Annotated in this window: 49 protein-coding genes and 2 pseudogenes (1 of these 51 only partly in view); 25 read left to right on the top strand and 26 right to left on the bottom strand. The window is 73.9% G+C overall.

Annotated elements, in window-relative coordinates:
* Positions 1–504: the 5' portion of a TIGR03086 family metal-binding protein gene (locus AB0F18_RS16290; RefSeq protein WP_362060382.1), read on the bottom strand. The gene continues 69 nt to the left of window position 1, outside the view; the window shows 504 of its 573 coding nt (coding positions 1–504); the start codon lies at positions 502–504; the stop codon falls past the left edge of the window.
* A 264-nt stretch (positions 505–768) separates the two neighbouring features.
* Here AB0F18_RS16290 and AB0F18_RS16285 point away from each other — a divergent pair, with 264 nt between their 5' ends.
* Entirely contained in the window at positions 769–1596 is an 828-nt protein-coding gene (locus tag AB0F18_RS16285; RefSeq protein WP_362060388.1) for a methyltransferase domain-containing protein, read from the top strand.
* 72 nt (positions 1597–1668) lie between these two features.
* On the opposite strand, the gene AB0F18_RS16280 is transcribed toward AB0F18_RS16285, so the two are convergent.
* Positions 1669–2361: a response regulator transcription factor gene (locus AB0F18_RS16280; protein WP_362060379.1), complete on the bottom strand. Its 693-nt coding sequence runs from the start codon at positions 2359–2361 to the stop codon at positions 1669–1671.
* The gene (locus AB0F18_RS16275; RefSeq protein WP_362060376.1) at positions 2358–3512 is read right to left on the bottom strand and encodes a histidine kinase; all 1155 of its coding nucleotides are present in this window, start codon (positions 3510–3512) and stop codon (positions 2358–2360) included. Before AB0F18_RS16275 ends, AB0F18_RS16280 begins: the two co-directional genes overlap by 4 nt.
* A gap of 321 nt (positions 3513–3833) precedes the next feature.
* Here AB0F18_RS16275 and AB0F18_RS16270 point away from each other — a divergent pair, with 321 nt between their 5' ends.
* Positions 3834–5282 (top strand): hypothetical protein, encoded by a 1449-nt coding sequence (locus AB0F18_RS16270; RefSeq protein WP_362060385.1) that lies wholly within the window; start codon positions 3834–3836, stop codon positions 5280–5282.
* A gap of 131 nt (positions 5283–5413) precedes the next feature.
* Here the strand turns inward: AB0F18_RS16270 and AB0F18_RS16265 are convergent, their stop codons facing one another.
* The 3 genes from AB0F18_RS16265 to AB0F18_RS16255 all read right to left on the bottom strand — a co-directional run bounded on the left by AB0F18_RS16265 (position 5414) and on the right by AB0F18_RS16255 (position 9170).
* Entirely contained in the window at positions 5414–7402 is a 1989-nt protein-coding gene (locus tag AB0F18_RS16265; RefSeq protein ID WP_362060373.1) for a DUF5107 domain-containing protein, read from the bottom strand.
* Between the two features lie 65 nt (positions 7403–7467).
* A complete protein-coding gene (locus AB0F18_RS16260; RefSeq protein ID WP_362060370.1) occupies positions 7468–8367 on the bottom strand; it encodes an arginase family protein in 900 nt (299 codons plus the stop codon).
* A gap of 245 nt (positions 8368–8612) precedes the next feature.
* Positions 8613–9170, bottom strand: a complete 558-nt coding sequence (locus tag AB0F18_RS16255; RefSeq protein WP_362060367.1) for a GNAT family protein — start codon at positions 9168–9170, stop codon at positions 8613–8615.
* 132 nt (positions 9171–9302) lie between these two features.
* Between AB0F18_RS16255 and AB0F18_RS16250 the strand changes: the two genes are divergently transcribed.
* Both AB0F18_RS16250 and AB0F18_RS16245 read left to right on the top strand, forming a co-directional pair.
* Positions 9303–9734, top strand: a complete 432-nt coding sequence (locus tag AB0F18_RS16250) for a VOC family protein (RefSeq protein ID WP_362060364.1) — start codon at positions 9303–9305, stop codon at positions 9732–9734.
* A 114-nt stretch (positions 9735–9848) separates the two neighbouring features.
* Positions 9849–10589, top strand: a complete 741-nt coding sequence (locus AB0F18_RS16245; protein ID WP_362060361.1) for a hypothetical protein — start codon at positions 9849–9851, stop codon at positions 10587–10589.
* Here the strand turns inward: AB0F18_RS16245 and AB0F18_RS16240 are convergent.
* From AB0F18_RS16240 to AB0F18_RS16225, 4 genes are all read right to left on the bottom strand, one after another.
* Positions 10586–12598, bottom strand: coding sequence for a prolyl oligopeptidase family serine peptidase (locus AB0F18_RS16240; protein ID WP_362060358.1), 2013 nt, complete (start codon positions 12596–12598; stop codon positions 10586–10588). The two genes, AB0F18_RS16245 and AB0F18_RS16240, sit on opposite strands and share 4 nt — an antisense overlap.
* Before the next feature lie 13 nt (positions 12599–12611).
* Positions 12612–14000 carry a M20/M25/M40 family metallo-hydrolase gene (locus AB0F18_RS16235; protein ID WP_362060355.1) on the bottom strand — a complete coding sequence of 463 codons (1389 nt, stop codon included), beginning with the start codon at positions 13998–14000 and terminating at the stop codon, positions 12612–12614.
* On the bottom strand, positions 13993–14826 hold the full coding sequence (locus tag AB0F18_RS16230; protein WP_362060352.1) for a M55 family metallopeptidase: 834 nt from the start codon (positions 14824–14826) through the stop codon (positions 13993–13995). The genes AB0F18_RS16235 and AB0F18_RS16230 overlap by 8 nt, the downstream gene beginning before the upstream one ends.
* 213 nt (positions 14827–15039) lie before the next feature.
* On the bottom strand, positions 15040–15483 hold the full coding sequence (locus tag AB0F18_RS16225; protein WP_042813038.1) for an SRPBCC family protein: 444 nt from the start codon (positions 15481–15483) through the stop codon (positions 15040–15042).
* A 176-nt stretch (positions 15484–15659) separates the two neighbouring features.
* Here AB0F18_RS16225 and AB0F18_RS16220 point away from each other — a divergent pair.
* The 3 genes and pseudogenes from AB0F18_RS16220 (at position 15660) to AB0F18_RS16210 (ending at position 18498) form a co-directional block, all read left to right on the top strand.
* A pseudogene (locus tag AB0F18_RS16220) lies at positions 15660–16293 on the top strand (hypothetical protein).
* 133 nt (positions 16294–16426) lie between these two features.
* Positions 16427–18028, top strand: a complete 1602-nt coding sequence (locus AB0F18_RS16215; RefSeq protein ID WP_362060349.1) for an alpha/beta hydrolase — start codon at positions 16427–16429, stop codon at positions 18026–18028.
* Positions 18029–18051: 23 nt separating this feature from the next.
* Entirely contained in the window at positions 18052–18498 is a 447-nt protein-coding gene (locus tag AB0F18_RS16210) for a RidA family protein (RefSeq protein ID WP_362060346.1), read from the top strand.
* Positions 18499–18536: 38 nt separating this feature from the next.
* Here the strand turns inward: AB0F18_RS16210 and AB0F18_RS16205 are convergent, their stop codons facing one another.
* Positions 18537–19106 carry an adenylosuccinate lyase gene (locus tag AB0F18_RS16205; RefSeq protein ID WP_362060343.1) on the bottom strand — a complete coding sequence of 190 codons (570 nt, stop codon included), beginning with the start codon at positions 19104–19106 and terminating at the stop codon, positions 18537–18539.
* Positions 19107–19609: 503 nt separating this feature from the next.
* Here AB0F18_RS16205 and AB0F18_RS16200 point away from each other — a divergent pair.
* The 9 genes from AB0F18_RS16200 (at position 19610) to pssA (ending at position 30603) form a co-directional block, all read left to right on the top strand.
* Positions 19610–21412, top strand: coding sequence for a 3-hydroxybutyryl-CoA dehydrogenase (locus AB0F18_RS16200; protein WP_362060340.1), 1803 nt, complete (start codon positions 19610–19612; stop codon positions 21410–21412).
* Positions 21413–21578: 166 nt separating this feature from the next.
* A complete protein-coding gene (locus AB0F18_RS16195; protein ID WP_362060337.1) occupies positions 21579–22394 on the top strand; it encodes a TetR family transcriptional regulator in 816 nt (271 codons plus the stop codon).
* Between the two features lie 386 nt (positions 22395–22780).
* Positions 22781–24118 carry a crotonyl-CoA carboxylase/reductase gene (ccrA, locus tag AB0F18_RS16190; protein WP_362060334.1) on the top strand — a complete coding sequence of 446 codons (1338 nt, stop codon included), beginning with the start codon at positions 22781–22783 and terminating at the stop codon, positions 24116–24118.
* A 30-nt stretch (positions 24119–24148) separates the two neighbouring features.
* On the top strand, positions 24149–26218 hold the full coding sequence (locus AB0F18_RS16185; RefSeq protein WP_362060331.1) for a protein meaA: 2070 nt from the start codon (positions 24149–24151) through the stop codon (positions 26216–26218).
* Positions 26215–27189, top strand: a complete 975-nt coding sequence (locus tag AB0F18_RS16180; RefSeq protein WP_362060328.1) for a CoA ester lyase — start codon at positions 26215–26217, stop codon at positions 27187–27189. The genes AB0F18_RS16185 and AB0F18_RS16180 overlap by 4 nt, the downstream gene beginning before the upstream one ends.
* 3 nt (positions 27190–27192) lie before the next feature.
* Complete coding sequence (locus AB0F18_RS16175; RefSeq protein ID WP_344166408.1) at positions 27193–27705, top strand: MaoC family dehydratase; 513 nt, start codon at positions 27193–27195, stop codon at positions 27703–27705.
* A gap of 2 nt (positions 27706–27707) precedes the next feature.
* Positions 27708–28913, top strand: a complete 1206-nt coding sequence (locus tag AB0F18_RS16170; RefSeq protein WP_362060325.1) for an acyl-CoA dehydrogenase family protein — start codon at positions 27708–27710, stop codon at positions 28911–28913.
* A gap of 186 nt (positions 28914–29099) precedes the next feature.
* The gene (locus AB0F18_RS16165; protein ID WP_045951332.1) at positions 29100–29756 is read left to right on the top strand and encodes a phosphatidylserine decarboxylase; all 657 of its coding nucleotides are present in this window, start codon (positions 29100–29102) and stop codon (positions 29754–29756) included.
* Positions 29743–30603, top strand: a complete 861-nt coding sequence (gene pssA, locus AB0F18_RS16160; protein WP_237293154.1) for a CDP-diacylglycerol--serine O-phosphatidyltransferase — start codon at positions 29743–29745, stop codon at positions 30601–30603. Before AB0F18_RS16165 ends, pssA begins: the two co-directional genes overlap by 14 nt.
* A gap of 98 nt (positions 30604–30701) precedes the next feature.
* On the opposite strand, the gene AB0F18_RS16155 is transcribed toward pssA, so the two are convergent.
* The gene (locus AB0F18_RS16155; protein ID WP_362060317.1) at positions 30702–31652 is read right to left on the bottom strand and encodes a hypothetical protein; all 951 of its coding nucleotides are present in this window, start codon (positions 31650–31652) and stop codon (positions 30702–30704) included.
* Between the two features lie 203 nt (positions 31653–31855).
* Between AB0F18_RS16155 and AB0F18_RS16150 the strand changes: the two genes are divergently transcribed.
* Together AB0F18_RS16150 and AB0F18_RS16145 are read left to right on the top strand one after the other, a co-directional pair.
* Positions 31856–33355, top strand: coding sequence for a DNA-3-methyladenine glycosylase 2 family protein (locus AB0F18_RS16150; protein ID WP_362060314.1), 1500 nt, complete (start codon positions 31856–31858; stop codon positions 33353–33355).
* On the top strand, positions 33352–33849 hold the full coding sequence (locus AB0F18_RS16145) for a methylated-DNA--[protein]-cysteine S-methyltransferase (protein WP_362060311.1): 498 nt from the start codon (positions 33352–33354) through the stop codon (positions 33847–33849). Before AB0F18_RS16150 ends, AB0F18_RS16145 begins: the two co-directional genes overlap by 4 nt.
* A 9-nt stretch (positions 33850–33858) precedes the next feature.
* Here the strand turns inward: AB0F18_RS16145 and AB0F18_RS16140 are convergent, their stop codons facing one another.
* The 3 genes from AB0F18_RS16140 to AB0F18_RS16130 form a co-directional block, all read right to left on the bottom strand.
* Entirely contained in the window at positions 33859–34287 is a 429-nt protein-coding gene (locus AB0F18_RS16140; RefSeq protein ID WP_362060308.1) for a hypothetical protein, read from the bottom strand.
* Positions 34288–34361: 74 nt separating this feature from the next.
* Positions 34362–34871, bottom strand: a complete 510-nt coding sequence (locus tag AB0F18_RS16135; RefSeq protein ID WP_362060305.1) for an NUDIX hydrolase — start codon at positions 34869–34871, stop codon at positions 34362–34364.
* A 51-nt stretch (positions 34872–34922) separates the two neighbouring features.
* Positions 34923–36641: a BCCT family transporter gene (locus tag AB0F18_RS16130; protein ID WP_362060302.1), complete on the bottom strand. Its 1719-nt coding sequence runs from the start codon at positions 36639–36641 to the stop codon at positions 34923–34925.
* Between the two features lie 143 nt (positions 36642–36784).
* Here AB0F18_RS16130 and AB0F18_RS16125 point away from each other — a divergent pair, with 143 nt between their 5' ends.
* Entirely contained in the window at positions 36785–37933 is a 1149-nt protein-coding gene (locus tag AB0F18_RS16125) for a glycerate kinase (RefSeq protein ID WP_362060299.1), read from the top strand.
* Positions 37934–38011: 78 nt separating this feature from the next.
* Here AB0F18_RS16125 and AB0F18_RS16120 read toward each other — a convergent pair whose 3' ends face one another.
* Positions 38012–38608 (bottom strand): cysteine hydrolase family protein, encoded by a 597-nt coding sequence (locus AB0F18_RS16120; protein ID WP_362060296.1) that lies wholly within the window; start codon positions 38606–38608, stop codon positions 38012–38014.
* Between the two features lie 113 nt (positions 38609–38721).
* Here AB0F18_RS16120 and AB0F18_RS16115 point away from each other — a divergent pair, with 113 nt between their 5' ends.
* Both AB0F18_RS16115 and AB0F18_RS16110 read left to right on the top strand, forming a co-directional pair.
* Entirely contained in the window at positions 38722–39708 is a 987-nt protein-coding gene (locus AB0F18_RS16115) for a helix-turn-helix domain-containing protein (protein ID WP_362060294.1), read from the top strand.
* Positions 39705–42518 (top strand): SpoIIE family protein phosphatase, encoded by a 2814-nt coding sequence (locus tag AB0F18_RS16110; protein WP_362060291.1) that lies wholly within the window; start codon positions 39705–39707, stop codon positions 42516–42518. The genes AB0F18_RS16115 and AB0F18_RS16110 overlap by 4 nt, the downstream gene beginning before the upstream one ends.
* A gap of 18 nt (positions 42519–42536) precedes the next feature.
* On the opposite strand, the gene AB0F18_RS16105 is transcribed toward AB0F18_RS16110, so the two are convergent.
* The 7 genes from AB0F18_RS16105 to AB0F18_RS16075 all read right to left on the bottom strand — a co-directional run bounded on the left by AB0F18_RS16105 (position 42537) and on the right by AB0F18_RS16075 (position 50447).
* Positions 42537–44600: a SpoIIE family protein phosphatase gene (locus AB0F18_RS16105; RefSeq protein ID WP_362060288.1), complete on the bottom strand. Its 2064-nt coding sequence runs from the start codon at positions 44598–44600 to the stop codon at positions 42537–42539.
* Positions 44601–44734: 134 nt separating this feature from the next.
* Positions 44735–45205 carry a DUF3574 domain-containing protein gene (locus AB0F18_RS16100; RefSeq protein ID WP_362060285.1) on the bottom strand — a complete coding sequence of 157 codons (471 nt, stop codon included), beginning with the start codon at positions 45203–45205 and terminating at the stop codon, positions 44735–44737.
* Positions 45206–45296: 91 nt separating this feature from the next.
* Positions 45297–46211 carry a DNA-binding protein gene (locus AB0F18_RS16095; RefSeq protein WP_362060282.1) on the bottom strand — a complete coding sequence of 305 codons (915 nt, stop codon included), beginning with the start codon at positions 46209–46211 and terminating at the stop codon, positions 45297–45299.
* A complete protein-coding gene (locus AB0F18_RS16090) occupies positions 46208–47416 on the bottom strand; it encodes an MAB_1171c family putative transporter (protein ID WP_362060279.1) in 1209 nt (402 codons plus the stop codon). The genes AB0F18_RS16095 and AB0F18_RS16090 overlap by 4 nt, the downstream gene beginning before the upstream one ends.
* The gene (locus AB0F18_RS16085) at positions 47413–48045 is read right to left on the bottom strand and encodes a hypothetical protein (RefSeq protein ID WP_362060276.1); all 633 of its coding nucleotides are present in this window, start codon (positions 48043–48045) and stop codon (positions 47413–47415) included. Before AB0F18_RS16085 ends, AB0F18_RS16090 begins: the two co-directional genes overlap by 4 nt.
* A gap of 205 nt (positions 48046–48250) precedes the next feature.
* Entirely contained in the window at positions 48251–49447 is a 1197-nt protein-coding gene (locus AB0F18_RS16080) for an aromatic amino acid transaminase (protein ID WP_362060273.1), read from the bottom strand.
* Positions 49440–50447: a DMT family transporter gene (locus AB0F18_RS16075; protein ID WP_362060270.1), complete on the bottom strand. Its 1008-nt coding sequence runs from the start codon at positions 50445–50447 to the stop codon at positions 49440–49442. The genes AB0F18_RS16080 and AB0F18_RS16075 overlap by 8 nt, the downstream gene beginning before the upstream one ends.
* A gap of 165 nt (positions 50448–50612) precedes the next feature.
* Here AB0F18_RS16075 and AB0F18_RS16070 point away from each other — a divergent pair, with 165 nt between their 5' ends.
* The gene (locus AB0F18_RS16070; protein WP_362060267.1) at positions 50613–51095 is read left to right on the top strand and encodes an Lrp/AsnC family transcriptional regulator; all 483 of its coding nucleotides are present in this window, start codon (positions 50613–50615) and stop codon (positions 51093–51095) included.
* Here the strand turns inward: AB0F18_RS16070 and AB0F18_RS16065 are convergent.
* Positions 51092–51976 (bottom strand): LysR substrate-binding domain-containing protein, encoded by an 885-nt coding sequence (locus tag AB0F18_RS16065; RefSeq protein WP_362060264.1) that lies wholly within the window; start codon positions 51974–51976, stop codon positions 51092–51094. The genes AB0F18_RS16070 and AB0F18_RS16065 overlap by 4 nt on opposite strands.
* A gap of 89 nt (positions 51977–52065) precedes the next feature.
* On the opposite strand from AB0F18_RS16065, the gene AB0F18_RS16060 reads away from it, so the two are divergent.
* Positions 52066–53688, top strand: a complete 1623-nt coding sequence (locus AB0F18_RS16060) for an AMP-binding protein (RefSeq protein ID WP_362060261.1) — start codon at positions 52066–52068, stop codon at positions 53686–53688.
* Here AB0F18_RS16060 and AB0F18_RS16055 read toward each other — a convergent pair.
* Complete coding sequence (locus AB0F18_RS16055; protein ID WP_362060258.1) at positions 53679–54644, bottom strand: aminoglycoside phosphotransferase family protein; 966 nt, start codon at positions 54642–54644, stop codon at positions 53679–53681. The genes AB0F18_RS16060 and AB0F18_RS16055 overlap by 10 nt on opposite strands.
* A gap of 78 nt (positions 54645–54722) precedes the next feature.
* On the opposite strand from AB0F18_RS16055, the gene AB0F18_RS16050 reads away from it, so the two are divergent.
* On the top strand, positions 54723–55484 hold the full coding sequence (locus tag AB0F18_RS16050; protein WP_362060255.1) for a GNAT family N-acetyltransferase: 762 nt from the start codon (positions 54723–54725) through the stop codon (positions 55482–55484).
* 4 nt (positions 55485–55488) lie between these two features.
* Here the strand turns inward: AB0F18_RS16050 and AB0F18_RS16045 are convergent.
* A pseudogene (locus tag AB0F18_RS16045) lies at positions 55489–55629 on the bottom strand (O-acetyl-ADP-ribose deacetylase); the annotation flags it as partial.
* Positions 55630–55728: 99 nt separating this feature from the next.
* Between AB0F18_RS16045 and AB0F18_RS16040 the strand changes: the two are divergent.
* Positions 55729–55917: transposase (locus AB0F18_RS16040; RefSeq protein ID WP_362060253.1), on the top strand; the 189-nt coding region annotated here is incomplete at its 3' end.

The raw sequence follows: 55917 nt of genomic DNA, 5'->3' as shown, positions 1-55917 counted from the left end.
CTCGTCGTACATCCCGCCCGCGGCGAGCCCGTCGGCGTACGGCATGACCTCCTTGAGGGAGAACTCGACCAGCCCGGCCGGCAGCCGGTCGTCCGCGCCGATGGCCCGCGAGAGGTCCCAGGCGTGCACGACGCAGTCGGCGGTCAGCTCCGAGCAGTACGCCGCCCCGCGCGTGGGCCCGTACGAGACCTGCACCGTCCGCTCCAGCGCCCCGGGCGCGGCGAAGGCGGCCCGGGCGGCGGCCGCGGCCCGCTCGAAGGCCGCCGCCGGGTCCCGGCCGAGCAGGTCCCCGGCGAGCTCGTCCCCGACTTCGGCGACCGTGCGCCCCTCGGTGACCAGCGGCGGGATCCAGAGCTGCTCGACGGTGACGTGGTTGACCAGGTCCCGGACGGTCCACTCGGTGCACGGGGTCGGAGCGCCCCACTGGCCGTCCGCGACGGCCCGTACGCGCTCGCCGAAGAGCCGCAGCGCGGCGGCGTGCTGTTCCAGCAGCGTCTCCGGCATGGTCCTCACCGTCCTCGGTGATGAGCTGCCGATCATGTCGCTCCCCCTGGGGCCCACTGTCCTCGCCCCTGCACTGCCCTGCCACCGACCGGGTCAACCCCCTTGGGGCGCCGGGATGGTGTCCACATGTCAAAACACGTATCTCGAATGACGGTCGCATCGCCTACGGTGATCACACGGTGATCACAGACCGTCGACCAAGGGGAGGAGTCCGTCATGAGCAACACCCACGCCGGGCAGGAGAAGGCCGGACAGGACGCGGCGGTGCGGGACGCGGCCGCGCACGAGACGGCCGTCTACACGCACGGACACCACGAGTCGGTCCTGCGCTCGCACCGCTGGCGCACCGCCGCCAACTCGGCCGCCTACCTGATCGGGGAACTGCGGCCCGGCATGCGGGTGCTGGACGTGGGCTGCGGCCCCGGCACCATCACCGCGGACCTGGCGGAACTGGTGGCCCCGGACGGGCGGGTCACGGCGGTCGACGCGGCACCGGACGTACTGGCGGCCGCGGCCGCGTACGCGGCGGAGCGGGGGGTGGAGGGGGCCGTGGACTTCGCTGTGGCGGACGTCCACGCGCTGGACTTCCCGGACGACACGTTCGACGTGGTCCACGCCCACCAGGTGCTCCAGCACGTCGGCGACCCCGTACAGGCCCTGCGGGAGATGCGGCGGGTGTGCCGGCCGGGCGGGATCGTGGCGGTCCGCGACGCCGACTACGCGGCGATGACCTGGTACCCGGCCACGCCGGGGCTGGATGAGTGGCAGGACCTGTACCACCGGGTGGCCCGCGCGAACGGCGGCGAACCGGACGCGGGGCGGCGGCTGCTGTCGTGGGCCCGGGCGGCGGGCTTCACGGAGGTGACGGCGTCGGCGACGGCGTGGTGCTATGCGACGCCGGAGGAGGTGGCGTGGTGGTCCGCGCTGTGGGCGGACCGGACGACGGCGTCCTCGTACGCCGGGGCCGCGGAGGGGGGCGGTCATGCGACGGGGGTCGAGCTGGAGGGGATCGCCCGGGCGTGGCGGGCGTGGGGGGCGTCGCCGGACGCGTGGTTCTCGGTCCTGAACGGCGAACTCCTGTGCCGAGCCTGACCCCCGCGCCCCCGCTGCGCGGAGCCCGCCCCGCCCCACCCTCAGCCTCGCCGGCGCCTTAGGGCTGCGTTCTCAGGCCGGGGGGACCAGGCGGTTGTCGTGGGCGAAGACCACGGCCTGGATCCGGTCGCGGAGTTCGAGCTTGTGCAGGACCCGCCCCAGATGGGACTTCACCGTCGCCTCCGCGAGGTGCAGCGCGGCCGCGATCTCGGCGTTGGACAGACCGCGGCCGACCTCGACGAGCACCTCGCGCTCACGGGCGCTCAGCCGGTCCAGCCGCTCGTCGCGGACGACGGCGCCGCCGTCGGGCAGGTGCGGACGGAAGTCCTCCAGCAGGCGCCGGGTGATCCGCGGGGAGAGCACCGCGTCGCCCGCCGCGACGTTGCGGATCGCGGTGAGCAGCTCCTCCGGCCTGGTGTTCTTCAGCAGGAAGCCCGAGGCTCCGGCGGCGAGACCGGCGAAGGCGTACGCGTCCAGGTCGAAGGTGGTCAGGATCAGCACTCTGCTCTGCGGCGAGACCTCGACGACCTGTCGGGTCGCCTCGATCCCGTCCATCTCTGGGGGCACCTCCCGGCCGCCAGGCTGGGGGCGCATCCGGACGTCCATGAGGACGACATCGGGCCGCAGCTCCCGGGCGAGGCGGACGGCCTGGGTGCCGTCCGCGGCCTCGCCGACCGGTGTCATGTCGGGCTGGGACTCCAGGACCATGCCGAAGGCCATCCGGAGCAGCGCCTCGTCGTCGGCGATCAGGATGCGGATCGTCATGCGGAGGCCGCCCCGCCGCCGCCCAGGAGGAGTCGGGTACGGACGCCCCAGCCGCCGCCCGGAAGCGGTCCGGCCCGCAGCGTCCCCCCGTAGGCGGCCGCGCGCTCGCGCATGCCGGGGATGCCGTGGCCGGGCGGTGCGGCGGCGGGCCGCGCCGGGCGGGGGCCGCTGTCGGTGACGTCCACGCCGACGGCCTGGGCCGAGCACTCGACCAGGACCGTCGCGCGGGTGCCGGCGGGTGTGTGCTTGAGGGAGTTGGTCAAGGCTTCCTGCACCAGACGGTAGACGGTGAGTTGTGCGGTGGCGGGGACGTGGGTGTGGCCGCCGCGGACCTCCAGGCGGGTCGGCAGCCCGGCGGCGCCCATCTGGTCGGCGAGGGCCTCCAGCTGGGCGATGCCGGGCGGCGGGTGGCGCTCCGCGTCCCGCTCGCCGGTCCGCAGGACGCCCAGCGAGCGCCGCATGTCGGTCAGCGCCTGCCGGCCCGTCTCGGAGATCTGCAGCATCGCGGCGGCGGCCCGGTCCGGGGACCTGTGCTGGGCGTAGACGGCGGCGTCGGTGAGCGCGACCATGACGGACAGGTTGTGGGTGACGATGTCGTGCATCTCGCGGGTGATCCGGGCCCGCTCCTCGACGACGGCCAGCCGTGCCTGCTGCTCCTGGTGCAGCGCCAGCCGTTCGGCCCGTTCCTGGACGGCGGCGAGGTAGGCCCGGCTGGTCCGCACGTTCACCCCGAGGACGGCGGCGGCGACGACCGTCGCGGAGAGCGCGACGAAGGGGGTCAGGAACGCGCCGTCCGGTACCCAGCGCAGGCAGGCCAGCACGGCCCCGCCCTCCACGACGGCACCGGCGAGGAGCGTGCCGCGCCGGCCTGTGTGCGCGGCCGCCGTGTAGAGGGCCACCAGCAGGGCGATGTCCCCGAGGAGTTGGACGTCCATCAGCCACTGGACGAAGGCCGCGGCCGCCACGGCGCCGAACACCGCGAGCGGGGCCCGGCGCCGCCACAGCAGGGGGAGCGCCAGGGTGGCGGTGAGCGCCGCGGCCACCGGCAGCTCCCGCGCCGGGTAGGCGGTCACGACGTTGAGGAGGAGAAGGATCGGCAGCGCCGCGTCCCACACCAGGGGCGGTACCCGGTCCCGGTGGCGCACCGTCACACCTCCCCGTCGATCGGTCGTCGTGGCGGCCCGACCGGGACCGTCAGCGCGTACAGCCGGAGCCTAGGCCGCGGGTCCGCGCCGCACATGAGCCCGGCGTCGGAGCGCACCAGGCAGGAGTACGACCGCAGGAGGAGACCCGCCACCTCCCACGGTCGCAGGCCTGCCGCCGGTCCGGGGTGCCCGGTTGCCACTCCGGTCGCACCGCGGCCCGCCCCGGTTGCCATCCCGGTCGCAGTCGGCGGCGACCCGGGACCGACGCGGCGGCGCGGACCCGGCGTCGAGCATGGCCGGGTGACCGAAACCATCACGGGGCTGTCGATGTCCCTTCCGGAAGTCCTCGTCCTGCTGGGTGCCCTCGCGCTGGTGGCGGCGCGCTGGCTCCCCCCGGCCGCCCGACGGCCCCTCACGATCGGGGCGGGGGCGGTGCTCGTGGCGTCCGCGACCGTGCTGGGCGTGGTGGGGATCCGCTGGCAGCTGCTGCCGGTCCTGGCCGGCGCCGCCCTGGCGTCGGCGTTCGCCCTCCCGCCCCTGCTGCGACGCCGTACCGGCCGACCGGCGAGGCGGGCCCGCTGGTGGCTGGCCCTGCCGGGGTCTTTGGCCTGCGCCGGCCTGATCGCCATGGGCCCGGTGGCGGCCTGGGCCTTCCCCGTGCCCGAGTTCCCCGAGCCGTCGGGCGGCTTCGCGGTCGGCACCCGGGTGGTGCAGTGGACCGACCCGCTCCGCACCGAGAGCTTCACCGCCGATCCGGACGACCGGCGCACGGTCGTGGCCCAGCTCTGGTACCCCGCGCAGAAGAGCCCCGCCGGCACCCGGCGGGCCCAGTACCTGGGACGCACGGAGCAGGAGGCTCGCACCGTCGCCGAGGCCCTCGCCGGCGGGGTCGGCCTGCCCGGCTTCCTGGTCGACGGCGTCCCGCGGGCCCGCAGCCGTGCGGTCGTCGACGCCCCGGTGGCCGGTGGGGGAGAACGGTTCCCGGTCGTCGTGTTCTCCCCGGGGTCGGGCGGGGTGCGGACCCAGAACACCGCCTGGGCGGAGGAGCTGGCCAGCCACGGCTACCTGGTCGCCGCCCTCGACCACCCGTGCGACTCCGCCGTCGTCGTCCTCGCCGACGGCCGCACGATCCGCTCCACGACCGCCTCCAGCGGGAACCGGGACCGGGACGAGGAGCCGGCGGCGGGCTGGACCGCCGTCCGGGCCGCCGACCTCGGCTTCGTCCTCACCCAGCTGGAACGGCTGGACCGGGGCGAGACCGCCGACCCGCTGACCGGACGCCTGGACACCGGCCGCGCCGCGGTGGCCGGCCACTCCCTGGGCGGTGCCGCCGCCCTGCAGACGGCCCGGCAGGACCGCCGCTTCGGCGCCGTCGTCGACCTGGACGGCTACCCCCACGGCCCCACCGCGCCCGCCCTCGAACAGCCGGCGCTCGCGCTCACCCAGGAGATCACCGCCGGCACCGACCCGCGCTACCTGCCCCGCCTCACCGACGCCCTTGAGCACAGCACCGCGACGAGCCACCGGCTCGCCGTCCCCGGCGCCGGGCACCTCACCTTCATGGACGGCCCGCTCTACCTGCCGCCGGTGCCCTCGATCGTCGGAACCCTGGGCCGCACCGGGAGCCCGCGCGTCGTCGCCGGAGCCACCCTCGCCTTCCTGGACGCCGTCCTGCGAGGCCGCCCCGGCGACCCGGCCGAAACCCTCCGGGCTTACGGGAAGGTCTACACGGTCTCACCATCAGGGGCTCGGGGAACCGCGAGGCTGACCCCGTGATGGGCCGAAAGCGCGTAAGAAGGTGTGAGGTGATCGGATGATCACTCGTTCTTGAGGTCGTCGTCGAGGCGGCGGGCCGGCTGCGGATCCCGGCCGCCCGCTCCCCCGGCCGGGGCGGGGCGGAGAGGGGGCTACGGGGACGGGCGCATGCGGAAGTCGTACGTCGGCGGTAGCGGGCCCGTCGAGAGCGCCGACCAGACCTCCGACAGGCTCTCCTCCCCCTCCCGGAGGTCCGCCGGCTCGAAGCCGTCCTCGAACACCCGCCGGGCCGCGCCCACGTGCCCCTCCGCCGCGAGCAGCCTCGCGGCGAGCAGCCGGAACCGCCCCTGCTCCCGCAACGCGGGCCGCAGCCGGTCCCAGACCTCCCGCGCCCCGTCCGGCCGGCCCGCCGCCAGCAAGGCCGTCATGGCCTCCCGGCCGAGCGCGGACTCCGCCGCCGTCCACTCCTCGCCGCCCCGGCTCTCCGCCGCCAGATCCGCGAAGGCCTCCGCATAGCGGTCCGCCGCCCGCTTCGGATCCCCGGCCAGCGCGTCCGCCACCGCCAGGCACCGCAGCAGCGGCCAGCGCGACGGCGCCAGCGCCAGCCCGCGCTCCCAGCTGCGTACGGCCTGGGCGGTGTCCCCGGCGTGCCACTGGGCCACGCCCAGGTGGTACTCGGTCAGCGGGTCCGCCGGGGCGGTCTCCAGCATGTCCCGCCAGTGCGCGGCGACGAGGCTGGGCCCGGGCGGCGCGACCCGCCGCGGCGCCGGGTGGACGCCGGTCCGCCACAGCGCCAGCCAGGGCTCCTGGGCCTCCTCCAGGGTGGCTTCCGGGAACGGGGTGCCGGGCAGCGCGAGGCCCCCGCACAGCACCTCCAGCGCGCCCCAGCCGGACCCCCGCGCCAGCCACTCCCCCGGCCCGCCGTCCGGCTCGGCATCGGCGGAGACGGCCCGCCACGCCTCGTGGGCCGCGTCCAGCGTGCCCGCCGGGAGCACCGCGTCCAGCGCCGCCCCGGCCGCCGCGCGCGCCGCCGGCCAGTCGGCTCCGTGCACCGCAGCCGGCTCCGCGGACAGCGGCCCGTACGCCTCCAGCCAGCTGAACTCCGCCCCGGCGTCGAGCCGTACGTGCTCCAGCTGGGTCCGGGCCAGCCCGGCCTGGATCTCGGCGTAGCCCCCGGTGCCCGGCTCCGTCAGCCACTCCTGCCAGCGCCGCCCGCCCGCGCCCGCACCCCACACGAACAGCTTGCGCCCGCGCAGCAGCCCCGTGGAGGCCTGCACGAGGCCGTGGCCGGCGGCGTCGAGGGCGGCGATCCAGGGCCGGTCGGCGGCCGCGCGCTCGACCTCGTAGAAGAAGTCGGCGGGATAGGTGCTGCCCAGCGGGTACGTCCGGTCCGCGTCCTCCCACCTCGGCACGGGGACGCGCCGCAGCGCCCGCTCGTACCCGAAGTGCCAGGCCTCCTCGGCGGGGGCGAGCACCCGCGTGCCGGCGTCCTCCGGGACGGCGGTGTTGGACCACCAGTAGACGGCGGCGGGCCGTTCGTGCGGATTGCGCACGCGCACCGCGACGTACAGGAAGTCCGAGTCCTCCGGCAGCCACAGGTCCACCTGGAACGGCAGGTCGCGCAGCCGCTCCCACTCCCACAGCCGGACCATCACCCCGCCGTCGGGCGCCGGCACGAGCGCCGCGTGCAACGGGGCGCAGGACAGGGCGGTGTGCCCGGTCGCACCGATGTTCCACTCGATGCCGCCGGAGAACCAGGCCCCGTTGAGGGCGAAGTTGGCGGGCTGGAACACCGGGTTGCGGTAGAGGAGTTCACGTCCCGTGGGCAGGTGGACGAGGGAGTGGACGCGCCCGCCGAGCCCGGGCAGCACGGTGGCGCGCAGCCGGCCGTTCTCGATGACGACGGCCTCGAACTCCCGCTCCGCGCGCCGCCGTCCGTACCCGTCGCGGATCCGGACGGGCAGCAGGGAGCGCAGCGGCTCGTACCCGATCTGGCGGGCCATGTCGCGCGGCAGCCCCTCGCGCGCACGCTCGTCCAGGTCGTGCACCCCGTCGGGGGCGCGGAGTGCGGGCAGGGGGTTGTCGGGGCCCAGGGGGGCTGCGGGGAGGGTCAGTGGGACACGTCGGACGGTGGTGGCCATGGGGGAAATGGAACACGCCGCCACGGCCGGTGCACAGGGGTTCCGCGCATCACCACCGGTCAGGATTACGCAAAGGCCCCCGCGACCAGGCCGGCGAGGAGGGCGCCCGCACGTGCGTCCGGATCCAGGTCCGGGTCGTAGATGGTGACGTTGAGCCCGACGCAGCGGGGCGAGGCCGCCAAAGTGCCGAGGAGTTCCGCGAGTTCGTCCGGGAGGAGGCCGCCGGGGTCGGGGCTGTCGACGGCCGGCATCACGGACGGGTCGAGGACGTCGGCGTCGAGGTGGATCCAGAACCCGGCCGTCTGCGGCGGGTGCAGCCCCTCCAGGGCGGCCCGGGCCACGGTGGCGGCGCCGCGGTCGCGGATGTCCCCGACGGTGGCGGCGGAGATGCCGGCGGCGCGGAGCTCCGGGAGTTCGGGGTCGCCGTCGCGCAGGCCGAAGAGGCGTACGTCCTCGTCGCGGAGGTAGGGGCCGAGGCCTTCGAGGTCGGTCAGGCCGCGTTGGCCGCGCCCGGTGGACAGCGCGAGCTCCTCGCCGCCGGCGGCGCCGACGGGGCCGGTGACGTCCTGGTTGCCGGGGTGGCGGAAGTCGGCGGAGCCGTCGAGGGCGGCGAGGCCGTAGCGGCCGAGGCGGCGCATCGCGAGGGCGGCGCCGAGCTGGATGGAGCAGTCGCCGCCGAGGACGACGGGGAACTCACCGGCCCGCAGGTGCCCCTCGATGCGGTCGGCCAGGGTCACGGTGTAGGCGGCGATGGCGTCGGCGTGGAAGACGCCGTCGCCCTCCTTCCAGCCGCCGCGGTCGTAGCGCGGCGGGACGACGACGCCGGCGTCGCGGGCGCCGAGCCGGTGCAGGAGGCCGTGGTCGCGGAGGGCGCCGGCGAGCTTGTAGACGCCGGGGACGGTGCCGGGGGACGGGGGGCGCAGGCCGAGGTTGGAGGGGGCGTCGAGCAGGACGAGGCTTCGCATGGGTCCATGCTGTCCGATACGGGGTCCGGGGGCCGGGGTTTTTCGCCCGCTGCGCGGGGCTGGATTTCGGCGCGGCTGGTCCGTCGCCCGCCGCATCGCCCGCGGCTGGATTTCGCGCAGCGAAATTCCAGCCCGCGCGGCGATTGGGCGCACGGGCGCGCAGCGCACGTACGGGGTCCGGGGCTCGCCCACCTCGCCCCGCGCAGCGGCACCGGCGCAGCGGCACCGGCGCAGCGGCGACGGCGTCAGGCGGTCGGGGCCGTGATGGCCCAGCGTTCGTGGTCGCGCCAGGCGCCCGCGACGTGGAGGAAGGCCGGCGAGAAGCCCTCCAGGCGGAAGCCCCGCCCGCGGACCAGGGCGATCGACGCCGTGTTGCCCGGCTGGATGTTCGCCTCCAGGCGGTGCAGGCCGAGGCCCGGTCCGAGGGCGTGGGCCAGGAGGAGGTCCATCCCCTCCCCCAGCAGCCCGCGCCTCGCCGCGTGCGCGAAGGCCCCGTAGCCCAGCGCCCCGCACTGGAAGGCGCCCCGGACGATGTTGTTGACGTTGATGAACCCGGCGATGGCCCCCGTGGCCACCTCGCAGACCAGGAAGCCGGCCCGCGATACGCCCTCCGCGAGGCGGGCCGCGTACGGCTCGTAGTCCTCGACCGTGGCCGGCGGGAACAGCCAGGGCTCGTGCAGTGCGCGGCTCTCGCGCACCCGCGCGGTGAACTCCGCTCCGTCGGCGGCCCTGAAGGGCCGCAGGCCGACCCGCGGGCCCTCCGTCAGGTACCTGGACGCGGACGTGGACGTCGAATGTGGCATCGCCCCAGGCTAAGGGCTGTCCCGTGACTGATCTTCGGCACGAGAGTGGTCGGCCGAGATCGGATCCTGGGTCCCACCCTGTGGATCCACCCGCCCGGGGAGATGAGCGGGGCCCCCTGTTATCGTGCGCCGATGTCAATGATCAAGCAGTTCCAAGTGACCTTCGACTGCGCGGAGCCTGCGCGCCTCGCCGCCTTCTGGTGCGAGGTGCTGGGGTACGTCGTACCGACAGTCCCGGAGGGCTTTGCCACGTGGGAGGAGTACCACCACTCGCTGCCGCCTGAGGACGAGATCTACTTCGCGTGCACCGATCCCTCGGGTGTGGGCCCGCGCGTGCTCTTCCAGCGAGTTCCCGAAGGCAAGGTCGTCAAGAACCGCCTGCATCTCGATGTGCGGGTCGGCACCGGCCTCGTGGGTGACGAGCGCCTGGCCACACTTGAGGCCGAATGCGCACGGCTGATGGCGCTCGGCGCGAAACACGTGCTGACGCAGCGCGCCGATGGCGTCAACGAGTCGTGCATCACGATGCAGGACATCGAGGGCAACGAGTTCTGCCTCGACTGATTCTCCTCCGAGACCGCGAGGGGCACCGGTGGTTCTTTGACTGTTCAGCGATGCCGTGGTCCCGGGTAGGCACCAGGGTGCCGTCGACCACCAGCCCCGTGGCAGCATCCCGGTGTGATCACCGAACCGGACATCCCCGCGCTGCTCCGCGCCGCCGCCCGCAACAACGCCGAGTGGTGCGCCGCCGTTTCCCGCAGCGGCCACTTCCGCCGTGCCCTCTGGTGCAGCCCCCGGCGGACCCCGCCGCTGTACCCCGACGCCGTCACCCTCGTCCCCGGGGTCTCGGCCGCCGAGGTGCTCGCCGGGGTCGACACCGTCGGCCCCGGCTGCTCGGTGAAGGACAGCTTCGCCTCGCTCGACCTGGCCCCGGCCGGTTTCGAGGTGCTGTTCGAGGCGCAGTGGATCCACCGTCCGGCCGGGGCCGCCGTGCCGGACGGCGGCCGGCTGGAGTGGGACGAGGCCGAGGCTCCCGGGGAACTGGCGCGCTGGGAGGCCGCCTGGGGCGGCGGGGAGAGCACCGGTCTGTTCCACGCCGGGCTGCTGAGGGAGGGCGTCGTCATCCTGGTGGGCCGGGACGACCGGGGCCGGATCGCGGCCGGGGCCGTCGTGAGCACCGGCGGCGGCGTGGTGGGGGTGTCGAACGTGTTCGCCCGGGACGAGACGGACATCGGCTCCGCCTGGGCGGCCGCCCTCGGCGCGGCGGCCCGCCACTGGCCGGGGCTGCCGGTCGTGGGCTACGAGCACGGGGAGGACCTCGACACGGCCGTCCGCGCCGGGTTCAGCCCGATCGGCCCCCTCCGCGTCTGGCTGCGCACGGCCCAGGCGCGGCCTGGACACGGCCTGGACACCGCCTAGCCGGCCGTCTCGTCCGTGCGCAGTTCCAGGCGCGGTACGTCCGGTCGGGTGAGGCCGAAGACCTGGGCGTACAGGGACAGTTCGGCTTCCAGTGCCCGTACCATCGTGTCCGCCCGCCGGAAGCCGTGCCCCTCGCCCTCGAAGGTGAGGTACGCGTGCGGGACCACCGGTGTGCGGGTGCGCAGCGCTGCCAGGAAGCGTTCGGCCTGGGCGGGCGGGCAGACGGGGTCGTCCAGGCCCTGGAGCAGGACGAACGGGGCGGTGATCCGGTCGGCGTGGGCGACGGGCGAGCGTTCGCGGCAGCGGAGTTCCAGGGCCGGGGGCGGGCCGGCCAGGCCGTCGGCGTAGTGCGACTCCAGGTCGTGGGTCTCGGCGGCGAAGCCCCTCAGGTCCAGGACCGGGTAGATGATCGCCGCGCAGGCGTACAGGCCGGTGGCGGCCAGGGAGGCGGCCGCCGTCCAGCCGCCCGCGCTGGCGCCCCGGATGGCGAGCCGGGCGGGGTCGGCGGTGCCCTCGTCGGCCAGGGCGCGGGCGACGGCGGCGCAGTCCTCGACGTCGACCACGCCCCACTGTTCGCGCAGCCGTTCGCGGTAGGCGCGGCCGTAGCCGGTGGAGCCGCCGTAGTTCACCTCGACGACGCCGATGCCGCGCGAGGTGAAGTAGGCGATGTGCAGGTCGAGTACGGGCGGTACGTGGTCGGTGGGCCCGCCGTGCGCCCACACCACGTACGGCGGCAGTTCCTCGGCGGGCGCCCGCCGGGCGGGGTGGTGGGGCGGGTAGACGTGGGCGTGGATCTCACGGCCGCCTGGGCCGGGGAAGGTGCGGCTCTGCGGCTCGGGGTAGTACGCCGGGTCCACCGGGTCGGCGGCGCGGGCGCCGACCACCCGGGCGTGCCCGGTGGCGGTGTCCAGTTCGACGACCTCGTACCCGCTGCGCGGGCTGGCGGCGACCCCGTAGACGCGGCTGCCGCTGACGGCGAGGGAGGGCTGCCAGGCCGTCCAGGGTCCGGCGGCGTCGACCAGGTCGCCGCTGTCGGGGTCCAGGACGCCCAGGACGGAGGAGCCCTGGCCGTGCAGCACGGCCAGCAGGCCGTCCGGCAGCGGGGCCAGCCAGGTCAGGCCCGGCTTCCACAGCGGCCCGCCGAACTCCTCCTCGCGGGGGCACAGGTTGACGGCCGTGCCGCCGCCCGGGTCCACCCGGTACGGGTTCCACCAGCCGCTGCGGTCGCTCACCGCGAGCAGGGTCCCGTCGGCCGCCCACGCCACCTGGGCCACGGCCTCGTCGGGCCCGCCGAGGACCGTACGGGGCGTGCCGAGCGTCCCGTCGGGGCGGACGTCGGCCAGCTGGAGTTCCGTGCCGTCCCAGGGCATCCGGGGGTGGTCCCACACCAGCCAGGCGGCGCTGCGCCCGTCGGGGGAGGGCTTCGGCCCGGTCCGGAAGCGGTGCCGGTCGTCGGTGAGCTCCCGGACGGCGGCCCGGTCGGCGGCGGCGGTGCCGTCCAGCGGTACGGCGGCGGCGACGCGGCGTACGTCGCCCGGGGCGGGGCCGGTGAACTCCTCCAGCACGCACCAGACTTCGCCGCCGCGCAGCACGGGGTCGGCCCAGCGCAGTCCGCCGCCGACGGCCGAGAGCGGGGTGAGCGGGCGGGGCGGGGGTGCGCCGGGGGCGTCGGGTTCGTACGCGTACAGCCGCTGGTCGGCGTGGTGGACGAAGACCACCAGCGGCCCCCCGTCGGCCCGTTCGGCGCCCGCCCAGGGCAGGCCCCCGTACTCGGTGAGGCGGCTGCGCACGTTCCAGGGGGCGGGCAGCACCGGCCGGGCGGGGCCGCCGCCGGCGGGGCGGCGCACGAGGGTGCGGCGGCCGCCCTCCTCGGGGCGGGGCTCGGTCCACCACACCTCGGGGCCGATGGTGCCGAGGTACTCGGGCCGTCCGTCGTGGGCGGCGGCGTGCGCGGCGGCGAGCGGTGAGGGCCAGCTGCCGTAGGGGCCGCAGGCGGCGGCCGCCGCCATCACCGGGCCCCCATCACAGGTTCCGCAGCGCGCGGTCCAGGACGCGGACGCCGAAGTGCAGGGCGTCGACGGGGACCCGTTCGTCCACGCCGTGGAAGAGGGCCCAGTAGTCGAAGCCCGGCGGCAGTTTGAGCGGGGAGTAGCCGTAGCCGGTGATGCCGAGGCGGGAGAACTGCTTGGCGTCGGTGCCGCCGGCCATGCAGAAGGGCACGGCGTGTCCGGCGGGGTCGAAGTACTCGACGGCCTCGCGCAGGACCGCGTACGTCCGCCCGTCGACGGGGGCTTCGAGTGGGACCTCGCGGTGCTCGAACTCCCAGTCCACGTGGGGGCCGGTGAGTTCGTCGAGGACGGCGGCGAACTCGGCCTCGCCGCCGGGCAGGGTCCGTCCGTCGATGCGGGCGGTGGCCCGTCCGGGGACGACGTTGAGTTTGTAACCGGCGCTGAGCATCGTCGGGTTGGCGCTGTTGCGCAGGGTGGCCTCCACCAGGGCGGCGGCCGGGCCGAGTTTGCCGAGGACCGCGTCGAGGTCGAAGCCGGGTGCGTGCGGGTCGACGGACAGGCCCTGGAGGGCGGCGAGTTCGGTGATGCAGGCGGCGACGGTGCCGGTGAGGCGGACCGGCCATTCGTGCTCGCCGATGCGGGCGACGGCGGCGGCGAGCCGGCTGACGGCGTTGGCCCGGTTGGGCTTGGAGCCGTGGCCGGTGCGGCCGTGCGCGGTCAGTTTCAGCCAGGCGGTGCCGCGTTCGCCGGCGGCGATGGGGTACAGGGGCCGGCCGCCGGGTCCGGTGTGCAGGGTGAAGGCCCCGGATTCGCTCAGGCCCTCCGTACAGCCCTCGAAGAGGTGGGGGTGGTGGTCGGCGAGGAAGCCTGAGCCGTCGACCGCGCTGTCCTCCTCGTCCGCGGTGAAGGCGATCACGATGTCCCGGCGCGGGCGGGCGCCGGTGCGCGCCCAGGCCCGTACGACGGCCAGGACCATGGCGTCCATGTTCTTCATGTCGACCGCTCCGCGGCCCCAGACCACCCCGTCGCGGACCTCGCCGGAAAAGGGGTCGACGCTCCAGTCGGCGGCCTCGGCGGGTACCACGTCGAGGTGGCCGTGGACGAGGAGGGCGGGTGCGGAGGGGTCGGTGCCCTCGACGCGGGCCACCACGTTGGTGCGGCCCGGGGTGCGCTCCAGCAGGGCGGGGTCCAGCCCGGCCCCGGCGAGGCGCTCGGCGGCGTACTCGGCGGCGGGCCGCTCCCGGCAGTCGCCGGCGCCGCGGTTGCTGGTGTCGATGCGGATGAGCCCGGAGGTGAACGCGACGACCTCGTCGAAGGCCGCCGCGTCGAGGGCCGTCCCGTCGGGGCCCTGTGCGTCGGCCGTGCCCGCGGGGGCGGCGTCCACCCGTTCCACGTCAGCCATACTGCTCCTCCAGAGCCGCCGAGACGACCGTGGTGACCGCTTTGAAGGTCCGGATCCCCTCGTACATGGTCCCGCTGGTGTAGGCGATCCTGCGCTCGCCGACGCGTTCGACGCCGGGGACGACGGTGGCGGCCATCGACAGGTGTTCGGCGTCGAACTCCACCTCCATCGTGTGCGGCCCGCCGCGCACCGGCTCGTGCCGGACGGCGAGCTTGACGGCCTCGGTGGCGGCGGCCCGGATGTCGGCGGCGGTACGGGCCGGGGTGCGGCAGACGGCCGCGTAGCGCGAGACGTGGTCCTTGACGGCGACGGTTCGGGCGTCCGGGGCGTAGCCGGCCGCGTCGGCGCAGGTCAGGTCGTCGCCGGTGACCAGGATGACGGGGACCCCGTACTCGGCGACGACGTGGGCGTTGAGCACGCCCTCGCTGGCGCGCAGGCCGTCGAGCCAGACTCCGGTGAGGGAGTTGGCGAGGTAGGTGTGGGCGAGGACGCCTTCGGTGCCGGCGCCGGTGTGGTAGCCGACGAAGGCGACCCCGTCGACGTCCCCGTGCTGGACGCCCTCGACCATGGAGAGGGACTTGTGGCGGCCGGTGATCATCTCGGCGCGCGCGTCGAGGTCCTCCAGCAGCAGGTTGCGCATGGTCCAGTGGGCCTCGTTGATGAGGACCCGGTCGGCGCCTCCGTCGTAGAAGCCGAGCACGGCGGCGTTGACGTCGGAGGTGAACATGGACCGGCAGCGCTCCCACTGCGGGGTTCCCGGCAGCACGTCGGCGGGCCAGGTGACGCCGGTGGCGCCTTCCATGTCGGCGGAGATGAGGATCTTCATCGGGCCCCCGGTGGTCGGGTCGACAGGGGCCCCACCCTAGCCGCCCGGCCGCGTCCGGTCCCGGGGGCCACGCCCGGGCCGCTCGGGGCCGGGGGCCGGGGCTTGACGCGCGGGCGCCCGGGGCGCCGGGGATGTCCGGCGCCGGACCGGGAATTCCACCCGAACCGGTGAGCCGCCTCCGGGAGTTGCCCCGACGGCGGCCAACGGCGTCCGTCAGGCTTCGACTTCCCGGGCCAGGTTGTCGAGGACGGTGTCGTAGATGCGGCCGAGGCCCTTGGGGGCGAAGGTGCGCTCGAAGAAGCCGCCGATGCCGCCCGCGCCGTTCCAGACGGTGCTGACGACGGCCTTGGACTTGCCCTCACCGGCCGGGGTGACGGTCCAGGTGGTGACCATGGAGGAGTTGCGGTCCTTCTCCACGAGCTGGCCGTCCGTGGGCTCGGTGACCTCCAGCAGGCAGTCGCGGACGCGCTTGCTGGTGGCCTGGAGCTTCCAGTGGACGAGGGTGCCCTCGCCGTCGCCGCCCTCGCGCACCTCGTACTCGCTGAAGTGCTCGGGGAGCAGCTTGCCCCGGGTACCGGTGTAGTCCGCCAGCGCGTCGAAGACGGTCTCCGCGTCGGCCCCGATGATGCGCTCCGTGGTGGCCTCGACCTGCGCCATACCTGTTCCTCCAGCAGTCGTGTCCGTTCTTCGCGGCAAGCCAACCACCTCCGGGGCGGCCGCCCAAATCCGGGGGCGGCCGGCGGCGGGGCCCGCCGGCGGGGGGCGGGAGGAGCCCCCCGCACGATCACGGGAACGTTTGCTCTATTCCCGGGCCCGTCACCGCGGCGGCAGCCATGCGCCGGGGGAATCCGACCGGGGCCCCGACCGGCGGCCCGGCCGCCCTGTTCGAGGCCGGCTCCGTCGTCACGCGGATCTTCGGCACCCCCGAGTTCCGCGGGACCACCTTCCACGAAGTGCGCGCCCGCTCGGTCCTCAACCGGGTCCCCGGGGCCTCACGGATGCCTCGAATGGACCGTCAACCCGTACCGGGCCCGGCCCCCCTCCCCGGCCGCCCGGCTGGGCGCCGTACGGGCCGTCCGGGACGCCGGGATCGGGTGCGGGGTGCTGATGGCCCCGGTGATCCCCTTCCCCGGGGACTCCCCGGAGCAGCTGCGGGAGACCGTCCGTGCGATCGCCCGGTCCGGCGCGGACCCGGTGACACCGCTGGTACTCCATCTGCGGCCCGGGGCGCGCGAGTGGTTCATGGCGTGGCTGGGGCGCCATCACCCGCACCTGGTCGAACGGTACGAACGGATGTACGCGGGCGGTGCCCACGCGCCCACCTGGTACCAGCGCCGGACCACCCGCCAAGTCCACGAACTGGCGGCCGAATTCGGCATCGGCCCGGCCCGGCGGTCCTCGGCGCGGGGCGACGCCGGCCCGCCGCAGGGACCCCCGGCCGGGCCGACCCAGCTGACGCTCCTGTGACCCGGGCCGGCCGCCGCCGTGACCCGGACGCCGCCCGAGGGGTCATCACATCGGGCCAATAGGCAGCCCAATCCTGCTTTCCGGGCGCGGTTTCCGGGACGATTCCGCCCAGACCCCTCGGCTGGGAGGCCCCATGCTCCACCCCGTACCGCACCCCGCGAAGCAGCGCGGCCCCGTGAAGAGGCGCGCCGCCCTGCTGCTGGCGATCTCCACGGTCGCCGCGGCCCTCGCGAGCCCCGTCACCGCCGCCCCGGCGCCGGCCCCGGCGCCCGCTCCCGCCGCCGCCGGGCTGCGCTGGACCGGCTGTGCGACCCCCCGCTACCCGACCCTGCAGTGCGCCTCCCTCCGGGTCCCCCTCGACCACGAGCGGCCCGCGGGGCGGCAGATCTCCCTGGCCCTGACCCGGGTCCCGCACACCGCCTCCGCGTTCCAGGGGCCGCTGCTGGTCAACCCCGGCGGTCCGGGCGGCAGCGGCCGCGCCCTGGCCGGGTTCGTCGCCTCCGCCCTGCCCAAGGACGTGGCGGCGCAGTACGACGTGATCGGCTTCGACCCGCGCGGCGTCGGCAAGAGCGAGCCCGCGCTGGACTGCGGGGCCGGCCACTTCAAGCCCGTGCGGCCGGACTCGGTGCCGCTGGACGCGGCGACCGAGCGGGCCAACCTGGAGCGGGTGCGCTCCTTCGCCGAGTCCTGCCGGACGAAGCACGCGGACGTGCTCCCGTACGTCGGCACCGTCTCGGCCGCCCGCGACCTGGAGGTGCTGCGCACGGCCCTGGGCGCGCAGAAGGTCAGCTACTTCGGCTACTCCTACGGCACCTACCTGGGCGCGGTGTACGCCAAGCTCCACCCGGACCGGGTGCACCGGCTGGTGCTGGACTCCGTGGTCGACCCGGGCGGGGTGTGGTACGAGGACAACCTGGCCCAGGACCAGGCCTTCGACGCCCGCCACAAGGCGTTCCTGGCCTGGGTGGCCCGGTACGACTCCACCTACCACCTGGGCACCGACCCGGCCGGTGTGGAGCGGCGCTGGTACGCGATGCGGGAGGCGCTGCGCGGGACCCCGGCCGGCGGGAAGGTGGGCCCGGCCGAGCTGGAGGACACGTACATGCCGGGCGGCTACTACAACGGCTACTGGCCGCACCTGGCCGAGGCCTTCGCGGCGTACGCGGTGAAGCAGGACCCGAAGCCGCTGGTGGCGGCGTACGAGCGGTTCGGCGCGGTGGAGCCGTCGGCGGGGAACTCCTACAGCGTGTACACGGCGGTGCAGTGCCGGGACTCGGCCTGGCCGAAGGACTGGAACCGGTGGCGGGCCGACATGTGGCGCACGCACGCCAAGGCTCCGTTCATGACCTGGAACAACGCCTGGTACAACGCGCCGTGCGCCTTCTGGCCGACGGAGCCGCTGGAGGCCCCGGACGTGACGAACACCGCCCTGCCCGGGGCGCTGCTGTTCCAGGCGACGGAGGACGCGGCGACCCCGTACGAGGGCGCGGTGAGCATGCGGCACCGGCTGGCGGGCTCGGCCCTGGTGGTGGAGGAGGGCGGCGGCAACCACGGCATCGCACTGAGCGGCAACAAGTGCCTGGACGAGAAGCTCGCGGCGTACCTGAGGACGGGTCAGGCCTCCGACGCCGTCTGCCCGGCCCAGCCGGCGCCGAAGCCGACGGCGGCGACCCGCGCGGTCCCGGCCTCGGCGGGCGGCGCGGCCCTGCACGGGCTGCTGGGCTTCCGGAGCTGACCTCCGGCGGGCAAGATCGTCACATGACCGACTCCCCCGTACCCGTACCTCCCGCCGCGCACGACGGCGGCCACCTCACCCGGATCACCGCGCCGGAGGGCGTCAGCCCCGGTACCGGCTACAGCCACGTCGTCTGGGGCACCGGGCGGTTCGTGGCCGTCTCGGGGCAGTGCGCCCTCGACGAGAAGGGGGAGGTGGTGGGCGAGGGCGATCCCGCCGCCCAGGCCCGCCGGGTGTTCGAGAACCTGCGGCGGTGCCTGGCGGCGGCGGGGGCGGGCTTCGAGGACGTGGTGAAGCTGACGTACTTCGTCACGGACGTGGCCCACCTCCCGGCGGTCCGGGCGGCCCGCGACGAGGTGATCGCCCCGCACCTGCTGCCGGCCTCCTCGGCGGTCCAGGTCGCGGCCCTGTTCCGCCCGGAACTCCTCCTGGAGATAGAGGCCTTCGCGATCGTCCCGACGGCCGGCTGACGCCGACGCGGCGTACGCGCCCCGGTCCGGGCCGGGGCTCAGGCGTCCGGGTGGCGGGACTGCAGGCGGTTGAGGGCGTCCGTGGCCGCCAGGGCCAGGCGGGGGTGGGCCTGGGCGCGGACCAGGACGTCGCGGGCCCGGGCGTCGGCCAGCGCGCCCAGGCCCTCGACGCAGGCCAGCGCCACCCGCCAGTACGGGTCGTGCGGGGCCAGCAGCCGCGAGAGGGTCGAGATCAGGGCCGGGGCCGACTCGGGCGCCCGCAGCGCGGCCAGCAGCCGCACCGGGTGCAGGGCGTAGGCGGTGCGCAGGGTGTTGGTCGCGAGGGCGGCGGCCGCCCGGGCGGTGCGCGGGTCGCCGAGGACGCCGAGGGCCTGCGCGGCGGCCTCGCAGCGCGCGGGGTCCCGGTGGTTGAGCAGCAGGACCAGGGGCTCGAAGGCCCGCCGGTCCCGCGCCATCCCCAGCCGGTACGCGGCCAGCTCCCGGGCCCACAGGGGCTGCCCGGCCGAGGTCAGCGAGTCGGCCAGCCCGTCGGGGCCGGCCGTCAGCAGCGCCTCGTACCCGGGCGACCCGCCCGCCTCCGCCCGCAGGCGCTCCAGCACGTCGTTCACGCGGCCACCCTAGGGCTCCGCGGGCCGCGCCACGCCCGGTTCGGCGGAGTTCCACCCTCCCCCTGACCCCGCCCCCGGCACCCGGGCTGATCGATCATCGATGATCGGTACATTTGGGCGGTACAGGTCACATCTCCGCGCTCTGGCGCGCCAGTTACTGGCGGGTTACTGTCACTTCCACACGCACGGGACCGGCCTGGTGACGCAGCCGCCCCGTGCCAGTCGGTTCACCGCTCCACCCGTACGCACGGCAGGACCCCGGGACAGGGTCGTGCCGCCCAGGCCCGCCGCGCCCGTCTCCGGGCGCGACCACCGCGGGCCCGCCCCGCACGGCACGCCCGTTCGGCTCCCACGCACCGCGCCGACGCACCGCCTTCGCGCACGTGCGTCCCCGCACCGCGTTCCCGCACCCTCCCGCACCACTCCGCCGTACGGCACCCCGCGCGCACCGTGCGCCGCGCGCGTTCCCTCAGTCGTCACCCTCATTCCACTGGAGTCCCGCGATGGACCTTCCGTCCACGTCCAGTCCCTCCTCCCTCCGCACGATCGCCGTCGTCGGCCTCGGCACCATGGGCACCGGCATCGCCGAGGTCCTCGCCCGGGCCGGCCGCGAGGTCGTCGGCATCGACATCAGCGAGGCCGCGGCCCGCCGGGCCTCCGGGGCCCTCGCGGCCGCCACGGCCCGCTCCGTGGCCAGGCAGAAGCTCACCGAGCAGGAGCGCGCGGAGGTCCTCGCCCGCTTCCGCACCTCCGCCGAGCTGTCCGCCGCCGCCGACGCCGACCTCGTCATCGAGGTGGTCCCGGAGGACTACGAGCTCAAGCACCGGGTGTTCGACGAGCTCGACGCGGTCGTGCGGCCCGACACCGTCCTGGCCACCGGCACCAACGCGCTGTCCGTGACCCGGCTCGCCGCCGAGTCCCTGCACCCCGAGCGGGTCCTGGGCATGCACTTCTTCAACCCGGCCCCGGCGATGCGGCTCGTCGAGATCGTCTCCAGCGTGCTGACCGCGCCGACCGCGGTCGAGGCGGTCACCTCCCTGGCCCGCGAGCTCGGCAAGGAGCCCGTCGCGGTCGGCGACCGGCCCGGCTTCGTCGCCGACGGGCTGCTCTTCGGCTACCTCAACCAGGCCGCGGCGATGTACGAGGCCAAGTACGCCTCCCGCGAGGACATCGACGCGGCGATGAAGCTCGGCTGCGGCCTGCCGATGGGCCCGCTCGCCCTGCTCGACCTGGTCGGCGTGGACACCGCCCGTACGGTGCTGGAGGCCATGTACGCCTCCTCCGGCGACCGGCTGCACGCCCCGGCCCCGATCCTGGGCCAGCTCGTGGAGGCGGGCCTGACCGGTCAGAAGGCCGGCCGCGGCTTCTACACGTACGAGGCCCCGGGCAGCCCCGTGGTGGTCCGCGACCTCCAGACCCCGCTGGACGGGTCCCTGCTGGGCGCAGGCCGTCCGGTCTCCTCGGTCGGCGTGGCCGGCTCCGGGACCATGGCGAGCGGTATCGCGCAGGTCTTCGCGCAGGCCGGCTACGCCGTGGTGCTGGCCGCCCGCAGCCAGGAGAAGGCGGAGGCCGCGAAGGCCGCGATCGGGAAGTCCCTGGGCCGTGCGGTGTCCAAGGGCCGCCTGAGCGAGGAGGCCGCCGCGCAGACCCTCGACCTGATCACCCCGGCGGGCTCGCTGGAGGCCTTCGCCGAGGTGGACCTGGCCGTCGAGGCCGTCGCCGAGGACCTGGCCGTCAAGCAGCAGCTCTTCGCGGGCCTGGACAAGGTCTGCAAGCCGGGCGCGGTGCTGGCCACCACCACCTCCTCGCTGCCGGTGATCGCCGTGGCGCGTGCGACCGAGCGTCCGCAGGACGTGATCGGCATGCACTTCTTCAACCCGGCGCCGGCCATGAAGCTCGTCGAGGTGGTCCGGACCGTCCTGACGGCCGACGACGTGCACGCCACGGTCCGCGAGGTCTGCGGGAAGATCCGCAAGCACGCGGTGGACTGCGGGGACCGGGCGGGGTTCATCGTGAACGCGCTGCTGTTCCCGTACCTGAACAACGCGGTCAAGATGGTCGAGCAGCACTACGCCAGCCTCGACGACATCGACGCCGCGATGAAGCTGGGCGGCGGCTACCCGATGGGGCCCTTCGAGCTCCTCGACGTGGTCGGCCTGGACGTGTCCCTGGCCATCGAGAAGGTGCTCCACCAGGAGTTCCGCGACCCGGGCCTGGCCCCGTCCCCGCTGCTGGAGCACCTGGTCGCGGCGGGCTGCCTGGGCCGGAAGACCGGCCGCGGATTCCGTGAGTACGCCCGCCGGTAACCCCCGGCCGGGCCCTGAGCAGGATGCGTGGGGAGGGCTGCTCGGGTCCGCCGGACCCTCACGGCGGACATACCCTCCCGAGCCCAGTGCGGGCCCTCCCCCGCATCCACCCCCCTCTCACCCCCCTCCGGCGCGCGCGCCTGCGCGAATGAAGTACTTTCGCTCTATGTCCCAGCCCGCCAAGACCTCACCCCGCGCCGCTTCCGCCTCCGACGCCCCGGAGGGCTCTGCCGGCACCCGGGCGGCCGCCCAGCGCCTGAAGATGCGCCGCGAGCTCGCCACGGCGGCCATGGAGCTGTTCGCGACGAAGGGGTACGAGGCCACGACGGTCGACGAGATCGCCGCGGCCGCCGGGGTGGCGCGCCGGACCTTCTTCCGGCACTTCCGGTCCAAGGAAGAGGCGATCTTCCCGGACCACGACGACACCCTGATCCGCGCCGAGGCGGTCCTGGACGTGGCCCCGGCGCACGAGCACCCGCTCGACACGGTGTGCCGGGGGATCAAGGAAGTCATGAAGATGTACGCCGCCTCGCCGGCGGTGTCGGTGGAGCGCTACCGGCTGACCCGCGAGGTTCCGGCGCTGCGGGAGCGGGAGATCGCCTCGGTGGCCCGCTACGAGCGCCTGTTCACCCGCTATCTGCTGGCCCATTTCGACGAGACCGAGCCCCACGACGGCAACGACGACCCGCTGCTGGCGGAGGTGGCCGCCTCGGCGGTCGTGACCGCGCACAACCACGTGCTGCGGCGCTGGCTGCGGGCCGGCGGGCAGGGGGACGTGGAGGCGCAGCTGGACCACGCCTTCGCGATCGTCCGCAAGACCTTCGGCTCCGGCATCGGCGCGGGCCGCTCCCTGGGCAGCGCCGCCGCGGCCCCTCAGGCGGCGGTGCGCGCCGAGGGCGAGGTGCTCGTCGCGGTGGCCCGCACCGACGCTCCGCTCGACGAGGTCATGCGGACCATCGAGGAAGCACTCAAGAACAAGTAAGTCGCGCTCGTCACAGCGGCCGCTCCCGATCCGGGGGCGGCCGTTTGCGTTTGTCCGGGTTGCCCCTACTCGCGGGTAACTCTGATCGATCATCGCTCATCTGTGCAGGTCAATCGGCAAGTGAGAGAAATTTTTGGCACGCAGTGCCTTGCCGAGTGACACGGGGTGCCATACGTTGAATCCCGTCCGGACGTCCCCGCGGTCCACGCCCACTCGGCACGGAACGCGCCCCGGATGCCTGCGTCACCAGGCCCCCCGCCCGCCCCACCACAGGCGCGGCCGCACCACAGCTCCGCCGGACCGACGGCACCCCGCAGCACCCCACACCACACGTACCGCGTACCCCTCAGCGCACCCTCACACAGCGCTCAGCCGGAGGCCACACCGTGAAGGACATCCTGGACGCGATTCAGTCGCAGTCCGCCACCGCCGCAGACTTCGCGGCGCTGCCGCTGCCCGACTCGTACCGCGCGATCACCGTGCACAAGGACGAGACCGAGATGTTCGACGGGCTCGCCAGCCGCGACAAGGACCCCCGCAAGTCCCTGCACCTGGACCAGGTCCCGGTGCCGGAGCTGGGCCCGGGCGAGGCCCTCGTCGCCGTCATGGCCTCCTCGGTCAACTACAACTCCGTGTGGACCTCGATCTTCGAGCCGCTGTCCACCTTCGGCTTCCTGGAGCGCTACGGCCGCCTCTCGGAGCTCACCAAGCGCCACGACCTCCCGTACCACATCATCGGCTCCGACCTCGCGGGCGTCGTCCTGCGCACCGGCCCCGGCGTCAACGCCTGGAAGCCCGGCGACGAGGTCGTCGCACACTGCCTGTCGGTCGAACTGGAGTCCTCGGACGGCCACAACGACACGATGCTCGACCCCGAGCAGCGCATCTGGGGCTTCGAGACCAACTTCGGCGGCCTGGCGGAGATCGCCCTCGTCAAGTCCAACCAGCTGATGCCCAAGCCCGGCCACCTCAGCTGGGAGGAGGCCGCCTCCCCCGGCCTGGTCAACTCCACCGCCTACCGCCAGCTGGTCTCCCGCAACGGCGCCGGCATGAAGCAGGGCGACAACGTCCTGATCTGGGGCGCCAGCGGCGGCCTCGGCTCGTACGCCACCCAGTTCGCGCTGGCCGGCGGCGCCAACCCGATCTGCGTCGTCTCCTCCCCGGAGAAGGCGGAGATCTGCCGGTCCATGGGCGCCGAGGCGGTCATCGACCGCAATGCCGAGGGCTACAAGTTCTGGAAGGACGAGCACACCCAGGACCCCAAGGAGTGGAAGCGCTTCGGCAAGCGCATCCGCGAGCTGACCGGCGGCGAGGACATCGACATCGTCTTCGAGCACCCGGGCCGCGAGACCTTCGGCGCCTCGGTGTACGTCACCCGCAAGGGCGGCACCATCACCACCTGCGCCTCGACCTCGGGCTACATGCACGAGTACGACAACCGCTACCTGTGGATGTCCCTCAAGCGGATCATCGGCTCGCACTTCGCCAACTACCGCGAGGCCTGGGAGGCGAACCGCCTGATCGCCAAGGGCAAGATCCACCCCACGCTCTCCAAGACGTACTCCCTGGAGCAGACCGGCCAGGCCGCCTACGACGTCCACCGCAACCTCCACCAGGGCAAGGTCGGCGTCCTCGCGCTCGCCCCCGAGGAGGGGCTGGGCGTCCGCGACCACGAGATGCGCGCCAAGCACCTCGACGCCATCAACCGCTTCCGCAACATCTGAGACGCCCAAGGGCCAGAGGGACAGCCTGAGATGACAGAGCGCCAGAAAGACCGTCCGTGGCTCATGCGGACGTACGCCGGCCACTCCACGGCCGAGGCGTCCAACGAGCTGTACCGCCGCAACCTCGCCAAGGGGCAGACCGGCCTGTCGGTGGCCTTCGACCTGCCGACGCAGACCGGCTACGACCCGGACCACATCCTCGCCCGCGGCGAGGTGGGCCGGGTCGGGGTCCCCGTCTCCCATCTGGGCGACATGCGACGGCTGTTCCAGGACATACCCCTGGAGCAGATGAACACCTCGATGACGATCAACGCCACCGCCATGTGGCTGCTGGCGCTCTACCAGGTGGCCGCCGAGGAGCAGGGGGCGGACATCTCCCAGCTCCAGGGCACCACCCAGAACGACATCGTCAAGGAGTACCTCTCGCGCGGGACGCACGTCTTCCCGCCGGGACCGTCCCTCCGCCTGACGACGGACATGATCGCGTACACGGTCAACCACATCCCCAAGTGGAACCCGATCAACATCTGCTCGTACCACCTCCAGGAGGCCGGGGCCACCCCGGTCCAGGAGATCTCGTACGCGATGTCCACCGCGATCGCCGTCCTGGACTCGGTGCGCGACTCGGGGCAGGTGCCCCAGGAGCGCTTCGGCGAGGTGGTCGCCCGTATCTCCTTCTTCGTGAACGCGGGCGTCCGCTTCATCGAGGAGATGTGCAAGATGCGCGCCTTCGGCCGCATCTGGGACCAGGTCACCCGCGAGCGCTACGGCATCGAGAACGCCAAGCAGCGCCGCTTCCGCTACGGCGTCCAGGTCAACTCCCTCGGCCTGACCGAGGCGCAGCCGGAGAACAACGTCCAGCGCATCGTCCTGGAGATGCTGGCCGTGACCCTCTCCAAGGACGCCCGCGCCCGCGCGGTGCAGCTGCCCGCCTGGAACGAGGCGCTGGGCCTGCCCCGGCCCTGGGACCAGCAGTGGTCGCTGCGCATCCAGCAGGTCCTCGCCCACGAGAGCGACCTGCTGGAGTACGAGGACATCTTCGCCGGCTCCCACGTCATCGAGGCCAAGGTCGACTCCCTGGTCGCCGACTGCCTGGCCGAGATCGACCGGATCCAGGAGATGGGCGGCGCGATGGCCGCCGTCGAGTCCGGGTACCTGAAGTCCCAGCTGGTCTCCTCGCACGCCGAGCGGCGCGCCCGGATCGAGTCCGGCGAGGACAAGATCGTCGGGGTGAACTGCTTCCAGCAGACCGAGGAGAACCCGCTCACCGCCGACCTCGACGGCGCGATCATGACGGTCGACGGGGCGGTCGAGGAGCTGACCGTCGAGCGGATCCGGCGCTGGCGCTCCGAGCGCCAGGAGACCTCGGACCGTCAGGGCGGCGGCGACCCGTACGTCTTCCCGACGGTCGGCCAGGCCCTGGACCGGCTCAAGGAGGCCGCCGCCGGGACCGAGAACCTGATGGAGGCCACCCTGGAGTGCGCCCGTGCCGGTGTCACCACCGGCGAGTGGGCGAGCGCCCTGCGCGAGGTCTTCGGCGAGTTCCGCGCCCCGACCGGGGTCTCCTCGGCCCCGGTGGCGGTCGCCGCCGAGGAGGGCACTCCGCTGGCCCTGGTCCGCGAGAAGGTCGCCCGCACGGCGGACGAGCTGGGCGCCGGCCGGCTGCGCCTGCTGGTCGGCAAGCCCGGCCTCGACGGGCACTCCAACGGCGCCGAGCAGATCGCCGTCCGGGCCCGCGACGCCGGCTTCGAGGTGGTCTACCAGGGCATCCGGCTGACGCCCGAGGAGATCTCCACGGCGGCGCTGGCCGAGGACGTGCACTGCGTGGGACTGTCCATCCTGTCCGGTTCGCACTGCGCTCTCGTCCCGGACGTCCTGGAACGCCTGCGCACGGCGGGGGCGGGCGACATCCCCGTCATCGTCGGGGGCATCATTCCGAACGCCGACGCAGTGACCCTGAAGGAGGCGGGGGTGGCCGCCGTGTTCACCCCCAAGGACTTCGGGATCACCGAGATCATCGGACGTATCGTCGACGAGATCCGCAAGGCCAACAAGCTCCACCCCCTCACCATCGCTGAAAGCACGGAGGTCCCCGCATGACCACGCCCCTCTCCCCCGTGAACCGGCTGCGACCGCGCCGCTCCTGCCTCGCGGTCCCGGGCTCCAACCCGCGGTTCCTGGAGAAGGCCCAGGGCCTGCCGGCCGACCAGGTCTTCCTGGACCTGGAGGACGCCTGCGCGCCGCTCGCCAAGGAAGGCGCCCGCCACACGATCGTGGACGCGCTGAACAACGGCGACTGGACGGGCAAGACCCGCGTGGTGCGCGTCAACGACTGGACCACCCACTGGACGTACCGCGACGTCATCACGGTCGTCGAGGGCGCCGGCCAGAACCTCGACTGCATCATGCTGCCGAAGGTCCAGGACGCCCAGCAGGTCGTGGCGCTCGACCTCCTGCTGACCCAGATCGAGAAGACCATGGGCTTCGAGGTCGGCAAGATCGGCATCGAGGCGCAGATCGAGAACGCCAAGGGCCTGGTGAACGTCGACGAGATCGCCGCCGCCTCGCCGCGCCTGGAGACCATCATCTTCGGCCCGGCCGACTTCATGGCCTCGATCAACATGAAGTCCCTGGTCGTGGGCATGCAGCCGCCCGGCTACCCGGCGGACGCCTACCACTACATCCTGATGCGGATCCTGATGGCGGCCCGTACCCACAACCTCCAGGCGATCGACGGCCCCTTCCTGCAGATCCGCGACGTGGACGCCTACCGCGAGGTGGCCGGCCGCGCCGCCGCCCTCGGCTTCGACGGCAAGTGGGTGCTGCACCCGGGCCAGGTCGACGCGGCCAACGAGGTGTTCTCCCCCTCGCAGGAGGACTACGACCACGCCGAGATGATCCTCGACGCGTACGACTGGTGCACCTCCGAGGCGGGCGGCAAGAAGGGCTCCGCGATGCTCGGCGACGAGATGATCGACGAGGCCAGCCGCAAGATGGCCCTGGTCATCGCGGGCAAGGGCCGGGCCGCCGGCATGGAGCGCACCACCAAGTTCGAGATCCCGGAGGCCTGAGCCATGCAGTTCGGACGCACCTACGAAGAGTTCGAGGTCGGCGCGGTCTACAAGCACTGGCCCGGGAAGACGGTCACGGAGTACGACGACCACCTCTTCTGCCTGCTGACCATGAACCACCACCCGCTGCACATGGACAGCAATTACGCGGAGAACACGACCGACTTCGGCAAGAACGTCGTCGTGGGCAACTACATCTACTCCCTGCTGCTGGGCATGTCCGTGCCGGACGTCTCCGGGAAGGCCATCGCCAACCTGGAGATCGAGTCCCTGCGGCACGTGGCGCCGACCTTCCACGGCGACACGATCTACGGCGAGACCACGGTCCTCGACAAGACCCCGTCGAAGTCGAAGGACGACCGCGGGATCGTGTACGTGGAGACCAAGGGCTACAAGCAGGACGGCACCCTCGTCTGCGTCTTCCGGCGCAAGGTGATGGTTCCGACCGAGACGTACATCAAGGCGCGCGGCGGCGAGCAGCCCGGCCGGCCTCAGCTGAAGGAACAGGGGAAGTAGCCATGGCACGACTCGCCCAGACCGCCGGGCTCACGGACGTCCAGCAGGAGATCCTCAAGACCGTCCGGGAGTTCGTCGACAAGGAGATCATCCCGGTCGCGACCGAGCTGGAGCACCGCGACGAGTACCCGCAGCAGATCGTCGACGGGCTCAAGGAGCTCGGCCTGTTCGGTCTGATGATCCCCGAGGAGTACGGCGGCCTGGGTGAGTCGCTCCTCACCTACGCGCTGTGCGTCGAGGAGATAGCCCGCGGCTGGATGTCCGTCTCGGGCATCATCAACACCCACTTCATCGTCGCGTACATGCTCAAGCAGCACGGCACGCAGGAGCAGAAGGAGTACTTCCTCCCGCGCATGGCGCTGGGCGAGGTGCGCGGCGCGTTCTCGATGTCCGAGCCGGGGCTGGGCTCCGATGTGTCGGCCATCACGTCCAAGGCGGTCCAGGACGGTGACGAGTACGTCCTCAACGGCCAGAAGATGTGGCTGACGAACGGCGGCACCTCCACCCTGGTCGCGGTCCTGTGCCGGAGTGACGAAGGACACCCCGAGGGCACGGCCCCGCACAAGTCGATGACCACCTTCCTCGTCGAGAAGGAGCCGGGCTTCGGGGAGGTCCGTCCGGGCCTGACCATCCCGGGCAAGATCGACAAGATGGGCTACAAGGGCGTAGACACCACCGAGCTGATCATGGACGGACTGCACATTCCGGCCAATCGGGTCCTCGGAGGCCAGACGGGCCGAGGGTTTTACCAAATGATGGACGGGGTCGAGGTCGGCCGCGTCAACGTGGCGGCACGTGGCTGCGGCGTCGCGCAGCGTGCGTTCGAGCTGGGTGTCTCTTATGCCCAGCAACGTCACACCTTCGGCAAGGCGATCGCCCAGCACCAGGCCATCCAGTTCAAGCTGGCCGAGATGGCTACCAAGGTCGAAGCGGCCCATGCCATGATGGTGAACGCAGCACGCAAAAAGGACTCCGGGGAACGAAACGACCTCGAAGCCGGTATGGCGAAGTACCTCGCCTCCGAATACTGCAAGGAGGTCGTCGAAGATGCCTTCCGCATCCACGGCGGCTACGGATTCTCGAAGGAGTACGAGATCGAGCGTCTCTACCGGGAGGCGCCGATGCTTCTGATCGGTGAAGGTACCGCCGAGATCCAGAAAATGATCATCGGGCGCCGCCTGCTTGAGGAGTACCGAGTCCAGGGCTGAAAGTCCCTTTTGCAGTGATTCATCCCACGGTTTTCCGTGGGAGAGTCACTGCCAGTCACTGGCTGGGGGCCATCGACTCGGCTTCTGGCTTGCCCAGTTGTTGCGCGCAACCGATAGCATTCCAGTAAAGCCGCCGTCCCGTCCCCCCGTTTGCGGCGCGGCAATCACCCGCTACGAAGGTCATCCATGCCCCACAGCCAAACCTCTGCACCTCGCGACAGCCGACTCGGCGTACGCCTCGCGCGCGGAGCATCGCCGTGGCTTCTGCCGACCGTTGCCACCGCGGCCCTCAGCCTGACCCGGGCCCGCAAGTCCGGGCGCTGGGCCGCGGTGGCCGTGCCCACCACCGCGCTCGCGGCGGGCATGCTGTGGTTCTTCCGCGACCCGGAGCGCGAGATCGCGCAGGGCCGCGTCATCTCGCCCGCCGACGGCGTGGTGCAGAGCATCATGCCGTGGAAGGACGGGCGCACCCGCGTCGCGATCTTCATGAGCCCGCTGAACGTCCACGTCAACCGCGCGCCCCTGGCGGGCACGGTGACGTCCGTGGAGCACATCCCCGGCGGGTTCGTCCCGGCGTTCAACAAGGAGAGCGAGAACAACGAGCGCGTCGTCTGGCACTTCGACACCGAGCTCGGCGACATCGAGATGGTGCAGATCGCCGGCGCCGTCGCCCGTCGCATCGTCCCGTACCTGCCGGCCGGCACCAAGGTGGAGCAGGGCGAACGCATCGGTCTGATCCGCTTCGGCTCTCGCGTCGACATCTACCTCCCGGAGGGCGTCGAGGTCGCGGTCGAAGTCGGTCAGGCCACCACCGCGGGGGTGACCCGAATTGACCGTGACTGACCCCGAGACTCCTGCCACCGGCTGGGTTCCCGAGTCCGCCCCGGAGGAGTCCGCCGAGGACGACATGCCGCTCTCGCTGCGGCTGTCGATAGCGGACACCCTGACCCTGGGCAACGCGACCTGCGGGTTCATGGCGGTGTACTTCACCACCACCGGGATCCTCATTCCGCACCTCACCGGCAGCGGCGAGTCCGGCATGGCCCGGCACAGCGCGGCCACCGCGGTGATACTGATGCTGCTCGCGGCGGTCTTCGACCTCTTCGACGGGATCGTGGCCCGCAAGCTGCGCAGCTCCCCGATGGGCGCCGAGCTGGACAACCTGTCCGACCTGATCAGCTTCGGCCTGGCGCCGGCGTACTTCGTGCTGGTCTACGGCATGGTCGCCGACGACGCGCACCAGAAGGTGTCGGCGCTGGCGGCCATCGTGGTCCTGCTCGCGGTGGTGCTCCGCCTGGCGAGATTCAGCTGCGTGACGATGAAGGACGGCATGTTCCAGGGCATGCCGAGCCCCTTCGGCGCGCTGACGGTCGTCTCGATCGTGCTGCTGGAGCTGCCGTTCGTCCCGACGCTGCTGGCGATCGTGGGCGTGGCCTGGCTGATGGTGAGCCGGGTCGAGTACCCGAAGCCGCGGGGTGCCCTCGCGGCGGCGATGCTCAGCTGGATCGTGGGGGCCATGGGGCTCCTGGCGGCGTGGGCGTTCGACGCGCCGGGGGGTCAGCTCCTCCTCCAGACGGGCTGCGCGCTGCAGATCGCTCTGGCGGCGACGATTCCGCTGTTCGCGACGACGCGGCGGGCGAACACGTTCCGCCACAACCGGCGCGAGGCGCGGGCGGCGCAGCTCCCGTAGCACTCGGTCACACCACGGAAGGGCCCCGGACGCCATCAGGCGTCCGGGGCCCTTCCGCATGCGCGCCACGGCACCGCCTGGCGGTCGGGGTGGCGCCGTCAGGACGAGGCGGGTGAGCGGCGGGGGCGCAGGCGCAGGAGGGCGAAGACGAGCAGTGCGGCGAGTGCGAGGCCCAGGACGAAGCCGGTGACCTGCCAGGCCACCGCGTGCGGGTAGGCGTACCGGATCCAGCAGCTGTCGCCGCAGCCCCGGGTCCCCTCCCGTCGGCCGGGCATCGTATGGAAGGCCAGCATCAGGGCGACGGCGAGCGGGGCCGCCACCGCGCCGGTCAGCAGCCAGTACGGGACGGCGCGGAGCCCGGACGCACCGGCGGCCCGGGCGGCGGCGAGGAACGCCCCGACGGCCAGCACGGGCACGGCGAGACCGAGACAGGCGGCGAAGGCGTGGCCGCCGCCCGGCCAGTGCAGGGCGGCGGCGCGCCACCAGTCGGCCGCGTACAGGGTGCCCAGGGTCGCGAAGGCGGCCAGGCCCAGCAGCCCGGCGGCGATCGTGCCGCGCGGCGCGCGGTCCTCCGGCCGGACACCGTCCGGCGGGGTCTCCCCGGCCCTCCTGCGCCGGTCGGAACGCCACTGGGCCAGCAGCCCGGGTTCCCCGCGGAGGCCCGGTGCCACCAGGAGCCGGGGCCGGTTGAACATGACCACCGCCGGGGCGAGCACCACTGCCCCGAACGCCATCAGCCCCAGGGCCGTGGCCGGGATCCCGACGCCCGCCGCGTCCGACAGCTCCACCCCGAGCATCGGCAGCACACCGCGCACGCCCATGCCGAGGGCGAGGACCCAGACGCCGCCGAGGACGATGGGCAGGGCCCGGTTGATGCCCCGCCGCAGCGCGGGGCCGGGGGACATCCACCAGGGCAGGGACCAGGACACCCAGTCCAGATCCGGGCGGCTTGCGATACCGGCCCCGTGCCAGTGCCGGCGCAGCAGTACCGGGGAGGCGGCGAGGAACAAGAGCCAGACGGCGATCCAGATGACGGCCTCGGGTCTCACAGGGGTCCTCCCGCATCGTTTCGGCCTCGCTGTCGGGCCGTTTCAGGCCACGAGCAGGTCGGATGGCCGAAATCGGTCGCCATACTGCCATGCCCCAGCCATGGCCCCGCCCACGGGCCGGGGGACGGTCCCGGCCCGGCCCGACTACGCTTGATGTCGGAAAACCGCCAGCCCCCGTCCCCGACGGCCGGGATCCTTGAGCCATGTACACCGACACCGACCGCTGCGTGCGGGCCGTGCAGTCGAAGGACGCCCGCTTCGACGGGTGGTTCTTCACCGCGGTCCGGACGACCGGCATCTACTGCCGGCCCAGCTGCCCGGCCGTGCCGCCCAAGGTCGAGAACATGACCTTCCTGCCCAGCGCCGCCGCCTGCCAGCAGGCCGGGTACCGGGCCTGCAAGCGGTGCCGGCCCGACACCAGCCCCGGGTCACCCGAGTGGAACGCCCGCGCCGATGCCGTCGCACGCGCGATGCGGCTGATCCAGGACGGGGTCGTCGACCGCGAAGGGGTGCCGGGGCTGGCCACCCGGCTCGGGTACTCCACCCGCCAGGTGGAGCGGCAGCTCAACGCCGAGCTCGGCGCCGGCCCCCTCGCCCTGGCCCGCGCCCAGCGCGCCCAGACCGCCCGGCTGCTCATCGAGACCTCCGAGCTCCCCATGGGCGACGTGGCCTTCGCGGCCGGTTTCTCCTCCATCCGGAACTTCAACGAGACGGTGCGCGAGGTCTTCGCCCTCACCCCCGGCGAGCTCAGGGCGCGCGCCGCGCGGGCGGGCAGGCGCGAGCCGCGGATCCCCGGGACGATCAGCCTCCGGCTGCCCTACCGGGCGCCGCTGAACCCCGACAACCTCTTCGGGCACCTCGTCGCGACCGCTGTCCCCGGCGTGGAGGAGTGGCGTGACGGTGCCTACCGCCGGACCCTGCGGCTCCCCCACGGCTCCGGGGTCGTGGCCCTCACCCCCGGCCCCGACCACATCGGCTGCCGGCTCGCGCTCACCGACCTGCGGGACCTGACCATCGCCATCAGCCGCTGCCGGTGGATGCTCGACCTGGACGCCGACCCCGAGGCCGTCGACGACCAGCTGCGCACCGACCCACTGCTGGCGCCGCTCGTGGACAAGGCCCCCGGGCGCCGGGTGCCCCGTACCGTCGACGCGGCGGAGTTCGCCGTACGGGCCGTCATCGGCCAGCAGGTGTCCACGGCCGCCGCGCGCACGCACGCCGGCCGCCTGGTGACCGCGTACGGGGAGCCCGTCGAGGACCCGCAGGGCGGTCTGACCCGGCTGTTCCCCTCCCCGGAGGCACTGGCCGGCCTCGACCCCGAGGCGCTGTCCATGCCGCGCAGCCGCCGCACCACCCTCACCACCCTGATCACGGCCCTGGCGGACGGCTCGCTGCCGCTCGGCATCGACAGCGACTGGGAGGCGGCCCGCGCCCGGCTGAACGCCCTGCCCGGATTCGGGCCGTGGACCACCGAGATCATCGCGATGCGGGCCCTGGGCGACCCGGACGCGTTCCTCCCCTCCGACCTGGGGGTCCGCAAGGCCGCCCGGGGGCTGGGGCTGCCGTCCACGCCCGCCGCCCTCACCGCCCGCGCCGCCGCCTGGCGGCCCTGGCGCGCGTACGCGGTCCAGTACCTCTGGGCCACCGACGACCACCCGATCAACCGCATGCCCGCAGAACCCGTAGAAGGAGCAGCGTCGTGACCAGCAGCAAGCAGCACACCGTTGTCGACAGCCCTTACGGGGCCCTCACTCTGGTCGCCACCGACGGGGTGCTCAGCGGGCTGTACATGACCGGGCAGCGGCACCGTCCGGCCGAGGAGTCCTTCGGTGAGCGCGTCGCGTCCGCCGAGGAGCCGTTCCCGGAGGTGGTGCGGCAGCTCACCGCGTACTTCGCCGGCGAGCTGACCGAGTTCAGCGTCCCGGTCCGGCTGGAGGGCACCGCCTTCCAGCGCAGCGTCTGGGAGCAGCTCGTCCGGATCCCGTACGGGCAGACCTGGTCGTACGGGCAGCTCGCGGCGGAGCTCGGCAAGCCGGGCGCCTCGCGCGCGGTGGGCCTGGCCAACGGGAAGAACCCGGTGGGCATCATCGTGCCCTGCCACCGGGTGATCGGCTCCTCCGGTTCGATGACGGGCTACGGCGGCGGGATCGAACGCAAGGTGCGGCTGCTGGAGTTCGAGAGCGGCGGCGCCCGCTAGAACCTGTCGTCAGACCACTGCCAGCGGGACCAGGAGGGCGAAGCCCGCGCCCGCCTCGACGGCGTAGGCGTACAGGGACGGGTGCTGGACCGGCGCGGCGAGCAGGACCACGCTCTGCTGGGTCGCGGCGGCCTTCACCCAGTCGTCGTCGGCGCCGAGGCGGCCCTGGTACCAGCCCTCGCAGGGGCCGGGACCGGTGACGGCGAGGACGTCGTCCTCCCGGCGGTAGAAGGCCTGCCAGCCCTCGGCGGGCGCGGACCAGGCCTCGAAGTCCTCGAAGTTCGCCCAGCCGCCCTCGCGTATCGCGGTGTCGAACAGCCAGACCGGCATCCCCTCGGGGGAGAGCTCGCCGCCCGACTGCTCCTCGGTGGTGAAGTGGACCATGGGAAGGGCGTCGGGGCCGTCGGCCGTGCTCGGCCAGGCGTACATCGTGATCATCTGTAGATTCTGCCCTGGGTGGAGGAGTGCGGGACAGGCCGGGTCGTCGGTCGGTTCAGGCGTTCTTCCCCCAGCTACCGCTGGGAGGTGCCCCCAGGGCGGCGGCCGTTCTCCAGCTCCACGGTTCCCTCGCCCGACTCCAGTACGCGGTAGGCCTCTTGGGTGCGCCGGCCGAGCGACCCGAGGAGGTACGCGGGGAGTTCGGCGGGCTCGACGAGCTTCCAGGAGAGGAGTTCCTCCTCCTGGAGGGTGAGGGAGGCCAGCTGTGCGGCGTCGAGCACGCCGCCGTCGTAGAGGTAGGCGACCAGCGGCGGGCGGCCCTCGCCCAGGCTCCAGTCGACGGCGAGGAGCCGGCCGAGGGGCAGGTCGAGGCCGATCTCCTCGGCGCTCTCGCGGCGGGCGGCGGTGCGCGGCGACTCGTTCCGGTCGGACTCGACGGTGCCGCCGGGCAGCGCCCAGCCCTCGCGGTAGTTGGGCTCGACGATCAGGACGCGGCCCTGCTCGTCACGGTAGAGGGCGGCCGCGCCGGCCAGCACCCGGGGCAGGCTCGCGATGTAGGTGGCGAAGTCATCCGTGGTGGTCACGCCGCCACCCTAACCGGCGCCCGGGGGCGCTGGGCGGGGCGGGCCTGCGGCTCACTCGTGTGGGTCGGGGGTGTTCTCGCGGTCGCGTCCGCGGGTCTCGGCGATGCGGCGCAGCCGGGGGTGGCGGGAGGGTCCGGCCTCGCTGACGGCCTCGCCCACCATGGCCCGGACGGCGTCGCGCAGCCCGTGCAGGGCGGGGTGGCGGGCGGGTCCGGCGCCGGGGTCCTCGCGCAGTTCGCGCAGCAGCGCCCAGCACAGCAGCAGCATGACGATCACGAAGGGCAGGGCGACGAGGATGGTGGCGGTCTGGAGGGACTTCAGGCCGCCCGCGACGAGCAGGACGGCGGCGACGGCGGCCATCAGCACGCCCCAGGTCACGACGAGCCAGGTGGGCGGGTGCAGGGAGCCCCGGCTGGTGAGGGAGCCCATGACCAGGGAGGCGGAGTCGGCGCTGGTGATGAAGTACGTCACGACCAGGGCCATGGCCACCCATGAGGTGAGGGTGCCGAGCGGGAGGGCGTCGAGCATCGCGAAGAGCGAGGCCTCGGCGCCCTCCTTGGCCTTGGCGGCGAGGTCGGCGGCGCCGGTGGAGTCGAGGCGGATGGCGGTACCGCCCATGACGCAGAACCAGACGACGGTGGCTCCGGAGGGGACCAGCAGGACGCCGACGAGGAACTCGCGGATGGTGCGGCCGCGGGAGATCCGGGCGATGAAGGTGCCGACGAAGGGGGCCCAGGAGAGCCACCACGCCCAGTAGAAGATGGTCCACGCGCCGAGCCAGGCGCTGTCGGTGAAGGCGCCGGTGCGGCTGGCCATGGGCAGCAGTTCGTGCAGGTAGCTGCCGACGCCGGCGGGGATCACGTCGAGGATGTAGACGGTCGGGCCGAGCAGGAAGACGAAGGCCATCAGGGCGGCGGCGAGCACGACGTTGAGGGTGCTGAGCCATTTGACGCCCTTGTGCAGGCCGGAGAAGGCCGACAGTACGAAGGCGGCGGAGAGCGAGCCGATGATGGTCAGCTGGACGCCGGTGGAGTCCTCGATCCCGGTGGTGATGCCCAGCCCCTGGGAGACCTGGAGGGCGCCGAGGCCGAGGCTGGTGGCGGTGCCGAAGACGGTGGCGAACACGGCCAGCAGGTCGATGGCCTTGCCGGGCCAGCCGGCGGCTCGGCGCGCGCCCATGAGGGGGACGAAGGCGGAGCTGAGGCGGTTGCCGCGGCCCTTGCGGAAGGTGGCGTAGGCGAGGGCGAGGCCGGCGATGCCGTAGATGGCCCAGGGGGTGAGGGTCCAGTGGAAGAAGGAGTAGTCCAGGGCGGCGCGGGCCGCGTCCCCGGTGCGGGGGGCGGCGCCGCTGGCGGGGGGCGGGGCGAGGTAGTGGGTGAGGGGCTCCCCCACCCCGTAGAACATCAGGCCGATGCCCATGCCGGCGCTGAACATCATCGCGATCCACGCGAGGTTGCCGAACTCGGGCTCGGAGTCGTCGGCGCCCAGGCGGATGCGGCCGAAGCGGCTGACGGCGAGGACCACGCACAGGACGAGGAAGACGTCGGCGGCGATCACGAACAGCCAGGCGAAGTTGTTCAGCACCCAGGCCAGCGCGGAGCCGGAGGCGCTGTCGAAGGAGTCCTTGCCGAGGGCCGCCCAGGCGACGACGGCCAGCACGGCGAGCACCCCGACGGCGACGACCGTGCGGTCGGGGCTGTCGTCGGGTAGGACGCCGGGCCCCGCGCCGGGGGCGTCCGGACGTGCCTGTTCCAGTGATTCCGCGCTCATCCGGCCACACTATGCAGACGTATATCCGTATTTAGGCGCATGACGCGCCGCATGTGGCCCAGGCCACTCATGGGCATAGGAGGATCCTCCGGATAAGCTCATGGTGGCGCGACTGCACTGTTCGATAGCAAGGGATTAGCAAGGTGACGGACGGAGCAGTAACTGAGGCCGCGCGCGTGCTCATCGCCGCGGACAAATTCAAGGGCTCGCTCACGGCCGTTCAGGTCGCGGAGCGGGTGACGGCCGGCCTTCGCAGGGCCGTACCCGGCGTGGAGGTCGAGACCCTCCCCGTCGCGGACGGCGGCGACGGCACGGTCGCGGCCGCCGTGGCGGCCGGGTTCGAGCGCCGGGAGGTCCGGGTCACCGGACCCGTCGGCGAGCAGGTCACGGCGGCGTTCGCGTTCCGTGACGGCACCGCCGTGGTCGAGATGGCCGAGGCCTCCGGGCTCCAGCTGCTCCCCGCGGGCACCTTCGCCGCGCTGACGGCGACCACGTACGGCTCCGGCGAGCTGCTGAAGGCCGCGCTGGACGCGGGCGCGCGCTCGATCGTCTTCGGCGTCGGCGGCAGCGCCACCACCGACGGCGGCGCGGGCATGCTGGCCGCGCTGGGCGCGGTGTTCCTGGACGCGGACGGCGAGCCGGTGGGCCCGGGCGGCGGCGCCCTGGCCTCGCTGGCGTCGGCGGACCTGTCCGGGATCGACCCGCGGTTCGCGGACGTGGACTTCGTCCTGGCCAGCGACGTGGACAACCCCCTGACGGGCCCCAAGGGCTGCGCGGCGGTGTACGGCCCGCAGAAGGGGGCTTCGCCGGAGGACGTGGCGACGCTGGACGCGGCCCTCGGCCACTACGCGCAGGTGCTGGAGAAGGCGATCGGCCCCAAGGCCGCCGAGCTCGCCGCCTCCCCCGGCGCGGGCGGCGCGGGCGGCATCGGCTACGGCGCGCTGCTGCTGGGCGCGAGCTTCCGCCCGGGCATCGAGCTGATGCTGGAGGTGCTGGGCTTCGCCCCGGCGCTGGAGCGGGCCACGCTGGTGATCACCGGTGAGGGCTCCCTGGACGAGCAGACCCTGCACGGCAAGGCCCCGGCCGGCGTCGCGGCCGCGGCGCGGGCCGCCGGCAAGCCGGTGGTGGCGGTGTGCGGCCGTCTGCTGCTGGGCCAGGAGGCCCTTGAGGCGGCGGGCATCCGCAAGGCGTACCCGCTGACGGACCTGGAGCCGGACCCGGCGAAGTCCATCCCGAACGCCGGCCCCCTGCTGGAGCGCGTCGCGGAGAACATCGCCGCCGAGGTCCTCTGAGCCCCGGCCGGCTGTCGCTCCCGAGGCCCGGCACCCCTGCCCAGGGGTGCCGGGCCTCGGCGTTACGGGGCTGTGCCGCTACGCCGCCTTGGCCGCCGTCAGGACCTCCGCCGTCGTGACCACGCGGGCGAAGCGGCCGCCGTGGAGGCTGACGGCGGTGGCCGTCGCCAACTGGTCGGCGGTGAGGCTCAGGCCCGCCGGGCCCGTGAGGTCGAAGGTGTGGGTGGCGTCCAGCGGGACGATGACCTCGTAGCCGAGGTTCCCGCCCATCCGGGCCGTGGTCTCGACGCACATGTTGGTCTGGATGCCGATGACCACCAGCTGGCGGATCCCCCGCGCGGTGAGCCACTCCCCGAGGTCCGGGGTGCCGTAGAAGGAGGAGTTGACGGTCTTGGTGATCAGGAGGGACTCCTGCCCGAGCCGGTCGGCGACGACGTCCTTGAAGGCGTAGCCGGGCTGGTCCGGGGCGAGGACGGACCCCGGCCGCGGCGAGGCGTGCTGGACCAGCACCACCGGGCGGCCGGACTCCTGCCAGGCGTCCATCAGGGCCGCGATGTTCCCTTCCGCGGCCGGGTTGTTGCGCGGGCCCCAGAAGGCGGCGTCGTCGAAGCCCTTCTGCACGTCGATGACGATCAGGGCACTGTCGGAGGCGATCTCGATCGCGTTCTCGGTCATGGAACGATCATGTCCGGCGACGGCCGGGCGCCCCAGGGGCGGCGGGGACGCGAAACGATGGGATCCTGCCAGGCTGGCAGGATCCCCGGAGGGGACTCTGGCAGAGTGGCCGCATGCAGCGCGTCGCGATCGTCGTCCAGCCCGGCATCCGCGCCTTCGACCTCGCCGTCATCACCGAGGTCTGGGGGCCCGACCGCAGCCGCAGCGGGGTGCCCCCGTTCGAGCTGCGCCGCTGCGCGCTGGAGCCCGGGCCCATCGCCCTGCCCGGCGGGCTCACCCTCGCCCCCGACCGGGGTCTGGACTGGCTCGACCGGGCCGACCTGGTCGTCGTGCCCGCGCTGGCCGAGCCCTGCGACCCGACGCCCGAGCCGGTGCTGGCCGCCCTGCGGCGGGCGCACGCCCGCGGGGTGCCGGTGGCCGCGCTGTGCGCCGGGGCGTTCGTCCTCGCCGAGGCGGGGCTGCTGGACGGCCGCCGCGCCGTGACGCACTGGTGGCTGGCCCCTCAGCTGGCCGCCCGTCACCCCGCGGTGCTGGTGGAGGAGGCCCCGCTCTTCGTGGAGGACGACGGGCTGTGGACCTCCGCCGGCGTCGCCTCCGGTATCGACCTGTGCCTGCACCTGGTGCGCGAGGCCCACGGCGCGGAGGCCGCCGCCGCCATCGCCCGCTCGATGGTGACGGCCCCCTTCCGCACCGGGGACCACGCCCAGTACCTCGACCGGCCCACCCCGGCCGCCGACCGGACCGCCGAGACGCTGGCCGCCGTACGGCAGCAGGCCCTGCGCCGGCTGCACGAGCCGCTGGACGTGCCCACCCTGGCCCGCTGGGCCGGAATGTCCCCGCGCTCCTTCGCCCGGCACTTCGCGGCCTCCACCGGCACCACGCCCCACAAGTGGCTGCTGAGCCGCCGGCTGGACGAGGCCCGCAAACTGCTGGAGCGCACCGACCATCCGGTGCCCGAAGTGGCCCGGCGGGCGGGGTTCGCCAGCGAGGTCACCTTCCGCCAGCACTTCGGGGCGGCCTTCGGAGTCGGTCCGCGCGCGTACCGCACGGCGGCGGCCAACGGTCCCCCGACGGGCGACAGTGTTAGAAATGGCTCATGACCGGACGTTCGGGTCGGCACAGGGAGACGCGGGCGGCGAGCCTGCTCGCGCGCATCTCCCTGGCCCGGGACAGTCTCGCCGGTCAGGTGTTCTCCCTCCAGGCCCTCATCGTGCTGCTGCTGATCACGGCCGCCGCCCTGGCCCTGGTCTTCCAGGCCCGCTACGACAGCGAGAAGGACGCCCGCAACCGCTCGCTGGCCGCCGCCGAGGCCTTCGCCCACGCCCCCGGCCTGCCCGCCGCGCTGGGCTCGGCGAACCCCACCGCCGAGCTGCAGCCGCTGGCCGACGCCGCCCGCAAGGCCTCCGGGCTGGACTTCATCGCCGTCATGACCACCGACGGGATCCGCTACACCGACTCCCGCCCCGACCTGATCGGCAAACGCGCCACCGGCGACCTCGCCCGCGCCGTCGCCGGGCGGTCCTTCACGGAGGTGTTCCGGGGCGCCCCCAGTGACGCGGTCCGCGCCGTGGTCCCCGTACGGGACGCGCAGGGCAGGGTGGTCGGGCTCGTCGCCACCGGCATAGAGATCGAGAACGTCGGCAACGTGGTCGAGGGACAGCTCCCGCTGCTGATCGGCGCCGCCGCGGGCGCCCTGCTGCTGGGCACCGCCGGTGCCGCCCTGGTCAGCAGGCGGCTGCGGCGTCAGACCCGGGGCCTGGGCGCCGCCGAGCTCGCCCGGATGAACGAGCACCACGAGGCGGTGCTGCACGCCGTCCGCGAGGGCGTGCTCATCGTCGGCGCGGACCACCGGCTGCTGCTCGCTAACGACGAGGCCCGGCGGCTGCTGGACCTGCCGGCCGACGCCGAACAGCGGCACGTCGGCGAGCTCGGCCTCGACCCGCGCACCGTGGAACTGCTGCTGTCCGGACGGGTGGCGACGGACGAGGTCCACCTGGCCGGCGACCGGCTCCTGGCCGTCAACGCACGCCCCACCGCGCCCTTCGCCGGGCGGCCCTCGGGCAGCGTGATGACCCTGCGCGACACCACCGAGCTCGCCGCGCTGTCCGGCCGGGCCGAGGTGGCCCGGGAACGGCTCCAGCTGCTGTACGACGCGGGGGTGCGGATCGGGACCACCCTGGACGTGGTGCGCACGGCGGAGGAGCTCTCGGAGGTGGCCGTGCCGCGCTTCGCGGACTTCGTCACCGTCGAGCTGCTGGAGCCGGTGCTGCGCGGGGACGAGCCCCCGACCGTGGCGGGGATGCACGCGCGGATGCGCCGGGCGGCGATGACCGGGGTGCGCGCCGACCAGCCGCTCCAGCCGGTCGGGGACACCATCTTCTTCGCCGTGCCGGACGCTCCGATGGCGGAGGCCCTGGACGCCGGGCAGGCGGTGCTGGCCGCCGACCTGCACGCCGCGATGGGCTGGCGGGCGGCCGACCCCGCCGGGACCCGGGAGGCCCTGGGGTACGGGTTCCACTCGCTGATCTCCGTACCGCTGCAGGCGCGGGGCGTGGTGCTGGGCATGGCCAACTTCTGGCGGGCGGCCGACACCCCGGAGGCCTTCGACGAGGAGGACCTGTCCTTCGCGGAGGAGCTGGGGGCGCGCGCGGCCGTCTCCATCGACAACGCCCGGCGTTTCACCCGCGAGCACGCCACCGCCGTGGCCCTCCAGCGCAGCCTGCTGCCCCGGGTGCTGCCCGACCTGAGCGCGGTGGAGGTCGCCTTCCGGTACCTGCCGGCGAAGGCCGGGGTCGGCGGGGACTGGTTCGACGTGATCCCGCTGCCGGGGGCCCGGGTGGCGCTGGTGGTGGGCGACGTGGTCGGGCACGGGGTGCACGCCGCGGCGACCATGGGCCGGCTGCGCACGGCGGTGCACAACTTCTCGACGCTGGACATCCCGCCGGACGAGCTGCTGGGGCACCTGGACGAGCTGATCGACCGGATCGACCAGCTGGAGAGCGGCGAGCCGGACGGGCGCGCGGTCCCCGGCGCGGGGAGCGGCGACGGGAGCGGTGAGGCGGCCGAGGAGCCCACCGGGCTCACCGGCGCCACCTGCCTGTACGCCGTCTACGACCCGGCGTCGGGGCACTGCGTGATCGCCAGCGCCGGCCACCCCGGTCCCGCCCTGGTGCACCCCGACGGGCGGGTGGAGTTCCCCGAACTGCCGACCGGGCTGCCGCTCGGGGTGGGCGGGATGCCCTTCGAGGCGGCGGGGCTGGCGCTGCCGGAGGGCAGCCGGCTCGTGCTGTTCACGGACGGGCTGCTGGAGGACCGTGACCGGGACTTCGACGCCGGGCTGGCCCTGCTGAGCCGGACCCTGGCCCGGCCGGGCCGCAGCCCCGAACAGGCCTGCGCGGACGTCCTCGCGGCGATGCTGTTCCCGGCGCCGAGCGACGACATCGCCCTGCTGATCGCCGAGGCCCGGCGGCTCGACCCGCACCGGGTGGCGGAGTGGGAGGTGCCGGACGACCCGTCGGCCGTTTCCCGGGTGCGGCGCGCCGCGGCCGGGCAGCTGGAGGCGTGGGGGCTGGAGGAGCTCTCGTTCACCGCCGAGCTGATCCTCAGCGAGCTGATCACCAACGCCATCCGGTACGGGAACGAGCCGATCCGGGTCCGTCTGCTGCACGACAGGAACCTGATCTGCGAGGTCTCCGACGCCAGCAGCACCTCCCCGCACCTGCGGTACGCGGCCACCACCGACGAGGGCGGCCGGGGGCTGTTCCTCGTCGCGCAGTACGCGGAGCGCTGGGGCACCCGCTACACGCAGCGGGGCAAGGTGATCTGGGCGGAGCTGTCGCGTTCGGCGGGCGGGGAGCCGCCGCTGCCGCCGGAGCTGGACCTGGACGCCCTGGAGGACCTGGCCTGGTGACGCCCGGACCGCCCCCGGCTACGCGGTGGTACGGGCCAGCAGGACCGCCACGTCGTCCTGCGGGGCGGTGGGCAGCAGCCGGGCCAGGATGCCGTCGCACAGCTCCTCCAGCGGCCGGGCGGGCCGGCGCAGGGCCGCTGCGAGCTGTTCCATGCCCTCGTCGAGGTCCCGGTCGCGGGCCTCGATCAGCCCGTCGGTGTAGAGGGCGAGGAGGCTGCCGGGGGGCAGCGGGACGGTTTCGGTGCGGAAGGCGCGGCCGCCGGTGCCGAGCGGGGTGCCGGGCGGCCCCTGGAGGAAGCCGACGGTGCCGTCGGCGGTGACCACGGCGGGCGGCGGGTGCCCGGCGCGGGCGATGACGCAGCCGCCGGTGGCCGCGTCGTGGACGGCGTAGACACAGGTGGCCATCTCGTCCTCACCGAGGTCGGCGACGACGGCGTCCAGCGAGCGGAGCATCCGGGCGGGCGGCACGTCGTGCCGGGCGAGGGTGCGGACGGCGGTGCGCAGCTGCCCCATGACGGCGGCGGCGTGGATGCCGTGGCCCATGACGTCGCCGATGACCAGGCCGGTACGGCCGCGGGGCAGCTGGATGACGTCGAACCAGTCGCCGCCGACGTCGTGGTCGCTGGCCGGCAGGTAGCGGCCGGTGAGTTCGAGTCCGGGGACCTCGGGGAGGGCGCTGTTGGTGAGGCTGCGCTGGAGGGTGAGGGCGGCGTGGCGCTGGGCGGTGTACATCCGGGCGTTGTCGATGTTGAGGGCGGCCCGGGCGACGAGTTCGTCGATGAGGACGCAGTCCTGCGCGTCGAAGGGCTCGCGGCTGCGCAGCCGGGTGACGGCGACGGCGCCGAGCACCTTGCCGCGGGCGACGAGCGGCACCATGCGGGCCGAGCCGAGGGTGGCGAGGTAGGCGCGCAGGGCGTCGGCGCGGGGGTCCGTGATCAGTGCGGGGACGTCGGAGGCGTACAGGTTCATGGGCACGCCCTCGGCGATGACCCGTTCGTAGACGGAGCCGGCGGGGATCTGGAGGGTCTGGCCGGGGGCCAGCCGGGCGGTGGGGGCGGTGGGGTCGGGGAAGGTGGCGGCGAGGCGGCGCATGACCCCGTGGGTCGCGGCGGCGGCCGCGGCGGTCTCGTCGGGGTCCAGGACGGCTTCGAGGAGCTGCACGTCGGCCGAGTCCGCGAGCTGCGGCACCAGCAGGTCCACGATCTCCTGGGCGGTCCGGCCCAGGTCGAGGGTGGTGCCGATGCGGGTGCCGGCCTCGGCGAGGAGGGCGAAGCGGGTGCGGGCCCGTTCGGCCTCCAGCTGGGCGCGCTGGCCCTCGGTGATGTCGATGAGGGAGGCGATCAGGCCGAGGGTGCGGCCGGCGCCGTCGAGCAGGGGGGCGTAGGAGCAGGACCAGGTGTGGTCGTGGCCGGGGTCGGCGGGGGTGCGGCCGGTGCGGCGGACGTCGAGGACGGCGGTGCCCCGCTCCAGCACCTGGCGCATGGTGGCCTCCAGGGCGGTGGCGTTGACCCCGGGGACCACCTCGGTGAGGCGTCTGCCCAGGTGTTCGGCGGCGGGGACGCCGTTCATCCGGGCGAGGGCGTCGTTGACGCGCAGGAAGCGCAGGTCGGGGCCGAGGGTGGCGAGGCCGATCGGGGACTGGGTGAAGAGGCTCTGGAGGGCGGCGAGGGAGTCCCGCATCCGCAGGACCTCGGAGGTCTCGACGGCGATGAGCATGGCGCCCCTGCGGCCCTGCGGGTCGGCGGCGGGCACGATCCACATCTCCATCGCGACCTGGTGGCCGTCGCGGTGGCGGACGGGCAGGGTGCCGACGACGGTCTCGCCGGCCTGGACGCGGCGGGTCAGGTCGTCGGCGAGCCCGCGGTTGGCCTCGGGGACGAGCACGGCGGTGCCGGGGCGGCCGAGGATGTCCTCGGGGCGGTGGCCCAGCAGCTCCTGGGCGGCCAGGGACCATTCCACGACGCGCCCGTCCGCGTCCTCCCGCCACAGGGCGATCGGCAGCAGCTCGCGCAGGACGCCCGCGTACCCGACGGCCGCCTCCGGCGGATCGGGCACCCTGCTCGCCGACTGGTACGTGTCCAATGCACCGACCTCACCCCGGGGGGTCCGATTCGTACCGATTCACCCTATCCGAGGGCTCGGCACGGGGCGCTGTGGCGGTGGCACGGCGGGAGCGGCACCGGGGACTCCCCGGCGCCGGCCGCCTCCCCGTCCGCTCAGAAGTCGACCTGGGCGCGGACGTCGGCCCGGCCCACCGACTCCAGCTCCCAGGTCTTGCAGTACAGGCGCCGGATGTACTCGATGTCGAGGTTGCGGGCGGCGGCCTCGCGCACCGGGTACATCACGGTGAGCTCGTAGGACTTCTCGCGGTTGATGTCGCCCTCCTTGTCACGCCACTGGCCGCGCCCCTCCTGGAGGGTCAGCCCGGACGGGAACCGGGGGGTGACGACCTCGGCGACGAACCTGTTGAACTCCTCCTCGGTGATGGGCGGGTTCCCGTCGTGCCGGCCCGTGCCGAAGTAGAGGTGGGTGGAGATGTACGGGGTGCCCTGCTCGGCGGCGGGCTGGGCGGCCGAGGCGGTGGGCGTGCCGAAGGCGGCCTGCGACACCGGACCGCCGAAGGCGAACAGGAGGGCCGCCGCGGCCAGCAGGCCGGCCGCGGGCGTCGAGATTCTCGGGGAGCGCATGGTCGTCGTCCTATCTGTGGAGTGGGTGTGGGGGTCCGTGTCGCGCGTCATGGGGCCCGCCCGGCCGGTCCGTCATGGCGGGCGGGGGGGATCAGGCCGGCAGTGATTCCTGCAGGAAGGCGGCGGCGTCCCGCAGGGAGGCCGGGGCGCCGGAGCGGCGGCGCAGCCCGGCCGCGGCCTGGGCGAGGGTCTCGGTCGTGCGGACCGATCCGATGCCGGCGGCGCGGGGGGCGACCCGCCCGATGAGCTCCTCCGCCTCCCGCCAGGCCCCCGCCGCGGCGAGGGCGGCGAGGAGCTCCGCGGTGAACAGGTGCCGGTAGGAGGGCCCGGGTGCGGTGGCGGCCTCGTACAGCAGGGGGATGGCCCGGTCCCAGCGGCGCAGCCGGGCCTGGACCCAGCCCCGGTGGCCGAGGAGCTCGGTCTCGTCGATCCACCAGGCCCAGTGCGGGTCCCGGTCCGAGATCCCGTCGAGGAACCGGCTCTGGGCGCGGCCGATCAGCTCCAGGGGCTCGCGGCCGCCGCCGAGCACGGCGATCGCGTGGGCCCGGCGGATCAGGACGAGGCTGGCGACCCGGGCGGGCAGCGGGCGCGGCCCGGCCACCCGGGCGGCGGCGTCGAGGGCGGCGCGCGGCCGGCCGGCGTGGGTGGTGAGCATGCTGTGGTTGAGCAGGGTCAGCCGGGCGGTCCAGCGGTCCCCGCACAGTCCGGCCAGGGCGAGCGAGCGGGTGTTCATCCGGTGGGCACGGCGGTAGTGGCCCGCGTCGAAGAGGATCCAGCCGATGACCTCGGCCAGCTCGGCGAGGGCGGCGAGCCCGTCGGGGCCGAGGCCGCGCAGGCTGCGGGGGTGGGCCGACAGCTGCGGGAACCCGCGCAGGGCCTCGCGTACGGCGGGGACGGCGGCGGTCGCGCCCCGCCCGGCGTCCAGGGCCACGAGGGCTTCGACGGTGCGTACGGCCAGGGGGACCAGGCCGTCGGGGCGGCCGGGCCCCCGGTCCGGTGCCGTCATGACAGGAGACCGGCACCGACCGCGCCGGTGCGGCCCTGGCCGAGCCGGTTGAACGACGAGGCCACCTGGCTCAGCCACTCCACCTCGTCGCGGAAGTCCTCGTACGGGGGCCGGGCCGGGATCTCGGAGGCGTCGGCGCGCTCGGCGCGCTCCTCGGCCGGCCGGCTGAGCACCGCGCGCACCTGGAGGGCCTCGCCCAGGGGCGAGGTGGGGTCCTCCGGGAGGTCCAGGGAACGGGCCACGCGCGAGAAGTCCTCCAGGGAGAGCGAGGTGCGCAGCAGGAGCTGTCCGTCGCGGATCTCGATGACGCGGCGGTAGAGGCGGTAGTGCGGGTCGCGGGGCGGGACCAGGTCGCGCAGCCAGGAGCGCGGCGGGTCCAGGGCGATGTCGGGCGAGGCCTGGCAGAGCGCCCACCACAGGGGGCGCAGCCGCTGGTAGGAGCGGTAGCTGCGGATCCAGCCGCGGGCGCGGGTGATGTGGATGCCCCAGGACGGGATGGTCCAGCCGGCGATCTGCAGGAGGGCGCCGACGCAGCCGGCCGTCCACTGGATGGGGTCGAGGGCGCTGCCGTCGAAGTCGAGGCGGGTTCCGGCGATCTGGATGCCGCGGGTGACGCAGTAGACCAGGATCAGGCTGGCGCCGACGGTGACGGTGCGCATGCCGACCTTGAGCCACTGCCGGTTGGCCATGGTCGTGAAGCGCAGCGACAGCCGTACGGTCTCGAACTGCCCTACGGCGCAGACCAGCAGGTAGAAGGACATGTACAGGGCGTATCCGCCGTGCTGGATGCTGAGCAGGATCGTGGAGGTGGCCGTCTCGGAGTGCGCCACCGGGCCGACGTAGAAGGAGGAGACGACCAGGACGGCGAGCGCACCGCCGAAGACCAGGACGCGGTTGCGTGCCATGCGCCGGGCCTCGGCGGGCGGGGAGGACCAGTAGACGAGGACGACCTGCTGGGCGGCGGTGAGCACCACGACCGCGGACTGGGTGATCAGCGAGGTGATGTTCGGCAGGCCGAAGAAGGCCGAGATGTGCAGCCGTAACAGGTCCAGGTCGACCAGGAAGCTGATCCCCGAGCAGAGGAAGTAGGTGCACAGCGCCCACAGGGCGACGTCGTGCCGTCTGCGCAGCAGGTCCGGGAGCCGGTAGGCGAAGGCCGCGAGCCCGACGAGGGCACTGACCCACGCGAGGATCGCGTAGATCACGCGGGCCCCTGCTCGGGCCTGCCCAGGCCGCTCTCGATGCGGGCCACGATCTCGGCGGCCGCGTCGGGCACGCCCCAGGCCGGTTCGGTCCACCGTTTGGTGGCCCGGGCCAGGATCAGGGAGGCCATGGTCTCGGCTTCCTGTTCCTCGTCGTCGCTGTAGCGGGAGCGCATCAGGACGCTGCGGACGGCGTCGGGGTCGACGTCGGAGAACAGGCTCCCCGCCTCACCCGCCCCACCCGTCCCACCCGTCCCGGCCGGCTCCTCGGTGCCCGGATCGATCTGGTCCAGTTGCAGGGAACCGTTGTGGTCGAAGGCGATGTGGGCGAGTTCGTGGGCGATGATGTGTTCCTTGTGGGACGCCGAAGCCGCCTTCTCGAAGGCGATGATGTCGAAGTCATCCGTTTTCAGCCATATCCCGAACAGATGGCGTTCGGGGAAGGCCGTCGGAATCAAATGGATGGGACGCCCGCGCTGTTCGCTGAGATATGCGTGGAGTTCGTCGATGCCGCAGCCGTGCTCCATGCCCCATTCCGCGAGCAGCCCCTCGCAGGTCCGGCGCACCTTCTTCAGCCGGCGCCTGAGCCTGCGGTCCTCCGACGCCGGTAACGCGGAGCCAGGTAACTTCATCCCTCAGTCCTCCGGCGAACCCAGCGGTCGACAACGCGGCCATGATGCCATACGGCCAACTCCCCGCTGCCTGCGGTGAGTTCTATCCGGCCATTCTCCAGGGACTTTCGACCGGTGATACTCCGCCGGCCGTCCCCCCTGAACACGGGGAAACGGCCGGGACAATTCGGGGATGTGCCGGAATGGATCCTCCCGGATAACCGGTTCAGCGTCCGGCGAGCACGCCCGCCACTCCGCGCGCGAGGCAGGGGATCCGTTCGGCCTCGATGCCCGCGATGTTGATCCGCCCGGCGGTGGTCCCGTATATCGCGTACTGGCGGCGCAGCCTGAGCATCTCCTCCGGGGTGAGCGGCAGCATGGAGAACATCCCGCGCTGCCGCGCGAGCGAAGCCGCCTGTCCGCCCCAGCCGAGCTCGGCCAGGTGTGCGGCGAGGCTCGTGCGGTTGGCCTCGATGCGGCCGCGCATCAGCTCCAGCTCGGCGCGCCAGGCGGTGCGCAGGCCCTCGTCCTCCAGGATCGCCGTCACGACGGCGGCGCCGTGCTCGGGCGGCATCGAGTACAGCGTCCGGGCGGCGTTCTGCAGGGCCGTCTCGGCGTGCCGCACGGCCCGCTCCGAGGCGCCCAGGACGATGGCGCAGCCGGTGCGGTCGCTGTAGAGGCCGAAATTCTTCGAGCAGCTGACGGCGATCAGCATCTCGGGAACCCGCTCCGCGAGCAGGCGGGTGGCCCGCAGGTCGGCCTCCAGGCCGTCGCCGAGCCCGTGGTAGGCGAGGTCGACGAACGGCACCCAGCCGTCCCGGGCGGCGAGGCCGGCCAGCGCCTCCCAGTCCTCGGGCTCGGGGTCGACGCCGGTGGGGTTGTGGCAGCAGCCCTGGAGCAGCACGACGTCGTCGCGGTCGGCCTGCCCGAGGTCGCGGAGCACGCCCGCGGAGTCGAAGCCGCCCTCGGCGTCGCGCCAGCCGTAGGTGCGGACCTTCAGCCCGGCGGCCTCCAGGATGGGGCGGTGGTTGACGTACGCCGGGTCGCTGATCCACACCGTGGCGCCGGGGCGGGTGCGGCAGATGAGGTCGGCCAGCAGCCGCAGCGCGCCGGAGCCCGCGACGGTCTGGACGGCCGCGGCCCGGCGGGCCGGGCCGTGCGGGCCCGCGTCCCCCAGGACCAGGGTGAGCAGGGCGCGGTTGAAGTCGGTGTTGCCGGAGAGCCCGCGGTACTCCTTGGACTCGGAGCGCTCGGCCAGCCGGATCTCGGCCTCGCGGACGGCGGCCATGACGGGGGTGCGGCCGGTGTGGTCGCGGTAGACGCCGAGCACCAGGTTCAGCCGCTCGGCCCGCTCGTCGGAGCCGAACTCGTACGTCAGGTCCCACAGCGGGTCGGTGGGCGGCGGGGGGAGGAGCTCAAGCATCTGCGGGGACCTCGGGGCGGGGGTGGACGGACGGGCGGGTACGGGTGCCGGGGCGGCGGTTGGCGAGGACCACGCCGGCGGTGATCAGGGGCACGCCGACGAGCACGGCGGCCGTCGGGGACTCGCCGAGGACGGGGATGGCCAGCAGGACCACGGCGACGGGGCTGAGGCTGCCGACGACGGAGCTGCGCTCGGCGCCCAGGCGGCGGATGGCGAAGGCGTACAGCAGGCCGGCGCACAGTCCGACACCGAGCCCCTGCACCACGAGGAACAGGGCGATGTCGCCGCCGGCCGCGTGCGCGAGGCCCGTCGGGAGGACCCCGGTGAGGACCAGCAGCCCGATCACGGCGAAGGAGGGCAGGCACAGCAGCCCGATCGATCCGACGGGGTCGAGGTCCACGTCGCGCAGCCCCACCGTGTACAGGGCCCACAGGCCGCTGGCCACGAGCAGGGTGCCGGCCCCCTCCAGCACGTCGGCGTCGACTGGGACGACGTAGCGCCACACCAGGGCGGCCACCCCGGTCGCGATCAGCGCGAGCCCGGCCACCTGGGCGCCCCGGGGGAGCCCGCGGCCGCGGGCCGCCATCAGGGCGGCGACGAAGAGGGGGACCATGCCGGGGACGATCGAGCCGACGAAGGCCGCCGAGGTCAGGGATCCGCCGTGCATCGCCGCGAGGAAGAAGGGCACCCCGGCCCCGCAGACGATCTTGAGGGCGGCGCCGGGGCGGACCGCGGCGATCCGGCGCCTGCGCCGCCACAGGGCGGGGGCCAGGACCAGCACCGGTATGCCGAAGCGCAGCAGGGCGGCGTCCGCGGGCAGCAGGGTGGAGGCGCTGAGCCCGCGGGCGCTGAGGGCGAACGCGGCCCAGATCGCCACGGTCACGCCGAGGGCCGCCATGCCCTCGGCGTGGGGGGAGAGCCCGAACCGGCCGGTGTTTCCGGCCGGCGGGCCCGCCGTGTCGACAGGCGCGGACGCGCCGGTGGTGTGGGTCGCGACCAAGGGATGCACTCCAGCCTGTGAGAGCGGACCGGTCCGGTCCGTTCACCGGCAACGTTAGGCCTTGGGCCGGGGCAGCCGATTGCCAGTTCTGCCGCTCGGACATACGTTTGGGGCAGGATCTGCCAAGAAACGCCGAGAAAGCACCGAGGAACCCCGGGAGTGGCCATGGACGCCGTCGACCTCCAGATCATCCGGGAGCTGCAGGCCGACGGGCGGCTCTCCAACCAGGACCTCGCCGACCGCGTCCGGCTGTCCCCCTCGCCCTGCCTGCGCCGGGTCCGCCGGCTGGAGGAGGCGGGCCTGATCCGCGGCTACACGGCGGTGGTGGACCAGGTCGCCTTCGGACTGCCGATCACCGTCTTCGTCCGCATCCGCCTGGAGCGGCACACGAAGGAGGCGGTGGCCCTGTTCGAGCAGCACGTAGCGGTGATCGAGCACATCCAGGACTGCTACCTGATGGCGGGCAGCAGCGACTACCTGCTGCGCGTGGTCATCGAGGACCTGGAGGCGTACGAGGCCCTGGTCCGCCACCGGATCCACGCCATCCCCGGCATCGCCTCGATCGAGTCGAGCTTCGCGTTCGGCAGCGTCAAACAGTCCCGCACCTACCCGAGGCCCACCCCGGGGACCGCCGCGCGGAGCCTCTAGGAGGTCGTCGGGCGGAAGTGCGCCAGGGCGAAGTCGGCGAAGTCCCGGACGGCGGCGGGGGCGTAGGCGTCCCGGTCCCGTACGAGCCACAGCACCCGGTGGCTGTCGGGGGTCTCCAGCCGCGCCCAGGAGACCGTCTCGCGCAGGCCGGCGTCGCGCGCCATCGCCGGGAGCAGTGCGACCCCGAGGCCCGCGCCGACCATGTCCAGCAGGGCGCCGGGCTCGTTCCCCTCGCAGACCACGGCGGGCCGCAGCCCGGCCCGGGCGAACAGCCGGTCGGCGAGGTCACGCTGCCAGTGCCCCGGGCCGGGGGTGATGAACGGCTCCCCCTCCAGCTCGGGCACGGCGACGCCCTCCCGCCCGGCCAGCGGATGTCCGGCGGGCACGGCGAGCAGCACCTCCTCCCGGAGCAGCTCCACCGGCTCCAGTCCGGGCCCGGCGAGCGGTGCGGAGGCGAGGCAGAGGTCCACCTCGCGGGTGCGCAGCAGGTGCGCCATCGCGTCGGCGGGGCACTGGCGCAACCGGACGTCCACGCCGGGGTGGGCGCCGCGGTAGCCCGGGAGCAGGCCCGTCACGGTCATCAGGGTCTCGGCGGCGACCGTCACGGCGCCGCTCCCGGTCCGGGCGGCCTCGGCCAGTTCGCGGCGGCCGTCCTCCAGTTCGCCCAGCGCCCGGTCGACGCGGCGCAGGAACGCGGCCCCGTGCCGGCCCAGGCGGATGCGGCGGCCCCGGCGCTCGAAGAGCTCCACCCCGAGCTCCGCCTCCAGGCGGGCGATGGTGCGGCTCACCGAGGGCTGGGCCACGCGCAGTTCGGCGGCCGCCCGGCTGATGTGCTCGTGCCGGGCGACGACCTGGAAGCAGCGCAGCGCGAGCAGATCCATGCCCGTCCCCCCTCATAACCGTACGGGCATCTTTTCATGGCCGAACCGGTCTTGGACCGCATGAGCGGCCCGCCCCTAGCCTGCGGAACATGACCGAGAACAGTGAGACCACCGGCAACCCGCCCATGCCGTACCGGAGTTACGTGGACTGCGTCCTGGAGGTGCTCGCGCGCTCCCCCGGCCGCCCGGCCCTGGTCCCGGCGCAGGGCCGTACGGTCCTGGCCGGGGAGCTGCGGGACGGGGTCCTGCGGACGGCGGCGGAGCTGGCGGCCCGGGGCATCGGCCGGGGCTCCACCGTCACGTTCCTGACGGGCAACCGGCCCGAGGCGCTCCTCGCCCGGTACGCGGTGAACCTGCTGGGCGCCCGCGTGGTGTTCCTGAGCGGGGGCACGGCCCCGCGGGCCCAGGCCCGGATCATGGAGGGCCTCGATACGGCGATGCTGCTCGTGGACCCCGACGCGCACGCGGCCGCCGCCGCGCTGCTCGCCCGGGTGCGGGTGCCCGCCGTACTGTCCCTGGGGCCGTCCCCGGCCGGCGGGGATCCGGCGGAGGACCTGCCGGGCGGCCGGCCCGAGGACCTGCTCGCGGCCGCCGCGCTCCGGGCCCCGCACCCGCCGTCGGGCGCGGTCCGCCCCGGGGACGACTGGTGCGTGCGCTTCACCGGCGGCACCACCGGGACCCCCAAGGGCGTCCGGATGGCGCACGGCCCGTACGCCCGGACGCTGGCCCTCTACGCGGGCCGGATCCCGGCCGGGAGCCCGCCCCGCACGCTCGCCTGCACCCCGCTCGCGCACATGGCGGGCATCCTCGCGGACATCACCCTCCTCGCCGGGGGCACCGTCGTGCTCCGGCCGGCGTTCGAGGCGGGCGCCGTCCTCGCCGCCCTCGCCCGCGAGCGCATCACCGACGTCTGGCTGCTGCCGCCCCTGCTGTACGAACTGCTGGACCACCCGGACCTGCCGGCGGCCGACCTGTCCGCCCTGCGCCGCGTGTTCTACGGCGGGACCCCCGCGTCGGCGGGCCGGCTGCGGGAGGCGGCCCGGGCGCTCGGGCCGGTGCTGCACGGCTGGTACGGGCAGACGGAGGCGGGCAACATCGCCGAGGTGATGCCGCACGAGCACGGGGTGACGGGCCCCGGCGGCCGGCCCACGGCGGGGCGGGCGGCGCCCGGGGTCGACATCGAGATCCGCGACGCCGACGGCAGGCCCCTGGCCCCCGGGGAGAGCGGCGAGATCACCGTCCGTACGCCGATGACGATGACCGGGTACTGGAGGCAGCCCGGGCCGACCGCCGAGGTGCTGCGCGACGGCTGGGTCCGCACCGGGGACGTCGGCTGCCTCGACGCCCGCGGGTACCTCTACGTCCTGGACCGGCTCGGGGACGAGGTCATCGTCGTCGGCGGGCACGTCCACCCGGCGGAACTGGAGGAACTGCTCCTCGCCCACCCGGCCGTCGCCCGCTGCGCGGTGTTCGGGGTGCGCCGGGCGGACGGGACCGAGGAGGTCCACGCCGCGGTCGTCCCCGCACCGGGGCAGGACCCCGGGGCCGGGGCGATCCGGGCGTACGTCACGGAGCACAAGGGTGCGATGTACGCGCCCCGCGCCGTGCACACCGTGGACCGCATCCCGCTCACCGAGGTCGGCAAGCCCGACAAGAAGCTGCTGGCCGCGACGCTGGGCGCGGCGGACGGCCGGCCCGCCGTTCAGGCGTAGCGCTCGAAGAGGGCTTCGAGGTACCGCTCCAGCCGGTCCGTCAGCAGCTCCGTGGTGAGGTCGGTCCGGCCCAGCGCACGCCAGGGGACGGCGACCTTCTCGGCGTCCGGTGCGAAGGCCAGGGCGTCCAGCAGGCGCCAGTAGAGGTGGTCGGCGGGGTCCTCGGCCAGGGTTCCGCCCTCCTCCGCGTAGCGGTCGGCGAAGGCCGTGCCCGCCGCGACCCCGTGCAGCAGGGCCAGGGCGGTCGAGCAGTGGGCCACGTCCAGGTCGGCCGGTCCCCAGGAGGTCTCCACCCAGTCGACGACACCGCTGATCCGCAGCTCCTCGCCGGCGCCCTCGAACAGGACGTTGCCGGGGTGGAAGTCCCGGTGCAGGAAGCAGGCCCGGTACTCCGGGGGTTCGCGGCGGATGACGTCCACGGCCCGCCGCCACAGCTGCGGCCGGCCGGTGTGCGCCGGCGGGGTGACCCGGTCGGCGGAGGTCCACGCCTGGTAGGCGCGGGGCCGGTCCCGTCCGCTGACCGGCAGCCGGTGGATGTCCAGCAGCCGGCGGGCCAGCAGCCCGGCACGCCGCCCGGCCTCCTCGTCGTCGAGGCGCACCGTCCCGGGCAGCAGGGACATCAGCAGGGAGGGGTGGTCGCAGTGCCGAGCCGTCGGGTCCACGGCCACCAGGGAGGCCGCGGGCACGTCCGTGCCGTCGAGCAGGCGCAGCACGTCCGCCTCCCGCGTCAGCAGGCCTTCCGCGTGCCGTAGGTAGAAGGGCCGGACGAAGGACCGCAGCACCAGCGACCGGGGGCCCGCCGCGCCGCCGTCCAGCTCCAGACGGCGCATCTGCGAGGTCCAGCCGCCGCGCAGCGGTGCGGCGCCCTCGATGCGCTCCCCGTCGGGCAGCGCCCGCTCCACCCAGGCGCGCGTCGCGGCCCACTCCTGCTCCGTGCCCGTCCCCGTATCCACCATGGCCGCAGCCTAGTTGCAGGGGGCACGGGCCGGGGGAATTCGAAGCGATCACGGTGCCCGGCCGCCTAGGCTCGCCCCATGCCCGGCTCAGAGCTGCACCAGATCACGGCCTTCCTCACGGCCTTCGCGCGCCGTCAGGCCGCGCGCACCGTCGACCTTCCCTGCGGATTCGCCGCTCTCGACGACGAGTTCGCGCTCTCCTACGCGAACAACCACCTCGTTGTCGACGGGGCGGCCGAGCCCGAGGCCCTGCCCGCCCTGGCGGACGAGGCGCTGGGGCACCTGCCGTACCGGCTGATCACGGTCCTCGACGACGAGACCGGGAAGGCCTGCGCCGAGCCGCTGCTGCGGGCCGGCTACACGCACTCCACCTACCTCGTCATGCTGCACGGGGGCCCGGTGCCGGAGGCCGGAGGGGCGGAGGAGGTGGACCTGGAGGCGATCCGCGTCCCGCTCGCCCGGCGCTGGCGCGGCTATCTGCCCGACGCCGACGAGGAGGTCATCCGCCAGCTCGTGGACCGTCGCGCGAGGCGCCGGCGCGGGGCGGACTCCGTGCACCTGCTCGGTGCGCGCACGGCGGAGGGCGAGGTCGCCTCGTGGGCCGACCTCTACCTGGACCCGGCCTCCGGCATCGCCCAGATCGAGGACCTGATCACCTCCGAGCTCCACCTCGGGCGCGGCTACGGCGACGCGGTCCTGGCCGCCGGCCTGCGCCGGGCCGCCGACGCGGGCTGCGGTACGCGCTTCCTGACCGCCGACGCGGCGGACTGGCCGCGCCACTGGTACGAGCGCCGGGGCTTCTCGGTCATCGGCCGCCACCACGGTTTCGAGCGCACGTGAGTGCCTAGCCGAGGGCGGTTTCGAAGGCCGCGTAGGCGGTCGCGTCGAAGAGGACGAAGCGGACCTTCTCCACCGCGGTGGGGGTGGTGCGGACCGTTTCGACCGCGATGCGGGCGCCGTCGTCCATCGGCCAGCCGTAGATCCCCTCGCGACAGGGGCACAGCCGCAGCAGCTAGTAGGGCTTGGTCAGGTTCAGTCGTGAGTGGCGTGTCCGGATGATCGGTTGTTCCGTTGATCGGGTGTGATGCCTGAGGAGTTGGCTGCGGTCCGCTGTGATTTGGAGGATTTCGCGGCGGAGGTGTTCGAGCCGTTCGCGCGGGCGGATCAGCGTCGGTGGGGGTCGGTCTACCTGCGCGGGCTGCTGACGGACGGCGGACGCAAGTCCGTCGAGCCGATGGCCGCCCGGCTTGGGGAGGACGGGAACCGGCAGGCC

Source organism: Streptomyces sp. NPDC029216, assembly GCF_040648015.1.
Taxonomy (GTDB): Bacteria; Actinomycetota; Actinomycetes; order Streptomycetales; family Streptomycetaceae; genus Streptomyces.
This window is presented reverse-complemented; position numbering and strand designations above follow the sequence as displayed.

Excerpts from the sequence above, each read along its gene's own strand:
- AB0F18_RS16270 (WP_362060385.1), top strand. The coding sequence starts at position 3,834 with ATGTCCCTTCCGGAAGTCCTCGTCCTGCTGGGTGCCCTCGCGCTGGTG.
- AB0F18_RS16130 (WP_362060302.1), bottom strand. The coding sequence starts at position 36,641 with ATGAGCGCGGAATCACTGGAACAGGCACGTCCGGACGCCCCCGGCGCG.
- AB0F18_RS16110 (WP_362060291.1), top strand. The coding sequence starts at position 39,705 with ATGACCGGACGTTCGGGTCGGCACAGGGAGACGCGGGCGGCGAGCCTG.
- AB0F18_RS16210 (WP_362060346.1), top strand. The coding sequence starts at position 18,052 with ATGACCGACTCCCCCGTACCCGTACCTCCCGCCGCGCACGACGGCGGC.
- AB0F18_RS16260 (WP_362060370.1), bottom strand. The coding sequence starts at position 8,367 with ATGCGAAGCCTCGTCCTGCTCGACGCCCCCTCCAACCTCGGCCTGCGC.
- AB0F18_RS16060 (WP_362060261.1), top strand. The coding sequence starts at position 52,066 with ATGACCGAGAACAGTGAGACCACCGGCAACCCGCCCATGCCGTACCGG.
- AB0F18_RS16185 (WP_362060331.1), top strand. The coding sequence starts at position 24,149 with ATGACAGAGCGCCAGAAAGACCGTCCGTGGCTCATGCGGACGTACGCC.
- AB0F18_RS16280 (WP_362060379.1), bottom strand. The coding sequence starts at position 2,361 with ATGACGATCCGCATCCTGATCGCCGACGACGAGGCGCTGCTCCGGATG.
- AB0F18_RS16120 (WP_362060296.1), bottom strand. The coding sequence starts at position 38,608 with ATGACCGAGAACGCGATCGAGATCGCCTCCGACAGTGCCCTGATCGTC.
- AB0F18_RS16230 (WP_362060352.1), bottom strand. The coding sequence starts at position 14,826 with ATGAAGATCCTCATCTCCGCCGACATGGAAGGCGCCACCGGCGTCACC.
- AB0F18_RS16235 (WP_362060355.1), bottom strand. The coding sequence starts at position 14,000 with ATGGCTGACGTGGAACGGGTGGACGCCGCCCCCGCGGGCACGGCCGAC.
- AB0F18_RS16175 (WP_344166408.1), top strand. The coding sequence starts at position 27,193 with ATGCAGTTCGGACGCACCTACGAAGAGTTCGAGGTCGGCGCGGTCTAC.
- AB0F18_RS16140 (WP_362060308.1), bottom strand. The coding sequence starts at position 34,287 with ATGATCACGATGTACGCCTGGCCGAGCACGGCCGACGGCCCCGACGCC.
- AB0F18_RS16065 (WP_362060264.1), bottom strand. The coding sequence starts at position 51,976 with ATGGATCTGCTCGCGCTGCGCTGCTTCCAGGTCGTCGCCCGGCACGAG.
- AB0F18_RS16180 (WP_362060328.1), top strand. The coding sequence starts at position 26,215 with ATGACCACGCCCCTCTCCCCCGTGAACCGGCTGCGACCGCGCCGCTCC.
- AB0F18_RS16165 (WP_045951332.1), top strand. The coding sequence starts at position 29,100 with ATGCCCCACAGCCAAACCTCTGCACCTCGCGACAGCCGACTCGGCGTA.
- AB0F18_RS16070 (WP_362060267.1), top strand. The coding sequence starts at position 50,613 with ATGGACGCCGTCGACCTCCAGATCATCCGGGAGCTGCAGGCCGACGGG.
- AB0F18_RS16200 (WP_362060340.1), top strand. The coding sequence starts at position 19,610 with ATGGACCTTCCGTCCACGTCCAGTCCCTCCTCCCTCCGCACGATCGCC.
- AB0F18_RS16050 (WP_362060255.1), top strand. The coding sequence starts at position 54,723 with ATGCCCGGCTCAGAGCTGCACCAGATCACGGCCTTCCTCACGGCCTTC.
- AB0F18_RS16215 (WP_362060349.1), top strand. The coding sequence starts at position 16,427 with ATGCTCCACCCCGTACCGCACCCCGCGAAGCAGCGCGGCCCCGTGAAG.
- AB0F18_RS16255 (WP_362060367.1), bottom strand. The coding sequence starts at position 9,170 with ATGCCACATTCGACGTCCACGTCCGCGTCCAGGTACCTGACGGAGGGC.
- AB0F18_RS16080 (WP_362060273.1), bottom strand. The coding sequence starts at position 49,447 with ATGCTTGAGCTCCTCCCCCCGCCGCCCACCGACCCGCTGTGGGACCTG.
- AB0F18_RS16265 (WP_362060373.1), bottom strand. The coding sequence starts at position 7,402 with ATGGCCACCACCGTCCGACGTGTCCCACTGACCCTCCCCGCAGCCCCC.
- AB0F18_RS16085 (WP_362060276.1), bottom strand. The coding sequence starts at position 48,045 with ATGAAGTTACCTGGCTCCGCGTTACCGGCGTCGGAGGACCGCAGGCTC.
- AB0F18_RS16250 (WP_362060364.1), top strand. The coding sequence starts at position 9,303 with ATGTCAATGATCAAGCAGTTCCAAGTGACCTTCGACTGCGCGGAGCCT.
- AB0F18_RS16115 (WP_362060294.1), top strand. The coding sequence starts at position 38,722 with ATGCAGCGCGTCGCGATCGTCGTCCAGCCCGGCATCCGCGCCTTCGAC.
- AB0F18_RS16195 (WP_362060337.1), top strand. The coding sequence starts at position 21,579 with ATGTCCCAGCCCGCCAAGACCTCACCCCGCGCCGCTTCCGCCTCCGAC.
- AB0F18_RS16170 (WP_362060325.1), top strand. The coding sequence starts at position 27,708 with ATGGCACGACTCGCCCAGACCGCCGGGCTCACGGACGTCCAGCAGGAG.
- AB0F18_RS16150 (WP_362060314.1), top strand. The coding sequence starts at position 31,856 with ATGTACACCGACACCGACCGCTGCGTGCGGGCCGTGCAGTCGAAGGAC.
- AB0F18_RS16240 (WP_362060358.1), bottom strand. The coding sequence starts at position 12,598 with ATGGCGGCGGCCGCCGCCTGCGGCCCCTACGGCAGCTGGCCCTCACCG.
- AB0F18_RS16095 (WP_362060282.1), bottom strand. The coding sequence starts at position 46,211 with ATGACGGCACCGGACCGGGGGCCCGGCCGCCCCGACGGCCTGGTCCCC.
- AB0F18_RS16055 (WP_362060258.1), bottom strand. The coding sequence starts at position 54,644 with ATGGTGGATACGGGGACGGGCACGGAGCAGGAGTGGGCCGCGACGCGC.
- AB0F18_RS16100 (WP_362060285.1), bottom strand. The coding sequence starts at position 45,205 with ATGCGCTCCCCGAGAATCTCGACGCCCGCGGCCGGCCTGCTGGCCGCG.
- AB0F18_RS16225 (WP_042813038.1), bottom strand. The coding sequence starts at position 15,483 with ATGGCGCAGGTCGAGGCCACCACGGAGCGCATCATCGGGGCCGACGCG.